The organism is Zooshikella harenae (assembly GCF_018837975.1).
Classification (GTDB): domain Bacteria; phylum Pseudomonadota; class Gammaproteobacteria; order Pseudomonadales; family Zooshikellaceae; genus Zooshikella; species Zooshikella harenae.
In genome coordinates this window covers 1-57671 of sequence record NZ_JAGSOY010000014.1, presented here as the reverse complement: position 1 = coordinate 57671, position 57671 = coordinate 1, and the positions used below count along the sequence as shown (strand labels likewise).

Genomic DNA, 57671 nt, shown 5'->3' with positions numbered 1-57671 from the left:
AAGTGATGAAGTATTTTTAAATACTCAGCAGTCAAATAAAGTTTCTAACATTTGCGAAACTTTTTAAATTAAGCGCTATATTAAATCATAATAGAAGCTTCTTAAAGGCAGCAATTAGATATTGGCTTTAACCCTTTTTTATAAAATGACTGGTGAAGGGTATATCTTGGAGATAGCATTATGCTTAGAAGGACCACTCAATCTCTATTTAGGCCATTAACAATGCTCAAACGGAGCATAAGTTATCAGGTCAGCCCTACATCAGTGAATAATATTCGAAATGCACGTAAACAATCGCAACATATGGAAAGTATCTTTAGCCACATAGAACACCATGAAGCACAACAAGACCAAAGGATGTGGCAACGCGCTCAACGAATTGAACAACGAGCCACTACATCACAAGGTTTTCTACACCATGAGTTTACAGCAAAAAACCTATACCGTGTAATGAAAGTTAATAACCCTGAACTCACGATTAAAAAAGACTTTTCACAAAACTACTATGATCACACAACCCATACAGCAGGACTTATTGAGCCTGAAAAGTTTGAGAAAGTGGATATGATCGCACATGAAGCACAACACCATTTGGATAAACTTACCAACCCCAAACTTCACGAAATGGATGTTGTTGGTAAAGAGTATTCTGCATTCTCTTCACAGTTTAAAGTTGCCAAACAATTAGGTTTTAAAGCCAATATGCCTTTTCCACAAAGCCCATTACAATCAGCAGAAACCTATAGGGAAAAAAGCACAAGTCGTTTTAGGAAGCTCTAAAAATAAACCTGTTGACTCACTGTACCACACAGGGCACTTAGCTATACTTGACCGTTACAAAAGCCATTTTCTTCTTAAGGGCCTTTGTCTGCTAATGGCCTACATCGAAATACCTCAGATGTTCATTTAATAATGATTGAGATATAGCAAAAAGTGGAGTTGCATATACCCCACTCGTTGTGTCATTTTTCAAGTTTTGGTAATGCATAATGTTGGCCCCATTCTTTCAATGCCAATAAAATGGGACGTAACGACTCGCCCATTTCTGTTAATCGATACTCAACTCTTGGCGGTACTTCTGGAAATACCTCACGGTGAACCAACCCATTTTCTTCTAATTCCCTAAGTTGCTTAGTTAACATTCTTTGCGTGACATTACCGACTTTACGTTTTAATTCGCTAAATCTTAGGGTTCCATCCAGTAGATGATAAAGGATCATTCCTTTCCATTTTCCACCAAATAATTCTAGTGAGGCTTCAACAGGACAGGCTGACCCATCATAGCTACTAAACCTGGTATTCTTCATAGTATCCTTTTTGTATCTATAGGCTAAAAATGTGCGTACTTGTTATAAAAATCAATACCCCTATTATACACATATAGATCACCGAACACAGTTCGCTATGGGTATATCATATTCACATTAGGATAATTCTCATGACAACCGATACAACAATGAAAGCGATTGGTTTTACCCAATCTCTACCCATTGAAGCACAAGATAGCCTTTTCGAGTTTGAAGCACCTTATCCCCACCCTATGGCACATGACTTAATAGTTAAAGTGAGTGCCATTTCCATAAACCCTGTTGATGCTAAAGTCCGTACTCGTGCAGCAAAAGATAAGGTGTTAGAAACCCCGCGTATTGTCGGATATGATGCGGTAGGTACTGTTGTAGCGTTAGGTGAAAGCGTTGAAGATTTCTCTGTGGGCGATAGAGTATACTATGCAGGTGATATCAATCGCCCTGGTTCCAATGCAGAATTTCAAGCCGTTGACTCTAGAATTGTTGCTAAAACCCCTACACGTTTAACGTATGCTGAAGCCGCAGCACTCCCTCTTACTGCATTAACTGGATGGGAAACACTTTTTGATCGATTACGTATCGATCCCGCAGCCAAAAATAAAACATTGCTTATTATTGGTGGCGCAGGTGGCGTTGGTTCTATTTCAATACAAATTGCCAAACAATTAACCCACTTAACGGTTATAGCAACGGCATCTCGCCCTGAATCTGAGGCTTGGGTTAAAAGCATGGGAGCTGATTATGTTGCAAACCATAAAAACCTGACTCAATCCGTCAAAGAACTTGGATTTGAACATGTTGACTATATCTTTAATACGGCAGATAGCCTAGGTCACTGGGATGCGATGGTTGAATTAATTGCCCCCCAAGGCATGATTGCGTCAATTGTCGAGTTCAACGGCAGTGTCAATATCAGTCAGTTACAAAGTAAATCGGCAGGTTTTGTTTGGGAGCTAATGTTTACCCGATCACTCTATAAAACAGATGACATGATTCAACAACAGATTATTTTACAAAAACTGGCTAAACTCGTTGACGAAGGACGTATAAAAACAACGCTAACATCATCATTACAAGGATTTACTATTGATCATTTTAAAGAAGCACATCGTCGTATTGAAAGTGGTAAAACCCTGGGTAAAATCGCAATCAGTTTTTAATTGAGCGAAGTAATAAATTTAATTTTTTTCTAAAGCCCCTTTGACCAAAGACTGGATAACGCCTTTCAAACACACCGTGAATCCTTCCTTGGAGGCTACTGTTTATCAAGATAGTTGCCACATCCTTGCGGCAAACAGTTCGATGCGCATTATCCAGCCTTTATCTGATCACGGACTGCATTGAAATACCACACCGGTTCATTTAATCATTTTTGAGGTATCGCCTAAAGTGAGTTTACAAGGTTTATATAATAACATTACTCACTAAACACTTGGGCCTCTGGTTTCTCTGGTTTTTCAATCCAGTCTTTAATGGCTATTTTTTGATAATTATACTGACCTTTTTTATCCAGTTGAGTATAAAAATACCATTTAACTGCCGGTTCATTGGTCGGTAATTTGGGTAATTTATCTTTAGTCAGGTTAAATTTTTCACCATTACGCTTCATATCCTGCAAAATATCAATAAATTTTTGCTCCGCGGCTTTGAGTACTTCGGGATCTTTTGCGTTGGCAGCCCAGGGCGCAACGGATTCATCCGTCCATTTTTTCGGCGCGGGAATATAAAAGAAACAGTCATCATCGTCATGTTGAGGAGCTTTAAAATGTTGATCATTAAGACCTGACTCCCCTTGGCTTTTCATATTTCTAACCCAAAATTTAAAGTCATGCATTTTACCTGTTTCAAGCTCGATTTTATCTTCATCAAGCAAGCCAAATAAATCCCAAACCCCCTTATGACCGGCTTTATTCCCAAAAGGTCGAAGACCATTTATTTGGTGCCCTGCCGGTGCTTTATAACTCAATTTACTCACACTCGCATAAACATGAAATGTGAGCATTTGCTTTGGTTGAAAACCGGCTGTATTTGTTTTTGTCATACCCGTACGGATGATTTCTAGCATCTGCTGTTTTTGTATCTTTTCATCCGTCATAAGCATTTTTATCAATTCGCGTGAGCGATAATGTTTTTCATACACATCTTCTGCCAGTATATTTTGAGCAAGAGCGCTAATTTTTAACAACTTGATCGTCGATTTATCAGCATTAATGGCATACGTATAACGTTCACTATTACCATAACCGACGGTTGTAACATCATACTTTGCCTCTACTTCAACCTGACCGACATAAACAAGCTGTCCTTTAATTTCAGGTCCTAAGGTTGAACCATTGGATTCTTCAGACAAGTTGGCTGTATAAGACAATAGATCAGAACGGTGTTTCATTTCCTTATATTTTTGGGTATCCAACTTATCGGCAAAGACTAAAATACCCAGGTCAACTTCGTCATTCCAATCAAAATCATCAAGCTTGTCCTGATGCTCTACCCCTTTATTCTTACCACTAAATGGCGTACCACTTAAACAATACGCATACTTCGACGACATAAAGAATGGGCCTTGATTACGCACACGTAACAAAGGCGCACCAATCGTATTACCGGTAAATAATTTGGGATACTGATAAATACGCTCTTTTGATTTAAGAAAATCTTTATCAAACAGCAAATGCTCAAAGTGTTGGTCTTTAACATGTTCTCCCTCTGGATCCCAAATAGGATTATTTCGCGAACTATCCACTGAAAGCATAAATTGACTGTTTAAACTAATGTTAGGCGCATCTTTTACTAAACGCTCATATATTTTAACACCCACCGAAGCGACACCGGTTGTGTATTTAAGAATATCAATTACCGGTAAACTCCCATCTTTCATCAGTTTATAGTAGTCAGCATCCTGGCCATCAATGCTAATTGGCCTAACCAGTCGTGTACCGCGTGTATCCCGACCGACTTTAACCTCATATTGATAGTGCATGGTGATACACTGCTCATTAGTATTCCATTGCGCCCAATCTGCCAAGTAAACCGTTGAACTGCTCATAGGCTTGGTGCCTTTGATGATTTTGTGTTCACCAAATTTAAAACGTGGATAAAAGATCGCACCGTAATGATCTTTAAAGGCTTGTTCCTCTGCTAATAGCTCACCTTCATCAAACTTCTGAGTGATATCCGTGTAAGCAGGTCCTTCATTATCAGGCCAACCGGTATTCACACGAATGGGTTTGACACAAATAGGTAATGGCCGCTCTATGGTACGATTTGCATTTTTATCACCATCTTCATAATAGTCAGTATTGATGGTTTTATACTCTTCATCCCGACGTAGTACAATAATAATGCGTATTTCATCTAACGGTGAAATCGGCTTATTATCCGTGCGTTGCAAGTATTTATCCAGCCGCTCCCATTCCGTTTTTGCTTGAGTACAAGGCTTAATATAAATGGCCGTATATTTATAGATACCCTGGTCTAATCCCGCATAAGATAAATCCATAGTCGAAATGAGCGCCTCAGCACTGCTACTTCCCATATTATGAATAGGAAAACACCGCTGGAAGTTTACAGGAATCATGTTCTTATCAATATTCGCCGGTCCTACTGGCAAAAACATACCATTAACACTGATAGAATGTGATTCATGATTTTTCTTTAAAGCCTGTTTACTGTAATTTTCAAACTGTGTCATTAACAAAGAAGGGTTACTTTTCAACGTAACATTATCTTCCCAAATATCTTCCATTCCCAAATAATCCATCCAAAACTGGTCCAGCGGATAATTCTGATAAGTATCATTTGGGTAAGGCCATTCTTTATTCAATACAAACAATTCGATAAATTTATCAATTTGATATTTTTTCAAGCCACGCTGATAACGATTCCAATCCAGTTCACGGGTATTTTTCAGGAAACTAAAGGTAAAGTCATATTCATGCGCAACGCGAACCAACAGCTTAACTAAACTATTCAATACTTCAGCACGAATTCGATATTGGTTATTTAAATATTTTACGTAGTCGATTTCGCCTTTTTGTGGACTGTAGTTGGTAATAAACGTCCTATTATATTTTGATTTTTTTTCCAGATCACCTTCCAGTTTATTATAGGCAATATACTCATTAATAAGATTATCATGAAATAAATCATCTAAATGCTGCGCGACCGAAACCATGGTTTTAGATGCTTCTCGAACAATTAAGATACAGTTCGCGATTAACATCGTCTGCGGCACCATGGTTAATACGCCACATGCAGAGTCGAATAGCGTCCAAAGAAAATCACTGACGGCCTGTTCATAAGCACAATAAGCCGCCACCTGTTGCTGACGGGTTTGTTCCAGGTTATACATCGCTTCTCGTGAGGGACGAAAGATCCGCTCGCCACAAGGCACACTGATCATTAACTCAACACGCCGACTTGTTGTAAGATTAACCGTCTTATCCTCATTACGTACAGGACGTGTTTCACCATGCCAGGTAATGGCCATGTTATCCGTCGCTATCCCATTTTGCTCTAATTGCTTTTTGATATGCAATACTCGTCGGCGAGACAAATCATCGTTATAGTGATCTGTTCCTTCTGGGCTGGCATGGCCTTCTAATCCAATTTGCGCATCCGGCCGGGTAAGAAGTTGTTTAATTTTATTAAAGGGCAGATCTGCCGTGTAGTCTTCATCATATTCAAAAATTAAGGCCGTTCGCATAATATAGCGACCTTCTTTAAACCCGGATGTCACTTTCGATGTCGTTGACGTAAGCTTAGTTATTTCTTCTAATTGTTGCTGAGCCTGTTTAAAATCTTCTGTGGCGGCTTCCCCTACTTTTTCTTCATACAGTGCCAGTGTTTCATCAAAAAAAGCTTTACTGTCCTCAGCAGCTTCTTTCTTCTCATTAACCTCAAGAAAGCTATTGATAACACCTTTAACATCCATTGCAAAATTATAAGCTGCAAACGCTCGTGTACCAAAGTGAATAAACCTAGGGTTAATCCCTATACGCGTCCCATTAAGCCATGTATTCTCAAAGTCTTCGATCCACTTTTCCGCAGCCTTTAGGGCATTTTTACCGGGCGCGAACCACTCAGGCAAGTTATAAATTTGTTTAAGTTGTTCAAATTCAATATAACGCCTCTCTTGCAAACTACGTAGAACCGCAAGTGCGCTACCACGGCGATCTACATTGGATGTATTGTTAAGCAAGTGCACTGCGCGAGCTATTTGATCTTGACGCCGGATATAATTTTGCTGATTGGATAATGCATCTTGAAAATCACCCCAAGATTTCCATAGCTTTTGACTATCAAAACCAAGGCGTACGATAAGTGCTGCATCTGTATGGCCTTGCTCAGTTAATACATTCTCTAAAAGTTGGCCTGCACTTTCCAAGTAACTGGCATAACTAGTGCCCGGTTTCTTTTCATTTGGATCAGGGTTAGGATTATTGGCATAGGCTGTTGCTTTACTTTGATCCTGATGTATTGTCGTTATGACACCCTGTAAAATCGACGAATATTCATGGCGTACACTAATATCATGCATATAACTGGATAATCCAGGGCGTACATCCTGTTTTAAGTTACCACTGGACATTTCACGGGTTATTTTTATGGTATCGCGAAAAACATCGGGGAATTGCTTAATAATAGCTTCTTCAAGACTAATAGGATCTGCATTGATAAGGCAGATATCAGCTGTGGGTAGTCTAACATTGAATTTTATTTGTTCTTTTAGCTCGTAATAGAACTGGCCATCTTCATCTTTAAAATATGTAGAGTTATTTTTTGCTATATTTTCTTTCAGGTGAAGGCTATAAGTCACTCGAATATTATACAGATCTTCTTCAATTTCACTTTCATTCACTAAAAAGGCAAACGGTAAAGGCCCTTCATCGTATTTAACTGAGATTATTTGGCTTTCATCGATAGAAGTATTATGACGCCAAATTCTAACTGTTGCTCTTTCATAAAATTTGCTTTTTGAAAAAGCCAGTATTACTAGTTTAATACGAGGAATCACTATCCCCTCGTAAACATAGTCATGAGGTTTATTCGAAATTTCAGGCTTTTCAAGCATTTCTTGCTTAACATTAATATTAATTTTTACACTAACACTTGAATTAAGCTCTTTTTTACCTATCAGCTCTTCAATTTTTTCTAAAAAAAGATCTGAACCATATCCAGCATAGAGTTGTGCAATCACTTCCAAAGGAGGAAAGTACAACTTAATTTCATCATCATTAGGAAAAGTTCGAATACGACAACCTAAAGTAAAGTCTCCATTAACTTGATCAATAAAACCCTCTTCATTTGTCGATAACAAGGCTGTTTTACCTTCTTTACCAACTACAGAACTTTCTGCCAGCATTAACATATTTGGAATAGGCCTTACCGAACCAGATTTAATTTCACTGGTTTGCGGATCAACCTCTGCTGAAAACAAATAACGTTCTTTGATGAAACGACATTCATTTAATTTTTTTTGACTCATGTGTAATATTGCTTATTTAGTGAACACTGTAGCAAATAACTTCTTAAAGCAGTGCGTACAAAAGGTTTATAACATAATTTTCTGCAATACTGGACCATAATAAATGACAGCCTATCTATAATTGTAATAATAAGGTAAGAATTGAGTACCTTGATGTTTTAGCAGTGTTATTTTTATATCATCATTAATTGGCTTGTCATTTTTTATATCCCATTCTCTTGTAAAATCAGCTTTAATTCGTGTATAACTATTCAGGCTAAAATCATATACATAAAGTTGATCCCTTCCTTTCCTTAACAAGTCTTTCTCTGGATTATCTATATTTTTAACAACAAAATCACCCTGCACTTTAAAACCAAATATTTTACCATCCTTAAATTTTATTAAGCCATCATGATATACCCTAGGATAAGACTGTTGATATATTTTCTTTCCAGTTTCTACATCACGAATAATGAGTTCTTCATTACGAGTAAACACAAATTTGGTATCGTTATCCATTAGCAAAAATGAATTACCGTGCTCTTCATATTTAGTTACAATAGCAAGTTTCTGGCTAGGCACATGAAACTTTTTCATATTTCCAGCTTCATTAAAATAAAGTGTATTACTGTCTTGCGTCCATTCAAATGCAGGCACTACAGGGCCTTCACTCACAGGAATCATTGTTTTTGTTTTAATATCGTAAATCTTTTTAACGACCTTATCTTTCAAAAACGCTAGAGCAACATAACGGCCATTAGGTGAGGGTTTGGTGTCAAAAATAGTCCCCTCAATCAGCTCTTTTGGGACACGTAACTTAGGGTCTGTAAAGTCTGCTTTGACACTCCAAATTTCTTTACTCGTTTTTTTATTAATATCTTCTACTCTAGCCTCGGTAGGAGGATTATCCCAAATAAACTGTATTCTGGGTTGGTCATAACTCTCAGGATCCTGCCAGACTTCTTCTTCAATCTTCATCCCCCTCTCTTCCAGCAAACTATCAACGATCATCTCGTCTGTTTGCTCTTGTTGCTGGTCAGCAGAAGGCGGTGTTGTTGTTGAGGAGGCGCTGTTATCTTCATTACAGCCACTGGTAGCAAAACACCCCAAAAGTATCAGTGAAAGTAAGTATTTTTTATAGATAGTCCAAGCAAATTTCATAATCCAAAATCCAATATAGTGTTTATTCTATAACCTATTCACTTAATAGCGGTTTAACTTTGATAATTCAATGTTCGTAATGTCTCGTAAGACATGTTCCGAAAGATGTAAAACGGCTTTTTACTCTTTTCTTGCGGGTCTTGAATTAAGTTAAATGCGCCACTTTCAGGCACATCATGAAAAACAAGCTCCAACCATGATGTTGATGTACCATCGACATACTCACAGGTTTCGACAGTTGGTTTAGACGCATGTTGCCAGCTATTATCGGTTGTTTTTAATGTGAAAAGATCATTGCGTGATTTAGGTGCATGGGAGTCCATCTCAAAGTGCAAAATAATTCGTTTATCTATAGCCTTTAAATACACAACAGGAATTTTAGTTGCACGTTGTCGATCTAATAATTTTGGATGCTTTGTCAGACGTGGTATCTCTTTCTCATCTAAATTTTGCTCTTCTTCTGTCTTGACCTGATGGGTTAATGCATTGACAATCGGACCAATACTCCCTGTTTGATGATCAAAATGTTTACCACTTTCATAGCTAATCATTTGATCGATTGAAGTACCTTCCGTTTGCAACTTGGCAGTATTATTTTCCAGCTCACTGATTTTGTCCCAGCTCAACTGTACTTGGCTGTATAACAGGTGAACTGCATTCGCCCCTTGTTGTATTTCGCCATTTAGTTTAAAAGGCACCCAAATACTATGAAGCTGCATACCCAACGCAGGTCTTAGATCACCATTCACTTTGATAAGTCGACCATGGCGTTGATTTCGAAAATACTCCACGCGCACATCGCGAAAAAACATACCATTTATGATTTGTAGTTCACGCCAAAGTTTTCCCTGCCAAAATACGTAGACCCATCCTCCATCAGGAAGCAACGCAGACTGATCACGCCGCATCGCCTCAGTGATGTAGCCTAATGGTTTTAAAGGTACAATAATATTTTCCCAACTTGCTTTCTCTGTAGCTTCTTCCACTGGAGAAGCGGCTTCGACTAGTCGCAAACGTAATTCCGGTTCCCCTTTCATTGGTATACGAATAAAGATTCCCCGAGGCTCATTGGGGATGCCTTTCAGGGTCACTAAACTGCGGTGTTTGCTTGCTTCAGTGTTAAGGGGCTGCGGACCTTGCAGAGCATCCCGCCCTTGACTGTCTTTTGATAAATTAATACGCTGACTATCCCCAGGCCCAACACCTGCGACTTCCACCACAATTTTATAGTCTAGACATTCACCTTCTGGTTCGGGTACTGGTGGTGGTTTAGGCAATACAATTTCGGGTTGTTGATATCGAGGCCTGACCATCGCTGGCATTTCTGTAGGAGAATCCAGCGTAACCTCCAGTTTTTTTTCCATAACCAGCTTAACAAAGGTATTTTCCAATGCTTCCTGGGAATCACAGTGACGTAATAATGGAAGTTTTAAGAGGCTTTCTTTGGCATACCACGACTTAGCCAAAACCATTTGAATATAATCACGACACTCTTTTTCATTATAGAAATAACGATAGTTAAAGGCATTTCGCTTAGGAAATCCTTTTTGAATGACTTCATGTGGCTTGCCATCAATATAATACTGGGCAAATAGCATCTCAAACACCTAGACCAATAACCTGAGGGGGCTATTTTACGAGTCAGTGTGAGATAATGCCTCAGGCTAAGTCTCATATTTTATGGTGCTATCGGCTTATTATGTAGCATTCTGTAACTATACCCTTCACGAATCATTGTTAGGCTTCGTTATCGGTATAACTGCATAGATCTGATAGTATTTGATAGATTGGTAGTTAGCGAGTGATGGGAATAAGTCAAAATGTTTAAAAACACAACAGAAGTGATATGACCATCACTTCTGTTGGCTAAGTACTACGTCCTTTGCACAAACACAAATACAGTTGTCTTAGCTACTTCAACTTAGCACTAATAGTAATCCCGTTATGAGCAGTAACTGCGGGTAATGTAATCAGGTAATCCTTACCCGTTTTGGCATTAGGAATCACCACTTTTTCATGACTTCCTGAGTTTGTTGAGCCAAATACAATGTCAGGACGTTGTTCATAGTGCTCTTCATGAGGAAACTGGCCTAAATCGGCTGAAACCAGTAAATCAGCATTACCTTTCCCACCATGCAAACTAATTTCCAGGGTTTTGTCTGCTTGATCATTAGATAAGCGAATATAAAAATGACGGTAATATTCTTTAGCTGGTGCCGCAGTGACACAAACAGGTTTATCCAGATAAATTTGCACTTCAGATGTCGGCTTTTGTGTTGCACACGCACCCTGCTGAGGGTCTCCATGATCATCACCATCACTGGAATCGCTACCATCATCATAATCGGCTATTAATGACACACCTGAAAATGTACTTTCACTGCTTAATAATACATACCAAGTACCTTTTAACCCCATTTTAGGGTTGTCATATTGACAGGATTCTTCGGTGCCCTGCTCATAAGGGCGACAGTCAAATTGCTGTAGCGTCGGTTTTTTTCCATGACGCACATACATGTCAACATCACCCGTTCCCCCCTTCATTGAAAAAGACAATGCACTGGGTTTACCATGGACATGCAATGTATATAACTGTTGTTTTCCCGTTTTACTACTAAGATTCGCTAAAGGTTTACCTTTAAATAGAGGCTTAACGGGTAAACCATCTGTGTCATTGCCATCGTCTGGCGGTGTTGGTTTATCATTATCGGGCGGCTCAGGGTTATCATTATCAGGTGGAACAGGTTTATCGTTATCTCCTCCATCATCTGGTGATGCAGGTTTGCCAATAGTATCTGCACTAATATTATCTGCTAACAATTGACAAAAAGACGTGGTGATATAGTCCATACTTTGGTGAATTCGTAAATAATCTATATCGTAGTAACTTTCCCTTGCTTTTTGTCTGGCTTCATTACGTAATATCAAGTTTGCATACTGCTTGTGTTTTAAATGACCTTTTAATGTTGAAAATGGATTACCACAGCTGGTCATACTCCAGGAAGCCGGATTGCTTTCTAACAGTTGATTAACCTGTGTATTCTCTTCGGCTAATTCTAATAAAATAATTAAATCAAGTACTTCCCTAATACGACCAACACCAGTATTCCAATCTAAATCTTGTCGAGTTACCTGATCTGTTTCAGTTTCCAGTTTATGCAAAGGCAGTTCATGCTCTGGATTTAATCCCCACAAACGCAGTACATCACTCCAATGAGGTAAACCATTATAACCTGTCGTTTTACCTTGTTTACTCTCTATTAACGCTTTAATCTTTTCTTTTGCTTGCTGGCTTAATACGCCCGCGGATGTATCACAGTAACTTAATGCTAAATATTCCTCTCTTAATCCGTTATAATTAGCCGATTTTTTTGCTCTTTTATAAATGCTTTCCGTGACAGCACCTGCTAACTCATTATTAAAAATCGTCAATGCCGGTCCATAGACATGGTCAGGTAAATGCATTGCAGTGCCCACCTGATCAAAATAATAATCAGCAATTTTTAACTGCTGAAAACGATCATTATTTTGCTGACCATTTTTAATATTATGCAATGTTTGCACTTGCCTGCTGGTCACTTGTTCCTGCCCCAGGCCGTTATCAGAAAAAACACCGGGCCAATCTAAATATTGTCCCCAAAAAGGTCGGGCTGGCTTACCATGGCATTGTTGACAATCCGAATCATTTTGACTTAAAACAGGTGTTCCTGAAGAAAAATCTAATGCCCGAAAATTCCAATTACCCCGATCATCCAACTGAGCCATATCCACTATTTCATAACGAGGATCTGTTTTTTTGGTACTAATATTCACCATAAAACGTGCATCAGAACCAAACATGAGTAATCCTGGGTGATTAATATCGGTTTGCCCCAGCGCACGCGTTTTCTCAATAAGCGCATAGTTTTTATGCATACTATCCGGCAATGCATTAATGAATTCCTTCACGCTGCGTATGCCTTTTTCCTTTAAAATAGGCATTATTTTTTGTATATCTAGTGGTAATTTTCCATCTGGAGATCCAGGGTCTGGGTCAGATATAGGTACTGCAAAACGATCAGGCGCGGTTGGACAAGTATTAGCATAAACAGGCGAATATACTGTAGAAATACATAAACTAAGATACAAAGATACCTTACGAATACCTAATGCAATATTCGTATACTTAAATTGTTTACAGCTCATAGCAGGCTCACTTGTTGTTTTTTTACATCATAAGTGAAAATTATCTACGAGCGATCATAAACAGTTCACAAGTAAAATAGAGGAAAATCAGTAAATAATAAAAATACTACTTATGTCGCTTAAACCCTTCACATCCAAAACCAACGTGCTTATAATTTTTTATTCATTTCTCCCCATAAAGCTTCCCTCCTATTTCCGATCATATACCCTTCACGAATCATTTTTAGGGTTTGTTGTCAGCGCTCTTGACCACCAAGGATGGTGGGAATGCAGTTTATGCAGGAGCATTTAACTGCCACCCCAGTCACTTATTAATATAAGCTCCTGAGGCTTCATCACTTGACGGCCTCCCCTAAAAACCCTTCGTTATGGGTATACATAGTATGATTTCTTTTACCCTCCCAACAAAAACGAGACGCACCTCACAGTTTTTAGCAAATAAACCTACTTCATTAACATTGAATGTTATTTAATATATAAATAAACAATTAACACCCGCACAAAGTTATTAACATTTATTTATAAACACACAAAACTGACACTTTTTTAGTACAAAATATACAGTCTATCTATATGATATGCTTCACACTTCAAAAACACCATCTTTTTTATAACTCTTTAGTATTATAAAAACTAACAAAAGCATGGCTTAATTTAATTACAAAAAAAGATAAATCAGGAAGGGCCAGCCATGAATACATTAAATAAAATCATGCTATGCTGTGCACTCGGCAGTTTAGCCACTACCAGTTTTAGTTATAATAATAACTATGAGCAGCACAACTACTCCCAATCCGCAACATTCATACTCAACAACACGACTTTAAACGACCAAGTAAAATATATTAACTTTTCCTCATTTAACCAAGAAGACCTTAATTATAAAACCTTTAAATCAATAAAAGATGATATATTATCAAACGACTCTGTTTATTGGATAGATTTTACTGACAGCATCACTCAAAATGGTAAACAGCTAAATAATAAAAAGGTAAAAAAACTATTAGGCATGGCCTACCAGGAAGATATGCTTTTAATAAGCAGCTACAAAGGTAAACTCTTATATACCCCTTTTAACGCGTCAAATAACACGCTTTTCCCTCAGCTCATCAATCAATTACTCAATAACAGTCATACCCCTAAGAAACGTATCACCAGAGATGTATCAGCCGCAAATCCGCTTGGAGACTCTTCAACTTCAGACGATAAAAAAGCACCACCTAATGTCTCTTTTTATATCAATGTATTTAGACCCATTTCTGATGAAGAATGTACGTTTAAACGATCTCATCTTTGGGATAGAGGAAACGAAGTTTTTTGCGATAATGCAAATATATCTCTGGTCTATCGCATTACCTGGCAACGCTCACTCAAATATGGTGCATCAGGGTTAGATACACCCGACGCTAAAATCGTACGAATATCACTGGATGAGCAATCTGCCGGAGCAGGTATTCACCTAAATGATAAACTTGATCATAGAGAGAATAAAGCGGGCTATGTTCCCTTAAACGCTTTTGTGCGCGACTGGAGTACCGATGTTTACGCACAATATTATAACTTCACGGTTAAAGCGCTTAACAATAAAGCAGTCATATTAAAAACATTTCCAACCACCAATATTAATGCAAACTTCACTCAACGTCATATTTCAAGCTTCGAAATTGGTGTAACAGGAGGAGCCGAATGGAAACTAGGCCACAATCCACAGGCCAAATTAGAAGCTTCCTATAAATACTCTCAAAGCCGTTGGCTTTCTTTCGATACACAAGATTATGCCGTAAAAAAATCGAATCCAAGTAATAATCAAGTCAGTTTTAAATGGGAACGTGAACAATATGCAACCCCAGATTCCCTGTTTGATGATTGGACCGATGCCCTTTGGGCTGTTTCATACCCTATTGATAAAACTAGAATACGGCCTATAGGGTATTCAAATTTTACCCCTAATTTCGATATAATTTATAAGGCATCTCCCACAGCAACAGGCACTACCACCATTGATATAACCTCATCAGTTTTAATGCGTTCTGTTTATGCATCGGCTTATCAACATTATTATGTTATAGGTGGACATGCTTCTTATAAACCTGTTCATGTCGAAAATAAAGAAATAACCATTACGAAAAGTTTTGATGTAGACTGGGAGCATCCTGTATTCCTAGGTGGTTATCCTGTTAACTTACAACTGGCTGGTTTTAATAATAAATGTCTCTCACAGGATAGTGCAGGTTATGTTCAAATAGAACAGTGTGATTTGGATAGCACAGTCCAATCCTTTATCTACGATTCGCTCGGACGCTATGTAAGCGCCTCAAATACATCCTTATGTTTGGATGGCTATAGTTTACACCGGCTCACACAGTGCGATTCACGTTTGAGCCAGCGCTGGACATGGCAACAAAATCAGCTTATAAATACAGCGAATAACGGAGTATTATCACACAATACGTCAACCTCTGCGCTATACTTAGCTAATACACCACAATCTGCAAATAATCACAAAATCATCACATCATTTACTAATGTGTTTGCTTTAACTCCACAAGATCAAACATCACAACCTTCACGCAGTACCTATTGTAATGAGTCATTTTCTCGCAATACAGGTAGCGCCTATGAGTTAGTGCCTTGTGAACCAGTCAAAAACCTGTCGTCAACAGGTTATCAATCATTTTTTGTTCAAATACCTTATGACTATGAAGGTAATCAGCTTGAAGTAAGCTTACATGGTGGAAATGGTAATGCTGATTTATATATCAATAAAGGCTCTTGGCCATGGCATGATCACCCTACCGATTATAAATCGATAAACACAGGTAATAACGAACAAATCATTATTCCCAATCCAGAAAAAGGCGCAACCTATTATATTGAGGTTCATGCCAACACCCACTATGAAGGTGTGATGATAGAAGCAAGACTATAACAATAAACTCGCTGTAGCTGTTATACCTCAACCAATTTATACTATTTAATGTATATATTGGTTGAGTTTTTCTATTCAATATTACAGACTTTAGGAAAAGAGACTTTTAAAAAATCCGTTTCAAAAAAAGTACAGTGAAATGCAACAACACCGCATACTAAAGCTGCACAACCTCAACATAATTCCCCTCAGGATCCTGAATAAAAAAATACTGAATTCCTGTTCTTCCCTGTTGAATTGCTGAAGGTCTTAACTCAAGTTTATCGATAAACCACTTTCTAGCAGCAGTTAAATCACTTACCTTTAAGGCAATATGTTGCCATCCAGATTGTTTAAGATGTTGTGCTAATGGTTTGGACTCTTGTAATGGTGTTGCATTTTCGGTAAAAGTAAAAAGTTCAAGGCAAAAATTACCCAACAACATATGTATTATTGAACATTGATCATCTGAATAACGACGCTGTTCTATAAAGCCTAAAGCTTCGTAAAAGTCAGACATTACACTAAAATTTTGGCAAGTTAATGCGACATGATGTATTGTAAAGTCAGGCTTATTCATAAAAATACCATATTATTTTCCATTGACTCATTAAGCCTTCCATAAATGTGTTGATCACGTATACCCTTCACGAATCATTTTTAGGGTTTGTTGTCAGCGCTCTTGACCACCAAGGATGGTGGGAATGCAGTTTATGCAGGAGCATTTAACTGCCACCCCAGTCACTTATTAATATAAGCTCCGGGGCTTCATCGCTTGACGGCCTCCCCTAAAAACCCTTCGTTATGGGTATAGAATAAGGCTCATTAATCCAGTTGAAGTGTATTCATCACCAAGGTTTGAACTGAGCTAGGCATATTTTTACCACGGATCACTAACATTTTATTTTCAACATCTTCATTGGCAATAAATAACCAACAAGATGTCTCTCCTTCTGCTACAAAGACCAACCAATCATCCCATGCTATGCGTGATAATTTTACAGGCTCAGTAAATAGCCCTTTCAGACTATAGCCTTTTCTTAGTTGGCGTTTAGTATAGGGCATAATTCCCTGTAAACGACTGGCAGGCGTTGTAAAAACAATATCCAGTAAATCATGCGCTTGATAAAGATCGAATATATAGTAGGCCACATAATAGTCAGTGTATTTAATGACGGCCATACTATCGCTGGCTGAACGCATTCCTTGAGGCATCGCTGGTAATTGAAAAGCAAATTCTGCTGTACCAAAATTAACCGTTTTACTGCTTACCTGAACATCATCACTTGTTGCTATTTCACTTAATTGCGCTTTGCTAACAAAAGATTCGTTAACACCTATTTGGCTGCTTTCATGCTGTTCAACTTGCGCTGCCACTAATTCACAATACTGGACCTCACAAACATCATGAAAAGCCCTAAACTCCCCTGTCATCCAAAAACAACCTGATAATAAGCCTGTCCCGGTGATGAGCAACAAAGTGGCAAATACACGAAGCATAGTGACATCCTAACGACATAAGCAACAACTGAATTATCTTGAGCGCTATACAATAATGCGCCAGACTGCCCCTCACAAGCAGATAAAAGCGACTTCGTGAACCAAATGTTGATGTTTTTAACGTTTAGAGTTCAAGTCCAGAGGGAAGGCTATGCTGGGTAATTTCATCATGAAGCCAGCGTATAAAGGTTTGGTAGCGAGGCCTTGCACCATGCTCACGCGGATAAATCAATGTGTAATCCAACCCAGCAGGCACCTGCTGTGGTATAGGCGTCACCAGCGTACCTGAGGCTAAATAATCCGCAACAAGGTGTAATCGCCCCATTGCAATCCCCATATGCTGTAACGTTGCTTGCAACGTCAAATGATAGTGATTAAAAAAGTACTCTGTGCAACGTTTGCTAGGCTCTATTCCCACGGCCTGTTGCCACTGCAGCCATTCTGCCCGGGGATCAGCATGATCAAGACACTCTGAACAATGCAACAATAAGCACTGAGTTAATCGTTCAGGATCATCATAAAGCTGGTGTCGTTCAGCATACTCTGGCGTACAAACAGGCACAAGTTGTTCACTGAGTAAGGTATCCACGACCACGCCACGATAATCACTTCGCCCATAATAAATACCCAAATCAACAGGCTCATAGCGAAAGTCTAAAGCACTCGCTTTGATCCTGAGCCTTAAACTCAGCGCAGGGTATGCCTGTTGAAAGCGTGCCAATCTAGGCATCACCCATAACTGAGCAAACGTGGGTGATATACCAATATAAAGCAGTCCCCGTAAGTCATTACGACGAATATCTTCTATCTCTTCTTCAATACGGAGTAATGAATCTGTAAGAGTAACCAGTAGCTGCTGCCCCTCTTTTGTGAGTTTTAGCTTTCTGGTCAGCCGAATAAACAACTTGAACCCCAATTCCTCCTCAAGCCGTTTAATTCGATGGCTTACTGCCGCTTGTGTCATATGCAATGCTTCACCGGCTTTGGTGAAACTCATAAACTGTGCCGCCATTTTAAATGTATGCAATAAATCTAATAATGCAGGATTATGCATACCAACCATCCCATTACTTCAATAAACTTCATTTCAAAGGGTTCCAGTGAAATATTCATTCATTATATTTACTTTTTTCTTAACGATAGATTAGCTCTATTTATCTATAAAGTTTGACTTTTCATTTGTCAACAACCTGTTTTCTAATTTCAATAGAAGACACATAGCAATGCTTCAGGATACTTGCTGTTTACCTTTGATTCGTTGATGTACATTGGCTCCAGAAAAATCGAAAGCAAAGGCATAGGTATCCTAAAGAGCAAAACGAGCCAAGCCTAAAGCTTTTTGGAACGTAAATCGATGTGTGAATTAGAGAAAATGCTCGCAGGAGAAGTTTTTGATGGAAAAGATCAAAGCATTGCAATACTTCGAAATCAAGGCCAATTTTATCTAACACAGCTTAACCAAGCCCCCATTAGCGACGCAGAACAAAGAACAAAAATATGTCAGCAGCTCTTTGCGGCATTTGATGAGTCAAGCCTAATCATGTCGCCCTTTATCTGCGAGTTTGGCAGTAACATCATTATTGGTCAAAATACCTTCATTAACTTTCAAGTGACAATACTAGATGTTTCATCCGTGATAATTGGCAATAATGTACTCATTGCCCCCAACGTACAACTGTATACTGCAAATCACCCCTTGAGTACAAGCCAACGCCGCAAGTGGGCAGTTTATGGCAAACCCATTGTGATAGAAGACGATGTCTGGCTGGGTGGCGGTGTGATTGTGTGCCCTGGGGTAAAAATTGGCAAAGGTTCTGTCATTGGGGCAGGAGCCGTAGTAACTCACTCAATTCCAGAAGGTGTATTAGCTGCTGGCAATCCTTGTCGCATCATCCGCCCACTTACCGCAGAAGAAATGAGTCCTTTAGGCTCAAAAGATTCTACCGCTTCAACATTAGCACCAACTGCTAGTTAATTACAGCTCTAAGTATCTCAAATCCCTTCCTCACAACCAGTCAACCGTGTCATAACGAATATGACTGGTTTGTTATATTTTTATTTCAGGGTTGAAATTTAGATTTCAAAACAATAGTATAAAAAGAGAATCTTATGATTAACTAAATTATTTTAAATGAGCATGACTTTAAACACGTGAAAATGAGAGAGGAAGCCAGTCTTTTTATTATTGTATAAATAAACCTTTAACAACATAGCACTCAACGCGACTAGATAGTTTTGGTAGTTATTTGCAGATCTACTGTGCTTTTAAGCATAAATTTATGAAAAAAATTTATGCTATCGTGTAGTGTTACACCTTAAATTGCACATTTTTGCTTTTTAACTGTAGCATCACACTGAAATTAACTATTTAGTCAATAGCATATTTTTAATCGTGCAAAGCTCGCTGATTTAAAAAAATACAGGCAGCACTCATGCGCAAGAAATGTAAAAAACTGCGCTTTGTACTCCCAGAGTGTAGATTTATTCTTTATAAAGAATAAATTTAAGCGTATTAATCTAATTTAATAAAAAATGGTATACGCTAAGGCCTGTGTCATTATTTGCAAGCATAGTCAAAGGGGGCCTATTCCATCTCAGTGCCAACTAATGAAACCTAGGGCACCTCTATATAAAACTGCGTCTAGAAAAATTATGTCTGAAAATCGCTCGGGATATTAGCCAGCAGCTCAGCTGAAAAAAACTATTAATTTAGTCGTTTTTTATATATTTACAATAAACATGATAAATTTCATTACATAAAAGGTCTAGAGAGTTAAAGGTCACGAAGTGCTGTTTTTTATACAGATAAAGCTTTTGTAATAGGCTAAACAGTTCAAATAACAGCTTTACATTAACAAAGCATATTACAACAGTTTTAACCTGATAGGCTTAGAGTTCAGGCTACGGCTATACCCATAACGAATCATTTTTATACCCTTAGGACACAAGGAGTATAAAAACCCTTCGTTATGGGGATAAAATTCAATGGATGCTACAGCAAAACAGCCAATAGTGGGTTAAATGGATGCTTATTAATACCAAACAATGTATTGGTATAGTTTCTTGCTATGCATAATTAAAGATGCAAACACAATTAATGGTGTATCGTATATCACTTGTATAAATGAATCACCAGCATACGATTTTTTTAATATAGCTTTGCTGTCATATATCAATAAATAAAATAATGACAACTCGACTATAAAGATTTTTTTGTAATTATTAAAGGTTGAACATTTATGAGCTTGCCTTTGTATCGCTCTTTTATTAATGGCGATTATGTATCCAATACGACAGGTGAAACCTTTTCTGTAGTAAACCCCGCAACGGGCAATGTAATTTATAACGTTGAACAAGCTGATAACACGCTGATGACTGCGGCAGTCCAATCTGCGGAAGAAGGCTTTCTTCAGTGGTCTGCTCTGTCTGGAATGGAGCGTAGTCGAATTTTAATTAAAACTGCTCAATTATTGCGTGCACATAATGACGAACTTGCTAAAATTGAAGTTATTGATACAGGTAAGCCCTGGCAGGAAGCCAGTACCGTTGATATTCAAACGGGTGCAGACAGTATTGAATATTATGCTGGACTGGCATCTTCCGCTTTAACAGGCCAACAACAATCCATAGGAAGCGATTTTTACTACACACGTCGTGAACCTTTAGGTATCTGTGCAGGTATTGGCGCATGGAATTATCCTTTACAGATCGCCTGTTGGAAAGCGGGACCGGCATTGGCATGTGGTAATAGCATGATTTTTAAGCCCTCTGAAGAAACGCCATTAGGCGCACTAAAACTGGCAGAAATATTTATCGAAGCAGGTTTGCCAGCAGGTGTGTTTAATGTGGTGCAAGGCGATTATCGTGTTGGCCAAATGCTTACTCAACACCCAGCCATCGCCAAAATATCGTTTACTGGAGAAGTAAATACTGGCAAAACAGTCATGGCTGATGCCGCTTCATCGTTAAAATCAGTCACTATGGAACTCGGTGGAAAATCACCACTTATTATATTTCGTGATGCCGACTTAGATAATGCAGTAAGCGGTGCGATGGTTGGCAATTTTTATACACAAGGTGAAGTTTGTACCAATGGCACACGGGTATTTGTCCATGAAAGCATTGTTGATGCCTTTATAGAAAAATTACTGGCTCGCATCAACAACAATATTCAAATAGGCGACCCTCTAAACCCCACGACCAATATGGGTGCGCTTATTTCCGCAAACCACATGGATAAAGTTTTAGGCTACATCGATCAAGCTAAACAACAAGGAGCCAAATCTATTATTGGTGGTCACCGCGTACACCCTGAAGGTAATGAGCAAGGCTTTTTTGTCTCACCGACAGTTTTTACTGAATGCACAGATGACATGAGTATTGTGCAAGATGAAATATTTGGTCCAGTGATGAGTATTCTTACGTTTAAAGATGAAAAAGAAGTGATTCAACGGGCTAACCAAACTCATTATGGGCTTGCAGCGGGCGTTTTCACCCAGAATATTCAACGGGCTCACCGAGTTATCCAGCAACTTCAAGCAGGCATTTGCTGGATTAATCAATATGGAGCCTCACCCGCCGAAATGCCTGTTGGTGGCTATAAGCAGTCTGGTATTGGCCGTGAAAATGGCACTGCAACCCTTGAACACTATACCCAGTTAAAAGCCGTTTATGTTGGCATGACACCAATGGAATCCCCCTTTTAGCTCAATGGCACAAAACATACCCAAAACGAAGGGTATATTAAGTGAGCTCCTTAATGACTGGCGTACAACGTGTAAAGGAAACAAATTACCATGCATTTTGATCAAGAAGTAGATTATATCATTGTTGGTACTGGCTCTGCGGGTTGTGTTCTCGCAAACCGGTTATCTGAAGACGAAAACTGTCGTGTTCTTGTGCTAGAAGCAGGCCGAAAAGATGATACCTGGAAAATCCATATGCCTGCTGCACTCACCTACAATCTCAATGATGAAAAATATAACTGGTATTATCATACAGAACCACAAACCTTCATGAATAACCGCAAGTTATACTGGCCTCGCGGTAAAGTGTGGGGAGGAGGTTCTGCATTAAATGCAATGGTCTATATTCGTGGACATGCTTTTGACTACGATCGCTGGGAACAAGAAGGTGCAACAGGCTGGTCTTACTTTGATGTACTCCCCTATTTTCGCAAGGCAGAAAGCCGAGAAAAAGGGAGCGATGATTACCGAGGAAATAATGGTCCATTAAATGTTCACACAGGCAATGAACCAAACCCGTTGTTCAATGCCTTTATTAAAGCAGGACAACAAGCAGGCTATCCTTTTACTGAAGATATGAATGGTTTTCAGCAGGAAGGGGTTGGCCTTATGGATATGACCATAAAAGATGGTAAGCGCTGGAGTACTGCCCAAGCTTATCTTCGCCCCGCCTTGGAACGCCCAAATTTATCTGCCGAAACAGGTGCGATGACAACGCGTATTTTATTTTCAGGTAAAAAAGCCGTTGGGGTTGAGTACATACAAAAAGGTAAAACAATAAAAGTTAAGGCTAATAGCGAAGTCATTTTAAGTGCCGGCGCCATTAATTCACCACAGCTACTGATGCTTTCTGGAATCGGCCCAGCGACCACACTTCGCCAACTAGGTATTGAGGTTGTTGAAGACCGCCAAGGCGTAGGTCAAAATTTACAAGACCACCTTGAACTTTATATACAACATGCCTGCAAACAACCTGTTACGCTTTATAAATACACCTCCCAACCAGGCAAAACTGTTGCTGGCGTAAAATGGTTTGCTAACCATGACTGGGGTCCCTGCCGAACCGCCCACCTTGAAGTCGGTGGATTTATTCGTACTGAAGCAGGTGTTCGCCATCCCGATTTACAATTCCACTTTTTGCCTTCGCAAGTCATTGACCATGGCCGTAAAGATCCTGAATGTCATGCATTTCAAGCCCATGTGGGTCCCATGCGAGCAACCAGTACAGGTCATCTAACATTAAAGTCTGCTGATCCTTTTGAGCATCCAGTTCTTCAACCTAACTATCTAAGTACAGAACGTGACCGATGGGAAATGCGCCAGGCCGTAAAATTAACTCGGGAAATATTCCAACAAACGGCTTTTGACGAGTTTCGCGGCGCAGAGTTACGACCAGGACCCGCAACTCAAAGCGATGACGAAATAGATGAATTTATACGGCAGTATGCGGATAGTGCCTATCATCCTTCCTGTACCTGTAAAATGGGTCATGAAAATGATCCACTGTCTGTAGTGGACTCTGAAGCTCGCGTCTATGGGATTGAAGGGCTACGAGTCGTTGACGCATCAATTATGCCCAGTATAGTCAGTGGCAATCTTAATGCGCCTACCATCATGCTAGCCGAAAAATGTGCAGATCATATAAAAGGAGCCCCCCTTCTCCCAACCTCTCCCGTACCTGTTTGGGAACACCCACACTATAAAACAAAACAACGTTAAATAAATAAGCATGATCAACCAATGCGGCTATCTCTCAATTTGTCACCAACAATATACCCTCAATGAGGGAGTTATAAATAACGTGACCCAACAATTTCAATTGAGAGAAAATAATTTCAAGAGGACGTTATGAATTATATACGCTCACTACTTATACTTAGCTTGACGTTTTTTTCATCACTGGTTGCTGCAGACAATCAGTGCAAGACAATTCGCTTTGCTGATGTTGGCTGGACAGATATTACCGCAACCACAGCCCTAACCTCTGTCATTCTGGAAGGACTGGGTTATCAAACTGAAACAAAGCTGCTCTCAGTGCCTGTCACTTATAAATCACTGGCCAGCGGTGATATTGATGTGTTCTTGGGTAACTGGATGCCAACCATGGAAAACGACATCGCCCCTTACCGGAAAAAAGACACTATTGATGTTTTAAGCAAAAACCTAACGGGTGCTAAATATACATTAGCTGTTCCTCGCTACGTTTATGAAGAAGGTGTCAAAACATTTGCGGATATTGTCAAGTATGCCAATAAATTCCAGCAACGTATTTATGGTATAGAGCCAGGTAATGATGGTAATCGTATTATTCAAGATATGATTAACCAAAACGCATTTAAACTAGGTGAGTTTAAAGTTGTCGAGTCATCAGAAGCCGGCATGCTTTCACAAGTCAAACGCGCAATAAAAAGAAACCAATGGATTGTATTTTTAGGTTGGGAACCACATCCGATGAATACACAATTTGATTTAGTGTATTTACCAGGCGGAGATAAATTCTTCGGTCCAAACTTAGGTGGTGCAGAAGTCTACACAAATGTCAGAAAAAACTTTGCCCAAGAATGTACTAATGCGGGCCAGCTACTCAATAACATGCAATTTTCCCTCGCTATGGAAAATGCGGTTATGGATAGCATATTAAATCAGGGGCTATCCCCCAAAGAAGCATCAAAACAATGGCTTCGTAACAATCTAAAGGTGCTTACCCAGTGGTTAGAAAATATTAAGACCGTTGATGGTAAACCAGGCCATAATGCCGTCACTGAGTCACTAAAACAAAGCTAGTAAGCGCCACAAACAAAATGTTTCCCATAAGTGATTTTTACTCACACCCTATTGGAGATGCCTATATGGCATCTCTCGCCTATTTCAACATAAGGGCACCTTTAAGTCGTTCTATCACTATTGTTAGCGATGCCCTTAATTAATCGCCTCGAAAAATCACAGCATCATGGGAATTTATTTACCACTTTTATTATATTAAACGTATGAGCATTATTACTGAATATAAAATTCCACTAGGTCAATACATGGAAAACTTTATTGATCTACTGGTTGAACATGGCAGTTGGTTTTTTGATTATACCGCAATCACCCTGGAATGGTTGATTGAAACCTTAACCCAGTTTTTACTTTGGTTCCCGCCCCTCATCTTTATTAGTTTAATGGCGAGTTTGGCTTACTTGATTCACAGAAAAGTCGGTATCGTCATCTATACGGTTCTGTCATTATTGCTTATTCTTAATTTAGGTTATTGGGATGCCACCATGACCACGCTGGCCCTGGTGTTATATGCCACCTTCTTCTGTGTGCTGATTGGTACACCTGTGGGTATATATGCAGCACATCACCCCTGGTTATACCAGGTGTTACGCCCTTTGCTTGACTTGATGCAAACCATACCCACCTTTGTTTATTTAATTCCAACACTTACTCTCTTTGGTTTAGGCGTGGTACCAGGATTAATTTCAACCGTTATTTTTGCAATAGCCGCACCTATCCGCCTAACCTATTTAGGTATTAGTGAAGTCCCTAAAGAATTAATTGAAGCAGGTAAGTCATTTGGTTGTACCCCACGACAACTCCTGTACAAAGTTGAACTTCCTGCCGCTATGACAAGTATTGCCGCAGGCATTACCCAATGCATTATGCTTGCATTGTCCATGGTGGTGATAGCTGCATTGGTTGGAGCAGATGGCCTGGGCAAACCTGTTATCCGCGCCCTCAATACTGTTGACATCGCAAAAGGTTTTGAAGCAGGTTTAGCCATCGTTCTTATCGCGATCCTGCTTGACCGCCTTTTCAAGCAAGAATCGGCCACACAACCCTCTTAAGTGCAAAAAATCAAAAAATGTGACCGTTAAAATCGCGAAATTTTAAATAGAACCTGAGCATATGATTACGTTAAAAAATATAGATGTCATTTTTGGTGATAGACCAGAACAAGCCTTTCCCTTAATTGACCAAGGGTATACCAGAGAACAGATTCAACAAGCAACAAGCCTAATCACTGGCGTTCAACAGGCTAACCTGACGATTAAAAAAGGGGAAATTTGTGTTCTAATGGGACTATCAGGATCAGGTAAATCTACCCTGCTCCGCTGCCTTAATGGCCTAAACACTATTTCCCGAGGCGAAATTTTAATTGACTATCAACAGCAAAAAATAAACTTCAGTGAAGCATCAGCGACTCTTAAGCGAGAAATTCGAATGCATCACATTGCAATGGTATTTCAAAGCTTTGCGCTTATGCCTTGGCTCACCGTAGCAGAAAACGTTGCCTTTGGTTTAGACTTACAAAAAATCAGCAAAAAAGAAAAAAGCAAACGTGTAACACAACAATTGTCGTTAGTTGGCTTAACTGAATGGAAAAATGCTTTTCCTCATGAACTATCAGGAGGTATGCGTCAACGTGTTGGACTTGCCCGCGCACTTGCTTCAGAGTCACCTGTACTATTAATGGATGAACCTTTTTCTGCCCTTGACCCATTAATTCGTCAACAATTACAAGACGAGTTATTATCTCTCCAGGCTGAATTGCAAAAAACCATTGTATTCGTAAGTCATGACCTGGATGAAGCGTTAAAACTCGGAACGCAAATTGCCATTATGAAAGATGGGTGTATCGTACAACATGGCGCACCGGAAGAAATTGTACTTCACCCGGCTAATGATTATGTACGTAACTTTGTCGCCCATACAAATCCCCTGGGTGTATTGAAAGCCAATACATTAATGACACAATACGAAGCGTCTGAAACAGAAGTTGTCCCCATCAATAACGGTCACTATAGTCAGCTAGTGGTGAATGGCGATAAGCTACAACAAGCTTATATTAACCAAGAAGGGAAAAAGCTCGATTTACAACACTGGCAGCCAGGCCGATCAATTCAGCTACTCAAAAGCTTACCCACAACCATACCTTTAGATACATCAATGCAGGATATTATTGCCATAAAAAATGCCACTCGACAAAATATTTTTGTGGTAGGAGCAGACAAAATCATTGGCTACATCACGGAAAGCGAACTTTATCATGGCTTTTTAGGAAAGCATTTAGCTACAGCATAAAGGAAAGAGTATCTTAACGACTCAGCTATCGTATTAATACAAATAACCCAGACGATTAGCAAACTGAAGTACCCAGAACACCTATGATGGTTATCAAAATGGTGTACTTCAGTTTAGTCTTGACACCACAACATAGACCTAAAATTATCAGAACAAATCACGATTAGATTCAACTAATAAGTGCAACTCACCAGAAAACGGATTAAGGCTAGCCGCAAGAGGATAGTTTCAGTTGGAACAGCTGAAAAGACAGGGTTACAACACTGCCCATGAAGCCATTATGACATTTGAATCGCAGAGAGAGCAGCTAAGGCACCAGTGAACAGTACTGGAGCAACCAACCAATAAGTCACATCTTCGACAAACTGTACTGTTTTGTTTAGTAGCACAAAATTAACATTATCATTTTGTTTTTTAGATAGCGTTTTATTCATAAAAAAATTCCTTAGTCAATTACAAGCCTTATATCCTCTACCCATTACCATGAATGTTGGTTATAAAGTTATAATATTTATGATTGAATACCTCTTATAAAGTCCTCCTTACAAGTATAGGCATAGCTTTATATAGTAGCATATTTTTTTTGTATGAGTACTAGTAGATTTGCTTATTTGTTAAAAGTTCCCCAAAAAAACTCTTTCATGCACCTCTTAATGCATTTTTTTAAAGAATGAAAACATCACAACACTGTACAAAAAGTTTGCCGATATAAAACATACTGGCGAACCATTATACATCACTCATGCAACTAACCCCGAACTATCAAAAAAATAAGTTAGCCCTTAAATACTACAATATTTGTATTTTAGGCCAATCATAAATGACTGACTGTCTCTTCTCTCAAAAAGGTGTACACAGACAACAAATCCCTTGTGCCCTTCATAAATCTTGACATTACCAACGTCCACAGTTAAAAACTTGCTGAGAGTACTTATTTATTATTACCTGAGCCAACTGTTTTAAGTGGTAACGAGTCATTACTGTATGCTTGACATTATTTCAGAACATCCAGACTTTTACGTTATTTATAAACCTGCAAATGTGAGTGTTCATCAAACGTCAGAGCAGTCAGGTATTATTCCTTTAGTACAAAATCATCTTGGGAACCCAGCGCCGTTATGGCTTGTTCACCGGCTTGATCAAGTTACCTCGGGCTTATTAGTTTTAGCACGTAGCCAACAGGCAGCCCAAACATTTGGCCATCTGTTTAGTAGTCAACAAATAACCAAGTATTATTTAGCCATTACTGCAGGCCGTCCCAAAAAGAAACAAGGAAAAATTATTGGGGATATGACAAAAACACGTAATGGTAGCTGGAAACTATTGCATACCAAACATAACCCAGCCATTACAGAGTTTGTCAGTACCAGTTTACCCCCAGGAAAACGTCTGTGCCTGATTCACCCCCTCACGGGAAAAACACACCAGATACGTGTTGCACTAAAAAGTTTGGGAGCCCCTATTGTAGGAGATCTGCGTTATTACCCTAAAAACCTTGAGCCTGCTGATCGTTGCTACCTTCATGCTTATGTTTTGCAGTTTAATTGGCAAGGGCAACAACTTAGGTTTTGTGCCCCACCACAAGAAGGTCAATGTTTTTTAGCCTCACCTTGCCAAGAGGTATTAGCCCGTTATAGCACACCTTGGACATTTTTTTAATTTCACCATTTGCGCAAAACACTTTGAACACCTATAAAAATAGGGATTTTTTTGTGCGTGCAAGTAAGCGCTCACCCAGTTATTACGTAAAAAGCGCATTTTTAGAGGTACCCCTGTCTATTTATTCGCTTTTTCAGGTAATAAATACGACAGTGGAAGTAATAGCCAATCAAAGGGTATATTTTCTTGCTCAATTGAAATCACATGCAACAATCCATTATGTTGAAATATTAACTTAAATTGATTGGGCATAGACTCTTCATGTTGAAGCCACTGCAATAAGTTAGCCGTACCCGGTATTTTCAATTGTTTCTCAGAAACCCAAAGTGCATCCTGGTGGCTTCGTGTCACCTGAACAGGTGCCAACTGTTGCCACAGCATAGAAAATCGTTGCTCGCCCTTTTGCCATTGCCAGCGTAACGCTGAATGTTTTGATACTTTTTCTACAGTAAAAAAGGTAGGAGGATCTGGCCATTGTTGACGTGTTTGCTGGTATGAAATAATTTCTTGCTTTAATGCTTCAAACTTGGATTTTGCAGTGGATAATACCTCTTCACTCATTTTTTGCGCCAACGATTTTTTATAGTGATCACTGCTCCTACTATGACGGTCCCTATTATGCTCAGCCTTTTTATCTGAAGCAGACAGATCTAGCTTTTCACCTTCACCTTGTTGGTCATACATCCCTTCTTCTGTAGACCGCAAATCCAACTCACACATAGTCCATGCTGTCGTGAATGATTCAATCGGTAATGATTGGTCAGCTTCCAAGGCTGCGTGACTAAAAAATTCACAGGCAGTCGATAGTAAACCACCAGGTAACTGAGGAAGCGCTTTATCAATAATCTGCCACCAGGGCATGGTCGCTTTTTCTTTCTCCTGCCAGGCTAATCGAGCTAGATAATAGGCTGCAGCTCCTTGCCCTTTTTCCCACTGTTGCTGCCAAAATTGCCACAGTTTTTCAAAATAGGGATCTTGGTGGTTTTTTGAGGCTTTCTGTTGCTGATGCCATCGCCGATATGCCTGCTCTATTATTGGAAATAAAGAAGGTATGACTAAATCGGGATTAGACTGTATTACCTGCATTATATTGTTAAGTACTTGTTGTATATCTACTCGCAAAAACCGGCCAGGTGAAAATAAATTATGTTGTCGAGCAAACAGCAACGCCAGTGCTCGCTGTGCATAGGGATTGTGCTCTTCATTAGCCAACTGAACAATCACATCCAATGGCTCAAAAGGCCCTGGTTCCAGTATAACCGTTAACAATTGCGCCATGACCTGCGCGTAAGGTTCCTGCTGTTGTGCAGCTTTGGTATACCAAAGCAATGATTGCTGTAAGACATACTCGTTACTGGCACTCTGCTCTAACCAATCACCCAGCTGCCGCTGCGCAGCAACTTCATTATCACTGGCCGAACGCTGTACCCTTGTTAATTCCGCTAAATACTGCTCCCATAAACTGGCCAACTTATTTGCCGCTTGATCCTGACCCTGTTGGTAATGAGCAATGAGCAAGCGAACGGCTTCCGTATTACCCGCCGCAGCCAGCTGAACAGCCATGGCTCGTTCAGCTGGCTGCTTTGGTAACTGCTGTTGGCTTTGCCATTGCTGTAATAAATTAAGCAGCTCTTGCCACTTAGCCTTGTTATCTGATGGAGGCCAGTCTCTGGTACTGGCTTTAACCAGCCAATGGGCTGCAAGATCAACATCCTGCTCAACACCCAGTCCTAACTGATAAAACTGTGCGAGTAAGAATGCCCTGGAAGGGGGTACAACCGCTTGCTTATCCGCAATCAACAAATCAGCCACAACATCCTTGACAATATCGGGTTGACTAGCAGACAGCGCCTGTAACTGCGCCAACCCTTGTTGCTGAACATGGTAATCTTGACTGCGTAACCAGTATTGCAAAGCCGGTATTTGCCACTGTTTATCCAGTTCTGCAGCCTTTGTTAACCAATACCTGGCCATAGACTGATCACCCTTCTCCAACAACCACTGCCCTAAGGCCCATGCAGATCGAGCATGGCCCTTCTGTGCCGCATGCTGCCACCAAAAAACAGGTGGTACTAACAATTGCTGTGCAGGTACTGCCACTACCGTATCATCAACTGCTAACAATTCTGCCAGCCAATAGGCTGACTCAGCATCAGCTTGAGCCTCTTTGTGCAGTGCCAAAGCCCAAGACTTCATTGCTTCATGGACCGTTCTGGGTTCTAGGGCAAATGCTTTACGGTAGTAGCCAATTGCCTTTTGCGGTTGAAGGTCCAGACCCTCTCCCTCTGCATATGCCTTAGCCACTTGCAGCAAGGCAGAAACACTTAATGGACCATCCACTGCCGCTAACCCTTTAACCGCTTCGGGCGTTTTCATCACAGCCAGATGATCAATAATCAACGCTCTCAACGGTTTGGATACACCTTGATGTTGCTGAAGCAGTTTAACCAGAGCAGGAACAGTAACCTGTTGATCCAATTTGTGCAGCGTCGCCATAATCGCCGTTAATAATGCATCATCTGCGTTTGGCAAATAGGCAACCAGTGCTTCTGCAGAGTCACTAAAACCTCGAGCTCCTATTGCTTCAACAGCAGCAATACGCAACATTGCATTATCTGAGGTTTCTAACATTGAAATGAGTAATTCAGCTAAATTCTTACCTTCAGCGGTGAGTGAAAGCCAATCCAATAACGCATAAGGATCCCCCTGTTGAGCAGCCTTCTCTAACCAGTCAACAGCCGCGTGTTGCTGACCTGTCGCCATCAGGTATTGGCCTAGTGCCCGCTGTGCCTTTAGATATCCCTGGCTTGCCGCCTGCTGTAAGTAATCTCGGGCTAATTCTGCAGGAATCAAGACTACCGCGGACTCCTTACCGGTTTGTAACCAGCGCCATAACGCATACTGGGCTTTCACCTCACCTTGTGCTGCGGCTTGTAAATATAATCGAATAATATCGCTCTCAGTGCCTTGCAAGCTTTCATCCTGCTCATACCACTGGGCGAGTATCAACTGTGCTTTGGCCTCTCCCTGCTTGGCGGCCTCTTGATACCAGTGAAAAGCTTCATGGGGCTGTGGTGCTAACAAAAACTGCCCATGTTGGCTCTGTATCCCCTGGTAGTAAAGATCAGCCAGCTGCAACATAGCCCCACGGTTACCCGCACGAGCGGCATACTGGAAATAACGATACGCCTCAAAAGCACGATCACTTTGTTGATGCAATTGACCAAGGTAGTAATAACTTTGTGTTGAACCCAACTCAGCAGACTTTTCAAGCCAGTACTGAGCCGCGCGTAAATCTTGCTCCCCTGCAATGCCGTACCAGCAACGCAGGCCCCAGATTTGCCATAAGCGCTGTTGAAAGTCCCTGTCCGTTTCAGTTTTAACGGTAGAGGCATGCGCAGCTAAACCTGTAAGCCATTGTTTTGCGATATCATCATTCTGCGCGGCTGCTTTTTCCAACCAAAATGTTGATTGGGCTAAATTTCGTGGTTGTCCCCAGCCCACCAGAGCGCTCATGCCCAACCAGCGTTGTGCAGAAACCCAGCCTAACCTTCCTGCGCGCAGCATTAGCTTAAACGTTGTTACCTCTTTATTGCGTCCACCTTGACCTTGCCATACCCCTTGGGCCAACAGCCAATAAGCCTCTGCAGCCTGAGGATTTAACTTAATTGCATGTTGTAGCAGCTTGGCTGTATCAGCCCAAGCTACAGTTATCAGGTTTGCTAGTTGCAACTTAGCCAATTGAATAGCCGCAAGACTGCTTCCGCCCTCACTGGCTTTTTCTAATAAGTGAATAGCAGATTCAGCCCACTCATCCTGTTGTTGATGCATCAACATCGCCAACCAGTAAGCGCCATCTGGATGCTGATGTTGTTGCCAGGCTGACTGAGCCCAAAATAATGCTTTGTCTAATTTTTTATTTGTAAAAAAATGTTCTGCTAGCGCTAGCTGACTATAAACCCAGCCCTGCGCGGCTGACTTTTCATACCAGTGCAGCGCATCCTGCTCATTCACAGCAAAATAACCACCGTAGTGATAACTTTGAGCCAGTTGAAACTGAGCGGCAGCATCACCTTTTAATGCCTTGGCAAGAAAGTCTGGTGTAGGGCGTTTTGCCTGCATAGGCCTCAGAGGTACTTCCAGCGAGGTTGTTTGATCCTCAGCCAGGTTAGTCTGCACTGTCAACGTACCGTGAGTCGCTTGCCAAGGTATGTGATAAACCGCATAGCCTTCATTGTCAGTCTGCCCCTCATAACGTTCACCTACGACCTCAAGCTCAAAAGGACGACGCCGCAGTACCTGCCCATTATCACCCACCAACTTAATCATTAAATAAGCATCCCCTGGCTGTCGCTGACGAGCTTCTTGTTCAAGTACTTGCTGTTCTTGTGCTAATAAAACCTTACTCTTAAAAATTTCACGGGCTCGATGTGCACGTTGTCGACGATGAAACGTCAAAACCTGAGTTTGCTTTGTACCAGGCAGTGTCAATTCAAGCTGTAAAACCTGTTCACCTAATTGATTTATTGGCCAATGAAAGTCTTGCAACTGATTAGCCATACTATCCCACTCAATGACATGAAATATTCGTTGTATGTTGTCTGGCTGAGAACGATCGACATTTATCTCGTAGGTACAATAATGATGATCTGATAACACCACATCACTCGGTGCACACAGTAGCGGCTTATTTTTTTTGGCAAGTGCAAAATAATTATTGGGCTCCATCACCATAATAATGGCTTCCCCCTCACTAAAGGCAACCCACTCACCCGGGGTGATAGTTTCAGCTTTATCGTCTTGAGGTAATAAATTATTTAACAGTTGATGGGTTATTTGCTGACGTAAAGGCAATGCCAGTGAGGTACCTTCCATGCCTACAAACTGTAACTGACTCAACTGGTCAATACCTGGCAGTGCATTGATCGAAGTAGATGCAATGTTCAAGTAAGCCAATTGTTGAAGATTTTCTAAACCAACCAACTTTTGAAGAGGGTTATCATTCACCTCTAGTACTTTTAATGATTGCCAATTCGCAGGTATGGTTAGCTGATTTAAACTCACACCCACCAGCTGCAATCCTTCCAGATTTTGTAACCCCAATAATGACTCAATACTAATGACAGGTTGCCCATGCACTGCTATCCAACGAATTTGTCCTTTTTCATCCATTAGCACACACTGCTGACATAGAAGAGGTATCCACGTTACCAATTCGGTAACATCTGCGTTTTTAGGAAATGCGGGAAATTGATTCAGAGGCAGTAATTCAAAACCAGGAAAAAGGCCATTCACTTCAGCAAAGTGCACAACCCGTGTCGTTTCATCTATGCGACCTGCAACCGCTAGTCCAAACCAGCTAAATATGCCAACTACAATGGCAATAACTGCGTTAACCTTGCGCAGCATAACGATCATCGTGTGACTACTCAATTTACTACTAGTTTTCGTTAATACTCACTGACTGCACTGCTACTCTTTATAAGCTAATCAGTAACTCATTACTGTACTCATAAATGACATAGGCAGTTTTCAGTAGTATAGGCAAAGACAGGATAGGCATTCAGATAAAATTAAATGAATAATGACTCATTTAATTAATTAAAGGTATAGGAATATCCATAAACAGTATTTTTAATAATCCTTAAAGTACTACCTGAAAAGAAAATAAATCCGGTTGTCCCTGTAGCAACATTAACATGAGCATAGCGAATAAACTACTGAGATAAAAACACCCAGGTAAAATCAAAAACCAACATATTGACCGCCATCCCTGTTGGCTATAACACGTCCGCACACCTTGATACGTTATCCATATGGACCATACAGGTAAGAGTATCAATCCATATTCAACCATAAACACTGGATGTGCCCACGCATCGATATACATAGCGTATCGACAGCTTTCATAGACTGTTAACAACAAAATAGGCAACGTAGTTATCAAAGAAGGCAAAATAAATAATTCTTTGACAGCAGAAAGTGTCAGTGACGAGTATGGCGGCTTTTTTGAGTGTGCACTACAAAATACTATTCCCAACCTGACCCAGTAGCACCCGATAAAAACCACAATAATGCCAATAGGGAGCCCCATTGCAATCACACACAGCCAATACCAAAACCACTGTGTCATAATCGTTTGCCAATACGCAAATGAGCCACCCAGTTGAATATCAAGCATTTGTCGATTAATAACATCGACCATGACAGCCATTCCCAGCAACCAACTGCCGATAAAGACCAGTTTAGGTAAACGACACATTGAGTAATCTTTAAAAAACCGGGAAGGAACAAAGAAAGCTTGAACTAATGCATACCATGGCACCGAGTGAGATACCTGGGGATTATTTACAGATGGCTCAAGAAGACTGGCTTCTGGTGGATGATAAAACCTGTTTATCATAATAGTCAAAAATAAACTCTGGCCAGCTTTACTTTGACTAGCCAAGTAATGTAATCAATTAATTATTTTTTTACACTCAAAATGTAGTACAGCTCGCTGCAATATGCCACATCGATGTATATACCCATAACTAGGGTTTTTTAGGAGAGGCCGTCAAGTGATGAAGTCGCAGGAGCTATATTAATAAGTGACTGGGATGAAGAATGCCGACAACAAACCCTAAAAATGATTCGTGAAGGGTATAAATAAGGTCATTACACGTTGTTCTACGTTGGTCACCTATACTCTATAATTTGAATTACCTTAGTCTGAGGCATCCACCAAGTGATTGATTACTTGTTAAAATATATTATCAGTTCACCCTTATATATCTTTCTCTTGGAAGCTATCGTCTTTTTTTTTCTCTTTTTTACATTTTTCAATGTTTCACCTTTAAGAGCAGCCCATATTACACCAAGTGTTGTTTTTATTTCTTTTCGCACGCCAGACGATGCATTTTGGGGCCCCGTTGAAAACTTTATGCGAGCAGCCTGTAATGATCTGGGCATGCCCCTTAAGGTGTACTATGCTCATAGCAAACGTGAAAATATAGTGAAATACTACTTACAAGCTGCTCGAGATGATCACGCTGATGTTGTTTTAATCGGCAATTTTCGAAAAACAGCACACCATATTATTAAACGCTCATCACAAGAAAAAACACCGGTTTTTTTATTTAACGCAGGATTATCAGTAGATGTAGCTTCACAAATGGGGCCTCCCAGAAAAAACTATCCGTTATGGCTAGGAGAACTCTTACCTGACGATGAACAAGCTGGCTATGTGTTAGCTAAGACCTTAATAGAAGCAGCTCGAACACAAAATCCTCACCGAAAAGCAACCATCGTTGGTATATCTGGTATTAATGTATCCCCCGCATCAGTTGCCCGTAACAAAGGTCTCAAACGCGCTTTATTCGAATATGCAGGTAGTGCCGTATTAAAACAAATTGTACATGCCAATTGGGAGCCTGATCTTGCCGCTCAACACTTTAGCACACTTTATAAGCGTTACCCTCAAGTGAACATTGCTTGGGCTGCCAGTGATTTAATGTCGATCGGTATTATCAACGCTTTACCTTCTGTCAACCCTTCACTCAAGCCTAATAAAAACTTCTTCACAGGAGGGATTGATTGGGCAAAACAAGGACTCACCTACGTTCAACAAGGTAAAATGACAGCCAGTATAGGTGGTCATTTTATGGATGGTGCCTGGTCTGTTATTCTTTTACATGACTACTTTAATGGGATCGATTTTGCCGATGAACATGTTTCAATGCGCTCTCAAATGAATGTCATCACAACAGAAAATATTGGTGCCTATTTACACCACTTTTCTGGACAACAATGGGATAAGATTGACTTCACAATTTTTTCAAAGTATTACAATACTGACTTACAACAGTATTCTTTTACATTAAATGAAGTCATGAAACAGTTTAGTCATTAACAGCCTCACTATTCCCCAGGGCAATTGCATATAAAAATAATTCGCGGTGAGTATAGACTGTGCAAATGCAGCGCATGAATTAATTTGTTCCCCCCGCAGCAGAAGACCCTCCCTGGTCTCTACTGCTCACAGTGCTCCCAGCACCTGTTTCACAAACTACTTCATGCACTTGCAAACCCACATTTTGCTATACCTCAATTATTATTAAATGAAAACCTGTGGTAGACAAAGGCTGGATAATGCACATCGAACTGTTTGCCGCAAGGATGCGGTAATCAAGCCTCCAGGGAAGGATTCACGGCGTGTTCGAAGGGCGTTATTCAGACCTTGGACAAAGAGTGCTTTAGAAAAAAAAATGGCTTTTATAAAGGTAAAGTTATATGCAATTGCCCCACCTCCTCCTTTTTAGCCCAAACAAACGTTTAAAACAATTTATTTTTAATAAATTATAGCAACACGCATCAAAATTAAACCCCATTAAAAATCACTTTTTCTTTTAGTTGTTAAATTTCCGTCATATTCCTTTGTTAGAAATAAATACATACAACATTCAGTTACCAATCATTAGACAATAAATATTTTTTAGTGAACAAACGTCTTAACGATTAGCGGGCACTTAATTAAACGAAGATACTATAAAGAACTTCTTGTATTACGCCATGTACCGGAACCGGAGAAAAACCATGAGACCAACCTAAATTAAAATAACAAATATCATATTTAATACAACTACCCCCTTACTTTATTTGGGTATACGGTTATTTAATATATCTTAAAACAATCATCTCACCATCATATTGATATAAAAATAATAATAAGTAAATCAAACTCAAACATAAAATCATAAAAAAACAAACTCTATTATCAAACTAAATACTATGCCTTCAATAAAGGGGATAGTCTATTAGCATGGGACATTAAAATATGTTAAACCTAAGCAAGTATTTGCTATTGGCTACTATTGTTTTATTTTCACTTTACTCTCAAGCAAAAACATCACTAACCGTGATGAGTTACAATATTATGCAGTTACCCTTTCAAGACTGGGATCAAACCACCCGCCTGCAAAATACCGCAAAAACTATCCGTCAATTGCCCGTAAATGCCGATATAATAGTAATCAATGAAGCGTTTACTAATGATGCCTATCAAACCCTAACACAATCACTAGGTGATCTATATCCTTATGCAACACCTATTGTTGGCCAGCATTGTTCTACCAATAGCTCAAGTTGGCAATCCATACAAGGCCGATGCAGTAACTCCCCTTTCGTCATTCGAGGTGGCACTTTTATTTTAAGCCGTTACCCTATTCTCGAACAACATGCCTATATCTTCACTCATTACAGTAAATTATTCGAAGCCGCTGATTATTTTTCCAATAAAGGGGCTGTTTTAATTAAAATAGCACAAAATGGAAAATCTCGTTACATTGTAGGTACACACCTTCAAGCAGATCATAAAAAATATGTCGACAAAGCACACACCGTAAGAATGCAACAGTTTGATGAAATAAACAGCTGGTTAAAACAATTTAAAATATCTCCTACTCATCCCGTTGTGTTTGCTGGAGATTTCAATGTTGAATATAACAACACGCCAAAAAAACATTTGTCAATGTTAGATCATTGTCAATGTAGCATTAATTATAATTATACATTTAATGGAGGTTCTTTCTCGGCAGCAACAAACTGGGTTGCCAAAGCGGGGGCTTATTATGACGGCTACGATCTGAATTATGACGACACATTAGACTATGTCGCCTATCATCAGCATTATCAACAGCCGATCCAGTATTACATGGAAATTATAAAAGCTAAAGCCGATACAAAATGGTACTGGAATTACTTAGCAGGAAAGTGGAATGATCAGCTATATCATGACGGATATTACAGCGATATTTCTGATCACTACCCGGCTATAGGTTATTTTTACTTTTATTAAATTATTTAAGTAAGTTATTAACAACCTTTAGGATAGTAGAGTTATCTGCCGTCTAATGACGGTAGATAACTCATCAAACGTCTATTTCTAGAGTATTTTTTGCTATTATAAATGCACTATTCCAGGTTATACCTTTCTTCTATTTTTAACTGTTCTTCAAGCTCTTTTTCATCTTCAATAGCTTCTACAAGTAGCGGCCAAATCAATGGGTGATTAAAGGTTGAAGTGGCCCCCACGGTCAAGACAGTATTTTCCAAAATTAAGATATACTTAGGTGAAAAAACCTATGCTGCTAAAGCCTGATAAACTTCTTTCGGCGTTGCGCCATTAAAAGATTTATGTGGTGAGTGATGACGATGAAGATGATTAAACTGAGCCTTGGCTATCTACCAAGGCATGTTTAGAAATTATTCAAACTGCTTAGTCAGAATGTCCAGAGTTTTTGGCATGCACCAATATTCATGCCTTTAGGTCAACTAATGATACCAACTCTTTTAGCTTCACGTAGCCAACCAGGAAATTCATTTAATAATCGATCATATAGTTCTTGGTCTTGCACTTTCTTGAAGTCATCAATAGGAAAGAAGTCAGCATTGTCAACAGTGCGTCCCGCTAAATCATCTAACCTCTCTAGAATGCCATAATTCGAGCCACCTAATCCTACAAACTGCCAAAATATTGGATAGTCTGCGGCTTGTTTGATAAGTTTTTCTATTTCTTTATCTTTATAAATGCCACCATCAGTAATAAAGATAATATAAGCAGGTAAATTTGAGGTTTGATAGTTTTTTATTATATCACTGATCACTGGCGGTTCATTATTACCAAAGCCTAAACCTTCAATTATTTCTGAAATCATTGAAGAAAAAAATCCTTTTTTCTTCGTTTGTTTAGTAAGCTCTTCTATATAATCATCTAAATTATCAAGTGACACATCAGCATATTTTTTAAATTTATCAGCAAAAGCCCATAACTCTAGCGCTTCATCATCGTCAAACTGAACTGCAAGTGTCGTAATTCTATCTAATGCAGCTTGTACGTTGCCTTTCTTGAACTGATTAGTCATAGAGCCTGAAGCATCTAACACAAAAGCAACTTTAGCTTTGACATCCGTAAGTTGTTTTTTCTCTAAGCAGACTTTAATTGGTTTGGCTAGATTAATTAGCCTAGGCGCTTTTTCTTGCAATCTCTTTTCTAAATCAATAGGTTTAGATGGGCTTGCACCTGACGTACTTGATTGAGAAGCTTGGTCGCTATGAGAAGGGCTGGTAGTATCATCTGTTGGTTTTTCAGCAATATCCACTCCGTAGCCTGTCGCCAAAGGTGCTAATCCCCCATTATAACCTTGACCTAATGCTTTAAACTTCCAGTTACCCTGATGACGATAGAGCTGTCCCATAATTAAGGCCTTCTCTTTCATCCCCTGGGTGCTAGGTTGATAGTGAGTGATTCCTTCTATATTTAAACGGATACACTTTGCGGAACCAAAATCACTATTAGAATGGATAACAATAGCGAAGGCCACTTTGTGGATATCTGAGGGAATGTTAGTTAGGTTAACAGCATAGGACTGTTTATTAGTGTCTGATGAGAGTTTTACGCTATTATCTGTTGAATTGGGCTGGTTATAAAAAATAAAGTCAGCATCTGATCTTACTTTTCCTTGGTCATTTAATAAAAACGCAGAGGTATCGATGTCATCTTTGTTGATTAATGGATGATCCCATTCAATCGTGATATTGATATAGTCGCTATTTAACGTGATATTTCCACCTGATTGAAGTTCTATCATCTCTATAGTCACCTGTAATTTCTATATATGGATTATAGGTTACCATAACTTTTCTACTTCTGGCTTAGATAAAATTGTTAGTGTTAACTACGACCAGTGCATTCATCTAGTGCTCCTGCCCTTTTGTGTTGTATGTCTATTCTGGCCACTTAGTCTTCTATTGGGTATGCATGTGAGTTGGGATTCCGTTGGATATTGGCGACAATAACCTGTTAGCTTACCGTGAGGTGTTTGTACTTGACAACAATTGCCTTGCCGTTTTTCTTTTCAGGCGTTGAATGCTTTGGTTGATTTTTATAAGGCGTAAATAAGCTAATAACGTTTCTCTGTAATCTACTTATTCTGTGTATTGTGATGATAAGCCTGATTTAGCTGCTGCTTTCAAGACTGATAAATTTGGCTCATGACTAAGGTTATATATGGGCTATTCAAATAAGCTCTATATGGATTCCTAGGGGGTAGCATATAATACAACCAAAGATGTATTATGCACGCTTATTTGGTTGAGTTAAGTCAGTAATAAGCGAAGAATGATCAATATCAAACAACTGGTAAATGATGAGCAATGCTACCCGTTTATTCGTCAGAGACGTTGGCCTGATGGCGTCAGCTGCCCTCACTGCAAGTCTCCACAAGTAGATGGCAATGGCCTTAGTTGTATGCAATTCTGCAGACATTAATAACCGCTCATTTTATTTATTATTAGCTTACAATCCAAAGATTTTATTTTAGGCTTACCCTTTCAAAATTTCCTGTTAAAAATAAGGTGTTTTAGATTATTTAAGGGAGATTAGTCAAATTATATCTAAAAATTAGCGTTAGATTATCAAAAATTTTATTCAAAAAAAAAAAAATGCCTGCTGTTAACAGCAGGCATTTCTATACTTACCACTTTAACTAAAGTGATCCTAGTTAAACAATAACGCTCAGCTTTGTCCTTATCGACTCATTTCAAGCAGCAGTTTATTTAAGCGATGTACATAGTTTGAAGGATCTTCCAACTGTCCACCCGCAGCTAACTTCGCTTGATCAAACAATACCTCTGTCAGGTCATTAAAGCGATCAACATCCTGTTCATCATGAAGACGTGCAACTAAAGGATGGGTGGGATTAATTTCAAACGTAGGCTTGGACTCAGGCATTTTTTGCCCAGCAGCTTCCATCACCTTACGCATTTGAATACCCAGGTCATATTCACTCAACACCAGACAAGCAGGAGAGTCTGTCAAACGATGACTTAATTTAACTTCTTCAACTTTATCTTTTAATACTTCTTTAATTTTTTCAATTAAATCTGCTTTTTCTTTGCTGGCTTCTTCAATGGCTTTCTTATCTTCTTCAGAGTCAAGTTTGCCTAGATCCAGATCGCCTTTTGAAACATCAACAAATTTCTTACCATCAAACTCCATAAGTTGTTGGATAAGCCATTCATCAATACGATCATAAAGTACCAGCGCTTCAATACCTTTCTTGCGGAATATTTCCAGATGAGGGCTGTTTTTCGCAGTCTGGTAGTTTTCACCCAGCACGTAGTAAATCTTATCTTGTCCCTCAGACATACGACCGATATAGTCTTCAAGGGATTGGTTCTGCTCGTCATTGTCAGTATGCGTTGTGGCAAAACGGAGCAGCTTGGCAATTTTTTCTTTGTTGTTGTAATCCTCAGCGGGTCCTTCTTTTAGCACCTGACCAAATGTTTTCCAGAATTCAGCATATTGTTCTGGCTCTTTTTTAGCCATTTTGGCAAGCATATCAAGTACACGCTTGGTCAATGCCGAACGCATGCTATCAATTTTTGGATTATTTTGAAGAATTTCTCTAGAAACGTTCAGTGGCAGGTCGTTAGAGTCTACCGTACCTTTAACAAAACGCAGGTACAATGGCAAAAACTGCTCAGCGTCATCCATAATAAAGACACGTTGAACATACAATTTTAAGCCACGCTGTACATCACGATTCCACAGATCAAAAGGCGCACGCTTTGGAATGTACAATAAACTCGTGTATTCCGCTTTACCTTCTACCTTGTTATGACTCCAGGTTTGAGGCTCATCAAAATCATGACTGATGTGTTTATAAAACTCTTTGTACTCGTCGTCTGTAATTTCATTACGTGGACGCGTCCATAATGCAGTTGCCGTATTAACTGTTTCGTACTCAACCACATCGTCTGCTTTTTTCTCTTCTTCTTCATCCCCTGTAGGTGTAGCTTCTTTCACCATTTCAATGGGTAATGAAATATGATCTGAGTATTTACGAATAATATTGCGTAGACGGAAACCATCAGCAAACTCTTCACAATCAGATTTTAAGTGCAGGGTGATTTTAGTACCACGACCTGCTTTTTCGGCTGGTTCAACAGTAAAGTCGCCTTCTCCAGCAGACTCCCAGCAGGTTGCTTCTTCAGTGCCTGCATGACGCGATACCACTGAAACCCGATCCGCCACAATAAATGCTGAGTAAAACCCGACCCCAAACTGACCAATCAAGTGTGCGTCTTTCTTTTGATCACCTGTTAACGACTCCAGAAACTGAGCAGTACCTGAGTTCGCGATAGTGCCAAGATGATCGATCATGTCCTGACGCGTCATACCAATGCCGTTATCTTCAACAGCAATTGTTTTGGCTTCTTTATCAAACTCAATGCGAATTTTTAAATCTGGGTCATTAGAGAGTAATTCGGATTTATCTAACGCAGCAAAACGTAATTTATCGACTGCATCAGAGGCATTAGAAACCAGCTCACGTAAAAATATTTCTTTATTGGAATACAAAGAGTGAATCATCAGGTGAAGTAATTGTTTTACTTCGGTCTGAAAACCAAGTGTTTCCTTTTTAGTTTCTACTGTCATGTGCTGTTGACCTTCCACTGACGTTGAACTTACTCCGAGCGGCCTCGGAATTCACAATTGACTGCAAGATGGGGTGGTTTTTTTATTTTTCAAGGGGAGACATAGTTAATAATGGTTGCTCACCTGGTAATTGGTTTGAATTTTGGCTCCAAGGCAAGGTTCCACGTAACCGTGTCTGCTTATTTAAGCGTAAATCCAGTGACACAAAACGTGGCGTCACATGAAGTATAAAGCTTTGAGGTTTGGCTAAATGATCTTTAAGAGAAGGTCTTTTTGCATTATTGGGGCGAGTAAGTTGAGAAAACACCAAGGGATAATCGTGGATATCCAACATTTGCCCCATAGTTAACGTGCTATCAGGAAATGTAATTCGTAGCTCGCGAATAGGCACAATATCATTGACTTGTTGGCGCTCAGCAATCACCAGCTGGCCTTTCCGCCATTCAATATAATTTGGTGTAAAGGGTTCATTATCTAAGGTACCCATCATTGGTAAATGCAATAATGCCTGTTGACGTTCTGCTTGCCAGTCTTTAACGGGTGCCAACAGAGGACCAGGCTCATTATTGGGTTCAACCAGCCATTCCTGTAATGGTTCAATCAGCGATGAGTATTTCGCAGGATTAGTAAATTGCATATTATGAAGGGCTACAGCGGCAGTAATAAGACTAATCCCCTGCACTAACATAATGACTCTTAACCTATCCCAGTGATGCCAGACATACTCCAACGCTAACACAGGCACAACCAGACACTTCAGTAAGGACCATCCATTCTGCCGCCAAATGAAATAATAGAGAAATGGTAAGCTTAAGCCGAATACCCCTAAAGCGGCGTACAAAATATATTCTTCTACAACCAAAATAGTGACCAATACGTCAAAAAACAGGTTGCCAACTTTATCACACCCAAACAGGGAATGAATAGCTCATCTTAGTCTCTGATCATCGCAGCTCAATATCTTCCTGGCTAACAGTAGCTCACCACTACCATGCCCTTACCACTGGCTTATACCTCACCCTCTGTCTGTTAAAATGGCATGTTTTGCTGACTAACCGCGTAGTGATGAGGAGGGTTGTTCTGAAATAGCAGTAACCTTAGGTTTTAACGGAGTAATCACCATTGCTTTTAACACAGCTGAGTGGAACTCACGCTGATATAAAATGATAACCACTAATACTGTAGCCAACATGTAAAACCAAGGATTAAGAAACCAGGCTAATGTTGCCAAACCAAAATAAAAGGCTCGTAAGCCATAGTTAAACCGGTTCGCAGCCAAGGACAACACTTTAGCTAACCGTAAAGCATAATTACTCCGCTCCTGAACACTCACGTCCGTTTCTGAAGGAACGGGGGCACTGCCAAGTAACACTGAGGCAAAATTATATTGGCGCAAACTCCAGGTAAATGTGAAAAACGCATAAACGAAGATGACTAACAAAACCATGATTTTCAGTTCCCAGGCTTTGCGCGATGGTGCTGAAACCCAAGGCAGGTCAGACAGTACTAATATGGCGTGTTCTGTTGCGGTAAGGGCTGTCACTAACCCAGCAACGACTAAGATAGAGGTAGACGCAAAAAACGTAACATTACGCTCCAGGTTTGCCGTGATACTAGCATCACTTATGCGGTTTTCACGCAACAGTATGCGCGTTGCCCATTGCTGCCGATAACGGTGCAATACCTTTGCAAGACACAATTGTCTTTGCCCTTGATACTTGGCAAAAAAGCTATAACCCACCCAAGCCACAAGTGACCATAATAAAGCAACGACATCCCAAAGCATTGCATCCAATTCCTTACTATTTTGAACAGATAGGCTAATTAACGTTGAACTATATGACTCAAACTAACGGGGTATTATTACCATAAAAGGGATTAAGTTATTGCAGTACTATTGCGCGCTTAAAGGACGCTCTATCATTTGTCGTTGATATAAAATACTGCTACTGTAGTACTTTCATACCTAATTGTTTTGCAATCTGAATAACCCAGCAACGCCAATATGCGTTACCATTGAGCACAGATGTCAATTCAAGTAGTTTAAAAATATATCGCTTTCAATGAGTCACCTTAACCAGCCACTCATCGGCGCAAGCTATGCCTTAGGCTCAGCGCTCGTAGGCAGCATTACTGCAGCTGCCACCAAATATGTTGCCTCACAGGTTCCTATCACATCGATCATTTTCATACAGTACTTAATGGGCAGCCTGATCCTGCTACCTTGGTTAATTCAGCACCGCAGATCAGCGCTTCGTACACAGTGTTTACCTCTTCATATTGTAAGAGCAGTAAGTGGTTGGCTGAGCTTTTGGTGCTTTTATATGGCGTTGTCCCATATCCCTTTAGTGGATGCCATGCTATTACGCAATGCCGCACCACTGTGTATTCCACTAGTACTGTTAATCTGGCTTAACATTCGAATTCCCAAAGCGCGTTGGCTGCCGCTCATTTTAGGCTTCATCGGTATTACGTTAATTCTACGGCCTGGAATAAATAGCTTATCGATCTGGCATGTCGTAGGCTTTGGTTCAGCCATCAGTTTGGCCTGGTCTATGATTTCAACTCGAGAACTGGCTGCGAGTGAACCTAGCAAGCGTATTGTCTGGTACTATTTCACTCTATCCCTGCTGTTTAGTCTGCCTATGACGTATATGGGCTGGCAGCCTATACCACTGAAGCTTTGGCCATGGTTAATGGGTATAGGCATAGGTATTTATGCACTTATGCGGCTTTATACCAATGCATATCGCTATGCTAAAGCCAGTATTGTTGCCCCAGTCAGTTACAGCAACATAGTCTTTTCTGGGGTACTCGGTTGGCTTATCTGGTCTCACACACCTGATCTGATCAGTACTCTGGGTGCATTCTTTGTTATTGGCGGAGGCCTACTCACCCTTAGCCTTAATAAAGCGCCAGACTATAAGCCAGCCCAAACACCAAAAAAAACAGCCCCGTCTTAGGTGGCAACATATAACGATCTTTCAACTCCTTCTTAAGCAATGCAAGGAGCCCAGGTAACAATAGCAAGGGCACAAAAAGCCAGTACACTGTCAGTAATTTGCCCCAATACCACATAAGCAAGCTAACAACATAACACACCAGCAGCAAACCGTAGTACAGACTAAGACTTCGCCCTAAGCCCCAGCGAACGGTTAAGGTCTGCATGCCTTGTTGTTCATCAACATCGATATCACGAATTTCATTACTTAGTAATAACAAAGCAGAAAGCACACTCACTGGGATAGCTTCCAGCATAACGCTGTTACTCCAATCTCCTGCAACAGCGTAATATGCCCCAGCCACCATTAACACCCCCATCAACCAAAACACACAGGGTACACCCAGTCCTTTAGCCTTATAGTTAATCGGTTCTCCCGTATAGCCATAGCCTCCTACTAAGCCGACAGCACCTAACAGGAGTATTCCCCACCCCACTTGCCACGTCAGCCAAAGCCCTATTAGCACTGCAATACCCGCAGCAACCATACCACCTAAGGTGTGTTGTCGAATGGTCGCTAACACCTGAGCTTTTTGTGGATGCTCGCTAACACTAGCCTGCTCCCATAATGGCTGATCACTATGATTATTTAATAAATTGACAGCAACCTGTAACAGTATGCCAGCAACCATCACCGCAACTGCACGAAGATCATCGCCCAATCCATCTCGATAGGCGAGTAACACCCCCAAACCACAGGTAATAATGGCCACACTGTAAGAAAAAGGTCTGAGCGCTCGTTTCAATGTGTATTTTTTTGGATCTAACATGATTATCCGCAAGCTAGCTAAATCACAGCACATAGCAACTTCAATACAACATGTTAGGCATATGTATTGAGGGTATGTACATATCGATGAAATGACAGAGGTGCAGTGTAATCAGTTACAAGCACTGTGTCACATAGGCACTGTACGTATTACTATTAAATACACTACGAAGGGAAATTTGCAGAAGGAGGCTGAAAATAATTAGCCAGAGCATGACATACTCTGGCTAATATGGCTTTAGCGACTAAGCCATGAACGGATTAAGACCACGACTTAGGATCGTAAAGTGTTTAAAGCTGAGCTTTTATCTGTGCTATGCGCTCAGAGGTAGATGGATGGCTTGAGAAGAAACCACCGCCCTCACCTGAATAGCGCTGCAGCTTCTGAAAGGCGCTGACCATAGCATTCGCGTTGTAGCCATTCTGCTTCATAAACTTCACACCGAAGGTATCAGCTGCTAGCTCATCTTCTTGAGAAAAGTGGGCACCCACAAATTCTTCTGCTAACTCTCCCGCTTCAGATCGTGCATACTCACCAATTTTACCACCAGAGGCTGATAACCCTTTACGTGCAGCAGATGTTAGCAAGGTTGACTTGTACTGATTGAATGAATGCTTAAGAATCACGTGACCAATCTCGTGTCCAATCACACTGAGCAACTCTTGATCATTCATTTTATCCATAAGCCCAGAATACACCCGCACTGTACCGTCAGGCATCGCAAATGCATTCAGATCTTTATTTTCATACACTTTATAGTTGAATGTTATGCCCTGAATGCTCTGATGTTTTTTCACCAGTTTACTAAGACGTTGTTGGTATTTGCTGTTGGCAGGTGCCACTTTAACTTTCTTATCCATCTCAGTAGCAGACAATCGAGCACTATCAATCACTTCAACTTCAGTGATTGTCATAGCGGTCACTGCATCTCCCAACGCATCAGATGCCAATGAGTTAGATTGCAACTCATCCAATTTACAACCGGAAAGACTGATTGCAAATACCGCAGATGCAGCCATTACAGTTAACTTCTTCATTCCTGATTGCCTCTCCACATGATAAAAAAACAAGTTTTACCAACTGCCTTGATTCAAAATTAGTCAATAAATGTTCATCACACGCTTCAAGCTAAGGCAGCTGACAGCAAAATTAAACAACATACCAGTCACAGGGAAATCAGTTTACTCGCCACTTACCCTGTTTAAAATAACCCTACTAGTACGTTAGATTAGTATGCAGGCGCGCAACATACAGGGTAAAACGATCAATGGTCAAACCCATGATTAGACGCCTATCACAAAGCGGTATTGATCCCCCTAAAGAATTTACAATCCCTTACCTAGTCACACAAAATCGCCACACCAATTCGTCATATAAACTACACCTAGGTTTGCTCTCATAAGTGATCAATCGCATGGGGTTGAATATCTACTACTGTTGTCCGTTGTTCTGCTAATCCCATTGAGACTAAGTTAAGCTGTTGTGCCTGGTGTTGTGCAAACTGTTGTTTATTCTGCCAACCATACCACTGTTGCTGGATAAGCACTTGTGCTGAAGGTCCACCCAGCGTATTACCTGGTCCTAATAAAATAATACGGTCAGGTGCATACTCTTTGATAGCCACTTCAAGACTGCAACTAAAGTCATAAGGGGTAGTGACTTGGGTTTGCAACGTGTACTGCATTAATTCATCGGCTCTTGTTGTCCAAGGCAACCATTGATGTCCCCGTCCATCAATCAATGGGGTAGCAGGTGGATTAAGCGGTAAATCCTGTAATCGTTGGCACGCAATAGTGGATATGGTCTGCATCAGAGGAGTATGAAATGCGGCATGTCCTGCAATCACTTGAGGGTAACCACCTGGCTGTGGTTCTAATTGTTGCGCTAATAAACGAATACCCAGCTCGTTCCCAGCAAGAATTAAGTACCCACCAAGCTCAATAGAAATAGACAGCTCAGCATCTTCATGAGCTTGCATAATGTCATCCATCGTTTCCATCACCTTAGCTCGCACTTCAGGCTGATAGTGCCACTTATCATCCACCCAGGAGTAAATCAGTTGTTGACCTGTCCCCTGCTGATCCATTAACCGCCCCATGGTGGTAACCAATGACAAACCTGCCACAGGAGATAATGCACCGGCCACCGCCAGTGCTGTATACCAACCCATGGAGTTACCCAGCACGGCCACAATATCAAGTTCATCTTGCTGAATAGCTAAAAAATCTGCATAGCTACAGGCATAAATTAGTGCAGCACCATTCTCACCAGAGTTATGTAACGGTCGCTGAAAACGTTCTGCCTGATCTAATGCACTTATCGTCTTTAAATGATGCTGTAACCGATATTCATCCAGCGCATGCAATAACTCACTCTGATGAGCATGAAAACGCTGTAAATACCCCAAGTCAGCCCGCTGATAACTGGCCCTACCTGGACACACCACAATGGCAGTTTGTTTTGGCCTCGCTGCTTTGACAGCTGTTTGCGACTGCTTCATGCGATGCCTCCTGCTGTTAGCTCTGAGCTAGTGGACGGCATGTCATGATTAACCCCAGGATAGTTATGATTAACTCCAGAATAGTTATGCCACATGTGCCGTACTCGCTGAACAATTTCGTCACATTGAGGAAGTACCAGGTTGGCTGCAGGCCCTAATGGAATAAAACTATCTGCTGCTGTAATGCGTTCCACAATAGGTAATGGCTGAAGCCGCTCAACAAATAAAGTCACCAATTGCTCGCTGACCGATCCTGTTTGTCGGCACTCGTCGACGATAAGGATATGAGAACAGTCCTGAACTTCTTTTACTAAACCATCTGTACAAATAGGTGCTAACCAACGTAAATCAATGAGCTTGATGGGCAAACCATCCTGCTGTTCTAGTATACGAGCAGCTTGTTGTGCCAATCTCACACCATTACCATAAGTAATAATGACAATGGGCTCTTTGTTGCCATAAACCGCAATCTCACCAATGTCTATGGTTTTACCTGCAGCAGGCATCGGATAAGGATGAGTCCATAAATTATCACCCGTTTGATGTAAATCTTTTGTGGTATAAAGCGCAATGGGTTCAATAAAAACCACTATCCGTTGCTGCTGCCACGCATAAGCTACCGCACTGCGTAGCATCGCAACGGCATCAGCCCCATTTGCAGGGCACGCTATCACTAAACCTGGAATATCACGTAATACAGCCAGTGAATTATCATTATGGAAATGACCACCAAAACCCCGTTGATAGGCTAACCCCGCAATACGAATCACCATCGGGTTGGTAAATTGCCCTTGAGAAAAGAACGCTAACGTCGCCGCTTCACCCCTTACTTGATCTTCAGCATTGTGCAAATACGCCAGAAACTGTATTTCCGGCATCGGTAAAAAACCATTATGAGATAAACCAATGGCCAACCCCAGGATACTTTGTTCGTCCAATAAGGCATCCATTACCCGGGCTGGACCAAACTTTTGCTGTAAGCGATTTGTAACGCCATAGACACCGCCTTTTTTTCCCACATCCTCACCACAAATTACGAGTTGTGGATACTGTAATAACAAGTCTGCTAAAGCAAAATTAAGTAATTTATTCAGTGGCTGGGGCTGAGATAATTGCCGCCATTCATTACCAAATAAAGACTTGCGCTCATCCTCTGTGGGTAAATGGGGTAATGTCCTCCGTTGCGCACAGGCGGTGACTGTCGACATCACCTGTCCTCGAGTGGTTAATTTAGGACGCGTCACGACTTCGCGGGCCACCCGAGATATTTGATCCCAGTACTGCTGACAACCCGTGATAATATCCTGTGCAGACATTATTTTAAGATCGAGCAATATTCGTGCACTGTAAAGTAACGGGTCCTGCTGTTCTTGCCGTTGAATCTCATGGGGCATTAAATAGCTGGTTTGCGCATCAGAACCTGCATGGCCATATAAACGAATTGCTCTTAGGTGCAATAATGCAGGACGACGATAACGTCGTACATAATTAACAGCTTTAATTGATGCTTGATAGGCGGCAAGCATATCCAAACTATCGGCATAAAAATATTTTATGCCTGGTCGTTGCTTACAACTCATAGCCACCCAATCGCCAGGTGTTTTAACCGAAATGCCTAAACCATTATCCTCACAGACAAATAGCAGTGGTAACGGCAAATGCCGATAGTGAATCCATGCCGCGGTATTTAAGGCACCTTGTGCCGTAGAATGATTGAGTGATGCATCACCAAAACTACACATCACTATCGCATCACTCGCCAAAACACCTTGGCTGTTCAACTGTTTATGTAAAGGAATGCTATAGGCTGTACCCACGGCTTTGGGCAAGTGTGAGGCAATCGTGCTGGTTTGTGGGGGAATATTCAGTGGTAAGCTACCAAAGACCTTATGGCGCCCACCCGCAATGGGATCTTCTGCCGCAGCAGCAAAAGCCAGCAACATATCATAAAGGGGCGTACTGCCGGGTAATAATTTACTCCGTTGCATAAACAGTGCACCACTGCGATAGTGCAGAAACAACATGTCCTGCAACCCCAGCAACTGACCCAACACCACATTCCCCTCATGCCCAGCACTACCAATGGTATAAAACCCTTGCCCTTGCTGCTGCATTTGCCGGGCTTTCAAGTCCAGTAACCGGCTCAACAGTTGACTATGAAACATATCCTTAACCACTTCAGGTGTTAACCCAACTGTTTTAAGGTCAACGGTATGTTCTCTTTTGGGTAGTTCTTCCTTTAATACTAATTCGCAAAACGCATTCACACGGGCTTCATCCACTTGCCTCATTCGACCCTCCCTGGCCTGTGTATTATTCATCCTTAGTAGCATTAAAAAGCGGCATTAAATAAAGAAGTGGCATTAACTAAATGCAGGAATCCCTGTCTGCGCTTTTCCTAAGATCAGGGCATGAATATCATGGGTACCCTCATACGTATTGACTGCTTCCAAGTTGAGCATATGACGAATCACTGGGTATTCATCGGCAATTCCGTTTCCGCCTAACATATCCCTCGCCTGTCGGGCAATAGTGAGTGCTTTACCACAGGCATTACGTTTGACCATGGATATCATTTCTGGCGTCACCTGTTGTTCATCCATTAACCGCCCTACACGTAAACTGGCTTGCAATGCCAATGCAATTTCAGTTTGCATATCGGCGAGTTTTAACTGCACCAGTTGATTAGCGGCTAAAGGTTGCGAAAACTGCTTTCTATCCAATGTATATTGACGTGCGGTATACCAACAACATTCAGCAGCACCTATCGCCCCCCATGAAATGCCATAGCGGGCTTTATTGAGGCAGCTAAAGGGACCTTTTAAACCAGCTACATTGGGTAAAATTTGTTCTTCAGAGACAAAGACATCATCCAATACAATTTCACCGGTGACAGAGGCGCGCAATGAAAATTTGCCATGAATGGTCGGGGTGGAAAGACCTTTGCAGTCCCTTTCCACTAAAAAGCCTCGGACTTGCCCCTCAAGCTTGGCCCAGACCACACAAAGATCAGCAATAGGTGAATTAGTAATCCACATTTTGTTGCCCGTTAACGTATATCCTCCTGTTACTTTTACCGCTCGAGTTAACATACTGCCTGGATCAGATCCCGCATCTGGTTCTGTTAACCCAAAACATCCCACCCACTCCCCTTTCGCTAATAAGGGCAAATATTTTTGTTTTTGTTGATCAGAACCAAATGCCCAAATAGGATACATCACTAACGACGACTGGACACTCAGGGCTGAGCGATAACCACTATCCACGCGTTCTATTTCTCTGGCAACAAGACCATAGGCTACGTGATTAACATTGGCGCAACCATAGGCTTCAGGTAATGTACAACCCAATAAACCTAAACGGCCCATTTCACTCATTATTTCACGATGAAAAAACTCTTTTCGAAATGCTTCTTTGACTCTGGGTGTTAGCTCTTGCTGGGCATAATCTCTTGCACTATCCCTGATCTGTCGTTCTTCAGCTGATAACTGTTGCTCGATCAACAAAGGGTCTTCCCAAATAAATTGAGGTTTTGAAACAGTCGACGCTTGATTCATAATCCTTACCACACACTTTAAAGCGTTTTATACCCTTGGTGAGGGATATAAAAACACGCCTACATTTTAGTGAATAATTATTGTCATTTTTCCTTTCTTTACCGCATTATGCTAAAGCACCTTACAAACTACAAGCTGTATGCTATTAAAAACAGTCTATACATTTCGCGAATGGCGTTTAGTTTTCATTGCCTATTAAAAATGACGCAGGATTATGATTGAAATATTTCTTTAAAATAAATAGTGTAATACTGTAATTGTTCTAAAACCTATTATTAAGCAGTGAGATCATAGGGCAAATGGCCTGTCAAAAATAAAGCCCTAAAAATAATTCGTGATGAATAAAGATTGTGCCAATGCAGCACATGAATTAATTTGTTCCTCCCGCAGCAGAAGACCATCCCTGGTCTCTACTGCTCACGGTGCTCCCAGCACCTGTTTCACAAACCAACTCAAGCACTGCAAACCCTCATCTTGCTATACCTCAATCACAATTAAATGAATATCTGTGGTATTTCGATGTACACAATGGGTAGACAAAGGCTGGATAATGCGCATCGAACTGTTTGCCGCAAGGAAGCGGCAGCCAAGCCTCCAGGGAAGAATTCACGGCGTGTTCGAAGGGTGTTATACAGACGTTAGGCAAAGGTGCTTTAGATACTTTCACACGCCGCATTTACAATGCATAAGAATAAAATCATTATTTCTAATATTAATTAAAGGGGAATAATTTAAAAGCAGCTACCCTAACAGGCTTCCTTGCCTAATAGAGTATATAGGAGGTGAGAATTTCTGGCAGGCACTTTAGGTAAAAACATTATAAAGATCATCCTGATCAAAAGAAGTCTATAAAGGAATGACATGCGTTGCTAAGTGAGTGCCATGTTGTTTTCCTGAAAGATGTAGCTTTACTTCCTGTCCAGGCTTTAGCTGATATGAACCTGGCTCATTAAAACTCATATGATTAATATAAACTTTACTAACACCATCAATATCAATGCACCCTATTCCATTATTTTGACAATACCATTTTACATGTCCAACATATTGAATATTCACTTTATTTCTCCTTATATATCCCTTCCACTTTTAACCTTATCTTAAATCAAAAATACACTACCTGTATTCCACAAACCATTACCAAAATCAAAAAAACACACTATTTTTCCAACTAAAAACTAAAAACTCTAATAAAAAACCTTCTTTGCAGAGCCTTTACTACTAAGTACAGTTAGGCCAATTATTAACACACTTTTTTAAAACTCAACAAAGAAGCAAATACCAGACACTGTTTATTTTATAAACTTACGACGGCCAGCCATCAGTAAGCCCAGACTTAATAAAGCCACAGAAGTAGGCTCAGGTACTTTAGTCAACGTACCAAAGGTGTACAGATCAGTGGCATCATTTTCTGCTGTGAAATAATCGGGACCCAACTCAACAGTTGAACCATCCGCATCAAATGAACTATAAATAAATAATTCATAGGCCATATCATCAATCATTAAATCTATCGTTACAGGAAAGCCTGCTAACGTCGTTAATGAGAAAAAGTCATCACATATTGAACCCTGAGGATTACCAAAAGGACAACCTGCGGCATTGAGTGTTTCATTAAACTCAATATCAAATAATGTTACTAATGTCTTTCCATAATCTCCTACAGGTACTAGAGCAGGAACATCAGGGTCTGCAATTTGAGCTGCTGTTGCGAGCGCCAAAGCCGTACCCTCAATAGAAGCTGACTGGAAACCCACCCCAAGTGTACTACTCAAAGATAAAGCACCTAAAATTTGAGCAGTCTCTAAAGTAGCAAATGAACCATTCAACACATTGTTATTATGTGTGATAACTGACAGCTCATAAGGGGTATCCAAGGCTGCTATTGAAACTGTCTTATGACTTAATAGCTCCAAATTACTTTGGTCACCACCAGCACTAATAGGCACCCCCCAACTTAATATACTGCTTAGGTCCGCCCCAAGATCAGCGTCAACAATAGTAGCAGCAGGAGCAGCACCAGGACCTACTGTAGGATTTTGGAAGATACCAGAACCCGAAACTATTGATAGATCAAGGATACCTGCTTGTGTATTTACAGCAGCAGCAAGACATGAAACCGTAAATAATTGAGTAAGTTTTGATAAGCGCATTTTCATTTCTCCTTTTTACCATATTTATTGAGTGTTCAAACCGTTCCACCCTCAATAGTGCAAGGAGGTTGCCAATACGAAAAAATATTAAAATATCAAGATGTTACCTTTTAGTTAGACAACTAAAAAACGCTTATTGATAAGTGACTCAACAACCAGACTCCGTTATATTGCAGATAATTAGGCTATACAACAATTTAGCTATAGTAGCGGTGTAAAAAAATTATCGTCCCTTTGCTAAAGCCTGGCTAATCCCTACTCGAAAACACCGTGAATCCTTGCTGGAGACTTGGTCAATCACTGACATACATTGAAAGACCACAGGTGTTCATTTAATTATGATTGAGGTATAGCAAAATGTATGGGGTCGCAATGCTTGAATAGGGTTGTGAAACAGGTGCAGGGAGCACGGTAAGCAGTAGTAACCCCGGAAGGTATCTATAAATAACACACGTTAAGTATTTCTTACTTTAATAAAAAAGTCAAAATCTCGAGCAATGGTATTTCCCTGACTACTCACCTCATCAACCGTGTTTAAACGTAAGTGAATGCGAATAGCTACAACTCTGCTCATATCAGAAACTAAATCTGCTGTGACATAACGGTTTGGCACTCCGTCAACATTGGTATCCTCGCCATACAGAAACGTCATCTCTTCAACGCCTCGGACCAATTCTTCGGCTGCACTTAAACCTTCCTGGCGCCATAATGACATTACAGTACTGCCTTGATTATTCGGAAAACCCGAGTTTGCCAAATAATAAACCGTTGACTCCATTTTATAGATGGCCGCATCTTCTCCATAAGATGTTCCATCTTCTGTTAACTCTTTCTTTACATTACCTGGGTCAATTGAGCCACCGGTATTATGCACAATGTTGTATTCTGAGCCACTTTTCATCGTTGTTAAATTTGTGATCTGAAATAAAGTAGCTTTCGTACAATCACTGATTAAGACAATCTCTTCATCTTCCAATGTTATATTGGCCTCTACTTTAATATCCGCTGAAGTATCGGGCATTGCTTTGGTTACTTTGGCTCCCTCATCAGAAGCACGACGGATGACTAAAATATCTGCAGAAGTACTGGGCTTGAGGTTCTGAATTTGGGTATTCAGTGTAGGAGACCACATACTACTTTTATAAACATAACCAGAAAATATCGTCCCCATGTCCAGTAAATAATCAATATCAGAAGGTTTTAATCGGTTAATAAAATTGCTTAACGTGACTTTTGAGAGGCAGCCCATATAACCCGCCATCCGGATATCATGACTGATTAAATCAAATGCCAGGCGAGCATTATCTTGTAATCGGGATAATCCATTGACAACACGGTAGGATTGCTGATTGGCATTAAAAATACTAATCATCCCCCCCATTAGTACTAAGCCAAGTAGCATCGATATCAATAACTCAATCAATGTAAATCCTTTTACACGACCCATTGAGTACATAGTTGAAATATCCTTTTCTAGTATCCTCTTGTCATAAAAGTGTATACCTTAGTGTTTCTGTCGAACAGAAAGTCATAAAAACTTAACAAGCCGGCGTGACGTGTTGATTAAAGATCAAACACGCCAAATCGGCTAATAAAATATTACTAATTTAATACACAACAAATAGAGACTTAGCAAGCCTAAAAAAACATAAAAAACTAATCATTATGAATAAAATTTTGCGCAACTTTCATTCCATAAGCATCAAACTTTGCGTAAATCAATGGGGCATCGTAATAATGATTAGGGTTAACCCTTAATACTTTATAACTCGCAGTCAACTGCCCATCTGGTGCAAATTCTTGAAAAACAAACTGCTCTTTTATCTTGTCATTTACTGAACTTTTATACTTTTTCAAGCTAAACTCGTGTTCCTCGGGAATATCAAGTAAACGTTTAAACAATAACTCATTTACAGATGATTCATCCAACAGTACCATCTCTAGCCTCCTTGTAATTGATAAACCTATCAAAAATATCTACAGCAAAAAAGGTAAGCTAGGGGTAGGCATAAATAGCGCCAACCTGTTTTATAGTTTAATGACCTTTATAATCTTAACATCACACACCAAGCATCATCAGCACTCGCGCAATAGTAATTATTAGTGACAGTTTTATTAGCCATTAAAATCAGTTCCAATGACTCATTATGTGTAAAAAACTTCAACAGCATTATATTTTCTTACTCAATTAAAAAAACAGCTTTAGT

At 40.3% G+C, this 57671-nt stretch carries 39 protein-coding genes; 14 read left to right on the top strand and 25 right to left on the bottom strand.

Features of this window, described 5'->3' with window-relative positions; translation table 11 throughout:
* Window positions 1–222 precede the first annotated feature (222 nt).
* Window positions 223–780, top strand: a complete 558-nt coding sequence (locus KCG35_RS08380; RefSeq protein ID WP_215819239.1) for a hypothetical protein — start codon at window positions 223–225, stop codon at window positions 778–780.
* 182 nt (window positions 781–962) lie between these two features.
* Here KCG35_RS08380 and KCG35_RS08375 read toward each other — a convergent pair whose 3' ends face one another.
* Window positions 963–1307, bottom strand: coding sequence for a winged helix-turn-helix transcriptional regulator (locus KCG35_RS08375; protein ID WP_215819238.1), 345 nt, complete (start codon window positions 1305–1307; stop codon window positions 963–965).
* 131 nt (window positions 1308–1438) lie between these two features.
* On the opposite strand from KCG35_RS08375, the gene KCG35_RS08370 reads away from it, so the two are divergent.
* Complete coding sequence (locus tag KCG35_RS08370) at window positions 1439–2467, top strand: zinc-binding alcohol dehydrogenase family protein (protein WP_215819237.1); 1029 nt, start codon at window positions 1439–1441, stop codon at window positions 2465–2467.
* 257 nt (window positions 2468–2724) lie between these two features.
* Here KCG35_RS08370 and KCG35_RS08365 read toward each other — a convergent pair whose 3' ends face one another.
* From KCG35_RS08365 to KCG35_RS08350, 4 genes are all read right to left on the bottom strand, one after another.
* Entirely contained in the window at window positions 2725–7794 is a 5070-nt protein-coding gene (locus tag KCG35_RS08365; RefSeq protein ID WP_215819236.1) for an OmpA family protein, read from the bottom strand.
* A 111-nt stretch (window positions 7795–7905) separates the two neighbouring features.
* A complete protein-coding gene (locus KCG35_RS08360; protein WP_215819235.1) occupies window positions 7906–8937 on the bottom strand; it encodes a S9 family peptidase in 1032 nt (343 codons plus the stop codon).
* A 53-nt stretch (window positions 8938–8990) separates the two neighbouring features.
* Window positions 8991–10535, bottom strand: coding sequence for a hypothetical protein (locus KCG35_RS08355; RefSeq protein WP_215819234.1), 1545 nt, complete (start codon window positions 10533–10535; stop codon window positions 8991–8993).
* Between the two features lie 313 nt (window positions 10536–10848).
* A complete protein-coding gene (locus KCG35_RS08350; RefSeq protein ID WP_215819233.1) occupies window positions 10849–13122 on the bottom strand; it encodes a PPC domain-containing protein in 2274 nt (757 codons plus the stop codon).
* 691 nt (window positions 13123–13813) lie between these two features.
* Here KCG35_RS08350 and KCG35_RS08345 point away from each other — a divergent pair.
* Window positions 13814–16051: a leukocidin family pore-forming toxin gene (locus KCG35_RS08345; RefSeq protein ID WP_215819232.1), complete on the top strand. Its 2238-nt coding sequence runs from the start codon at window positions 13814–13816 to the stop codon at window positions 16049–16051.
* A gap of 157 nt (window positions 16052–16208) precedes the next feature.
* On the opposite strand, the gene KCG35_RS08340 is transcribed toward KCG35_RS08345, so the two are convergent.
* The 3 genes from KCG35_RS08340 to KCG35_RS08330 all read right to left on the bottom strand — a co-directional run bounded on the left by KCG35_RS08340 (window position 16209) and on the right by KCG35_RS08330 (window position 18584).
* Window positions 16209–16610, bottom strand: coding sequence for a VOC family protein (locus KCG35_RS08340; RefSeq protein WP_215819231.1), 402 nt, complete (start codon window positions 16608–16610; stop codon window positions 16209–16211).
* Between the two features lie 245 nt (window positions 16611–16855).
* Window positions 16856–17530 (bottom strand): hypothetical protein, encoded by a 675-nt coding sequence (locus KCG35_RS08335; RefSeq protein ID WP_215819230.1) that lies wholly within the window; start codon window positions 17528–17530, stop codon window positions 16856–16858.
* Window positions 17531–17654: 124 nt separating this feature from the next.
* Window positions 17655–18584 (bottom strand): LysR substrate-binding domain-containing protein, encoded by a 930-nt coding sequence (locus KCG35_RS08330; RefSeq protein ID WP_215819229.1) that lies wholly within the window; start codon window positions 18582–18584, stop codon window positions 17655–17657.
* A gap of 300 nt (window positions 18585–18884) precedes the next feature.
* Here KCG35_RS08330 and KCG35_RS08325 point away from each other — a divergent pair, with 300 nt between their 5' ends.
* The 6 genes from KCG35_RS08325 to choV all read left to right on the top strand — a co-directional run bounded on the left by KCG35_RS08325 (window position 18885) and on the right by choV (window position 27345).
* Entirely contained in the window at window positions 18885–19505 is a 621-nt protein-coding gene (locus KCG35_RS08325; RefSeq protein WP_215819228.1) for a sugar O-acetyltransferase, read from the top strand.
* A 1264-nt stretch (window positions 19506–20769) separates the two neighbouring features.
* Complete coding sequence (betB, locus tag KCG35_RS08320) at window positions 20770–22236, top strand: betaine-aldehyde dehydrogenase (RefSeq protein WP_215819227.1); 1467 nt, start codon at window positions 20770–20772, stop codon at window positions 22234–22236.
* A gap of 90 nt (window positions 22237–22326) precedes the next feature.
* Entirely contained in the window at window positions 22327–23994 is a 1668-nt protein-coding gene (gene betA, locus KCG35_RS08315; RefSeq protein WP_215819226.1) for a choline dehydrogenase, read from the top strand.
* A 129-nt stretch (window positions 23995–24123) separates the two neighbouring features.
* Entirely contained in the window at window positions 24124–25059 is a 936-nt protein-coding gene (locus KCG35_RS08310) for a choline ABC transporter substrate-binding protein (RefSeq protein ID WP_215819225.1), read from the top strand.
* A 203-nt stretch (window positions 25060–25262) separates the two neighbouring features.
* Complete coding sequence (gene choW / locus KCG35_RS08305; protein WP_215819224.1) at window positions 25263–26108, top strand: choline ABC transporter permease subunit; 846 nt, start codon at window positions 25263–25265, stop codon at window positions 26106–26108.
* A 61-nt stretch (window positions 26109–26169) separates the two neighbouring features.
* Entirely contained in the window at window positions 26170–27345 is a 1176-nt protein-coding gene (gene choV, locus KCG35_RS08300; protein WP_215819223.1) for a choline ABC transporter ATP-binding protein, read from the top strand.
* A 278-nt stretch (window positions 27346–27623) separates the two neighbouring features.
* On the opposite strand, the gene KCG35_RS08295 is transcribed toward choV, so the two are convergent.
* Window positions 27624–27779: a hypothetical protein gene (locus KCG35_RS08295; RefSeq protein ID WP_215819222.1), complete on the bottom strand. Its 156-nt coding sequence runs from the start codon at window positions 27777–27779 to the stop codon at window positions 27624–27626.
* A 550-nt stretch (window positions 27780–28329) separates the two neighbouring features.
* Here KCG35_RS08295 and KCG35_RS08290 point away from each other — a divergent pair.
* Complete coding sequence (locus tag KCG35_RS08290) at window positions 28330–29004, top strand: TIGR01621 family pseudouridine synthase (RefSeq protein ID WP_215819221.1); 675 nt, start codon at window positions 28330–28332, stop codon at window positions 29002–29004.
* A 117-nt stretch (window positions 29005–29121) separates the two neighbouring features.
* On the opposite strand, the gene KCG35_RS08285 is transcribed toward KCG35_RS08290, so the two are convergent.
* Together KCG35_RS08285 and KCG35_RS08280 are read right to left on the bottom strand one after the other, a co-directional pair.
* Entirely contained in the window at window positions 29122–34422 is a 5301-nt protein-coding gene (locus KCG35_RS08285; RefSeq protein WP_215819220.1) for a HEAT repeat domain-containing protein, read from the bottom strand.
* Window positions 34423–34648: 226 nt separating this feature from the next.
* On the bottom strand, window positions 34649–35407 hold the full coding sequence (locus tag KCG35_RS08280) for a hypothetical protein (protein ID WP_215819219.1): 759 nt from the start codon (window positions 35405–35407) through the stop codon (window positions 34649–34651).
* A gap of 324 nt (window positions 35408–35731) precedes the next feature.
* Here KCG35_RS08280 and KCG35_RS08275 point away from each other — a divergent pair, with 324 nt between their 5' ends.
* Both KCG35_RS08275 and KCG35_RS08270 read left to right on the top strand, forming a co-directional pair.
* Entirely contained in the window at window positions 35732–36895 is a 1164-nt protein-coding gene (locus KCG35_RS08275; protein WP_215819218.1) for an ABC transporter substrate-binding protein, read from the top strand.
* Between the two features lie 924 nt (window positions 36896–37819).
* Entirely contained in the window at window positions 37820–38839 is a 1020-nt protein-coding gene (locus tag KCG35_RS08270; RefSeq protein ID WP_215819217.1) for a sphingomyelin phosphodiesterase, read from the top strand.
* A gap of 116 nt (window positions 38840–38955) precedes the next feature.
* Here KCG35_RS08270 and KCG35_RS08265 read toward each other — a convergent pair whose 3' ends face one another.
* The gene (locus KCG35_RS08265) at window positions 38956–39096 is read right to left on the bottom strand and encodes a hypothetical protein (RefSeq protein WP_215819216.1); all 141 of its coding nucleotides are present in this window, start codon (window positions 39094–39096) and stop codon (window positions 38956–38958) included.
* A 215-nt stretch (window positions 39097–39311) separates the two neighbouring features.
* Complete coding sequence (locus KCG35_RS08260) at window positions 39312–40631, bottom strand: VWA domain-containing protein (protein ID WP_215819215.1); 1320 nt, start codon at window positions 40629–40631, stop codon at window positions 39312–39314.
* 530 nt (window positions 40632–41161) lie between these two features.
* On the opposite strand from KCG35_RS08260, the gene KCG35_RS27065 reads away from it, so the two are divergent.
* On the top strand, window positions 41162–41311 hold the full coding sequence (locus KCG35_RS27065; RefSeq protein WP_215819214.1) for a transposase: 150 nt from the start codon (window positions 41162–41164) through the stop codon (window positions 41309–41311).
* Between the two features lie 258 nt (window positions 41312–41569).
* Here KCG35_RS27065 and htpG read toward each other — a convergent pair whose 3' ends face one another.
* From htpG to KCG35_RS08240, 3 genes are all read right to left on the bottom strand, one after another.
* Window positions 41570–43483 (bottom strand): molecular chaperone HtpG, encoded by a 1914-nt coding sequence (htpG, locus tag KCG35_RS08250; protein WP_215819213.1) that lies wholly within the window; start codon window positions 43481–43483, stop codon window positions 41570–41572.
* Between the two features lie 82 nt (window positions 43484–43565).
* Window positions 43566–44345: a hypothetical protein gene (locus KCG35_RS08245; RefSeq protein WP_215819212.1), complete on the bottom strand. Its 780-nt coding sequence runs from the start codon at window positions 44343–44345 to the stop codon at window positions 43566–43568.
* 189 nt (window positions 44346–44534) lie between these two features.
* The gene (locus KCG35_RS08240; protein ID WP_215819211.1) at window positions 44535–45269 is read right to left on the bottom strand and encodes a DUF599 domain-containing protein; all 735 of its coding nucleotides are present in this window, start codon (window positions 45267–45269) and stop codon (window positions 44535–44537) included.
* 277 nt (window positions 45270–45546) lie between these two features.
* Between KCG35_RS08240 and KCG35_RS08235 the strand changes: the two genes are divergently transcribed.
* On the top strand, window positions 45547–46446 hold the full coding sequence (locus KCG35_RS08235; protein WP_215819210.1) for a DMT family transporter: 900 nt from the start codon (window positions 45547–45549) through the stop codon (window positions 46444–46446).
* Here the strand turns inward: KCG35_RS08235 and KCG35_RS08230 are convergent.
* From KCG35_RS08230 to KCG35_RS08190, 9 genes are all read right to left on the bottom strand, one after another.
* Window positions 46388–47254, bottom strand: a complete 867-nt coding sequence (locus tag KCG35_RS08230; RefSeq protein ID WP_215819209.1) for a prenyltransferase — start codon at window positions 47252–47254, stop codon at window positions 46388–46390. The genes KCG35_RS08235 and KCG35_RS08230 overlap by 59 nt on opposite strands.
* Window positions 47255–47544: 290 nt before the next feature.
* Window positions 47545–48291 (bottom strand): M48 family metallopeptidase, encoded by a 747-nt coding sequence (locus KCG35_RS08225; protein ID WP_215819208.1) that lies wholly within the window; start codon window positions 48289–48291, stop codon window positions 47545–47547.
* Window positions 48292–48650: 359 nt separating this feature from the next.
* Window positions 48651–49754 (bottom strand): ACP S-malonyltransferase, encoded by a 1104-nt coding sequence (locus KCG35_RS08220; RefSeq protein WP_215819207.1) that lies wholly within the window; start codon window positions 49752–49754, stop codon window positions 48651–48653.
* Entirely contained in the window at window positions 49751–52045 is a 2295-nt protein-coding gene (locus KCG35_RS08215; RefSeq protein ID WP_215819206.1) for a thiamine pyrophosphate-dependent enzyme, read from the bottom strand. The genes KCG35_RS08220 and KCG35_RS08215 overlap by 4 nt, the downstream gene beginning before the upstream one ends.
* A gap of 72 nt (window positions 52046–52117) precedes the next feature.
* Complete coding sequence (locus tag KCG35_RS08210; RefSeq protein ID WP_215819205.1) at window positions 52118–53311, bottom strand: acyl-CoA dehydrogenase; 1194 nt, start codon at window positions 53309–53311, stop codon at window positions 52118–52120.
* Between the two features lie 846 nt (window positions 53312–54157).
* Window positions 54158–54370: a cold shock domain-containing protein gene (locus KCG35_RS08205; RefSeq protein ID WP_215819204.1), complete on the bottom strand. Its 213-nt coding sequence runs from the start codon at window positions 54368–54370 to the stop codon at window positions 54158–54160.
* Window positions 54371–54603: 233 nt separating this feature from the next.
* Window positions 54604–55464: a PEP-CTERM sorting domain-containing protein gene (locus KCG35_RS08200; RefSeq protein WP_215819203.1), complete on the bottom strand. Its 861-nt coding sequence runs from the start codon at window positions 55462–55464 to the stop codon at window positions 54604–54606.
* A gap of 454 nt (window positions 55465–55918) precedes the next feature.
* The gene (locus KCG35_RS08195; RefSeq protein ID WP_215819202.1) at window positions 55919–56920 is read right to left on the bottom strand and encodes a PilW family protein; all 1002 of its coding nucleotides are present in this window, start codon (window positions 56918–56920) and stop codon (window positions 55919–55921) included.
* A gap of 200 nt (window positions 56921–57120) precedes the next feature.
* A complete protein-coding gene (locus KCG35_RS08190; RefSeq protein WP_215819201.1) occupies window positions 57121–57402 on the bottom strand; it encodes a hypothetical protein in 282 nt (93 codons plus the stop codon).
* Between the last annotated feature and the right edge of the window lie 269 nt (window positions 57403–57671).

Bases quoted from the DNA above. Each gene is read 5' to 3' on its own strand.
- KCG35_RS08355 (WP_215819234.1), bottom strand. From the start codon at position 10,535: ATGCTATTTGCCCAGTATTATATTGATGGCAAGCCACATGAAGTCATT.
- KCG35_RS08375 (WP_215819238.1), bottom strand. From the start codon at position 1,307: ATGAAGAATACCAGGTTTAGTAGCTATGATGGGTCAGCCTGTCCTGTT.
- KCG35_RS08340 (WP_215819231.1), bottom strand. From the start codon at position 16,610: ATGAATAAGCCTGACTTTACAATACATCATGTCGCATTAACTTGCCAA.
- KCG35_RS08210 (WP_215819205.1), bottom strand. From the start codon at position 53,311: ATGAATCAAGCGTCGACTGTTTCAAAACCTCAATTTATTTGGGAAGAC.
- KCG35_RS08285 (WP_215819220.1), bottom strand. From the start codon at position 34,422: ATGATCGTTATGCTGCGCAAGGTTAACGCAGTTATTGCCATTGTAGTT.
- KCG35_RS08335 (WP_215819230.1), bottom strand. From the start codon at position 17,530: ATGCTTCGTGTATTTGCCACTTTGTTGCTCATCACCGGGACAGGCTTA.
- KCG35_RS08325 (WP_215819228.1), top strand. From the start codon at position 18,885: ATGTGTGAATTAGAGAAAATGCTCGCAGGAGAAGTTTTTGATGGAAAA.
- KCG35_RS08215 (WP_215819206.1), bottom strand. From the start codon at position 52,045: ATGAGGCAAGTGGATGAAGCCCGTGTGAATGCGTTTTGCGAATTAGTA.
- KCG35_RS08225 (WP_215819208.1), bottom strand. From the start codon at position 48,291: ATGAAGAAGTTAACTGTAATGGCTGCATCTGCGGTATTTGCAATCAGT.
- KCG35_RS08330 (WP_215819229.1), bottom strand. From the start codon at position 18,584: ATGCATAATCCTGCATTATTAGATTTATTGCATACATTTAAAATGGCG.
- betB (WP_215819227.1), top strand. From the start codon at position 20,770: ATGAGCTTGCCTTTGTATCGCTCTTTTATTAATGGCGATTATGTATCC.
- KCG35_RS08280 (WP_215819219.1), bottom strand. From the start codon at position 35,407: ATGATAAACAGGTTTTATCATCCACCAGAAGCCAGTCTTCTTGAGCCA.
- KCG35_RS08235 (WP_215819210.1), top strand. From the start codon at position 45,547: ATGAGTCACCTTAACCAGCCACTCATCGGCGCAAGCTATGCCTTAGGC.
- KCG35_RS08290 (WP_215819221.1), top strand. From the start codon at position 28,330: ATGCTTGACATTATTTCAGAACATCCAGACTTTTACGTTATTTATAAA.
- KCG35_RS08295 (WP_215819222.1), bottom strand. From the start codon at position 27,779: ATGAATAAAACGCTATCTAAAAAACAAAATGATAATGTTAATTTTGTG.
- KCG35_RS08350 (WP_215819233.1), bottom strand. From the start codon at position 13,122: ATGAGCTGTAAACAATTTAAGTATACGAATATTGCATTAGGTATTCGT.
- betA (WP_215819226.1), top strand. From the start codon at position 22,327: ATGCATTTTGATCAAGAAGTAGATTATATCATTGTTGGTACTGGCTCT.
- KCG35_RS08190 (WP_215819201.1), bottom strand. From the start codon at position 57,402: ATGGTACTGTTGGATGAATCATCTGTAAATGAGTTATTGTTTAAACGT.
- KCG35_RS08310 (WP_215819225.1), top strand. From the start codon at position 24,124: ATGAATTATATACGCTCACTACTTATACTTAGCTTGACGTTTTTTTCA.
- KCG35_RS08195 (WP_215819202.1), bottom strand. From the start codon at position 56,920: ATGTACTCAATGGGTCGTGTAAAAGGATTTACATTGATTGAGTTATTG.
- KCG35_RS08365 (WP_215819236.1), bottom strand. From the start codon at position 7,794: ATGAGTCAAAAAAAATTAAATGAATGTCGTTTCATCAAAGAACGTTAT.
- KCG35_RS08380 (WP_215819239.1), top strand. From the start codon at position 223: ATGCTCAAACGGAGCATAAGTTATCAGGTCAGCCCTACATCAGTGAAT.
- KCG35_RS27065 (WP_215819214.1), top strand. From the start codon at position 41,162: ATGATCAATATCAAACAACTGGTAAATGATGAGCAATGCTACCCGTTT.
- KCG35_RS08260 (WP_215819215.1), bottom strand. From the start codon at position 40,631: ATGATAGAACTTCAATCAGGTGGAAATATCACGTTAAATAGCGACTAT.
- choV (WP_215819223.1), top strand. From the start codon at position 26,170: ATGATTACGTTAAAAAATATAGATGTCATTTTTGGTGATAGACCAGAA.
- KCG35_RS08360 (WP_215819235.1), bottom strand. From the start codon at position 8,937: ATGAAATTTGCTTGGACTATCTATAAAAAATACTTACTTTCACTGATA.
- KCG35_RS08270 (WP_215819217.1), top strand. From the start codon at position 37,820: ATGTTAAACCTAAGCAAGTATTTGCTATTGGCTACTATTGTTTTATTT.
- KCG35_RS08200 (WP_215819203.1), bottom strand. From the start codon at position 55,464: ATGCGCTTATCAAAACTTACTCAATTATTTACGGTTTCATGTCTTGCT.
- KCG35_RS08370 (WP_215819237.1), top strand. From the start codon at position 1,439: ATGACAACCGATACAACAATGAAAGCGATTGGTTTTACCCAATCTCTA.
- htpG (WP_215819213.1), bottom strand. From the start codon at position 43,483: ATGACAGTAGAAACTAAAAAGGAAACACTTGGTTTTCAGACCGAAGTA.
- KCG35_RS08220 (WP_215819207.1), bottom strand. From the start codon at position 49,754: ATGAAGCAGTCGCAAACAGCTGTCAAAGCAGCGAGGCCAAAACAAACT.
- KCG35_RS08345 (WP_215819232.1), top strand. From the start codon at position 13,814: ATGAATACATTAAATAAAATCATGCTATGCTGTGCACTCGGCAGTTTA.
- choW (WP_215819224.1), top strand. From the start codon at position 25,263: ATGAGCATTATTACTGAATATAAAATTCCACTAGGTCAATACATGGAA.
- KCG35_RS08230 (WP_215819209.1), bottom strand. From the start codon at position 47,254: ATGTTAGATCCAAAAAAATACACATTGAAACGAGCGCTCAGACCTTTT.
- KCG35_RS08240 (WP_215819211.1), bottom strand. From the start codon at position 45,269: ATGCTTTGGGATGTCGTTGCTTTATTATGGTCACTTGTGGCTTGGGTG.